Below are 57671 nucleotides of genomic sequence, written 5' to 3'. Positions count from 1 at the left end.
GCGGCTCGCACAGTCACAGCGATGTGATGGATGCCTACTTCTCAACTTTGCCCACTGCGGCAACTCAGGCCTTCTCCTGGCTGCTCTGCAGCAACTTATCCGCTTGGCCATTTCTTGCGCCAACCTGTTGCCCGTCTCTTTGCCCCCTAAAGAGACGGGCGCATATCACACTGCTGCAGCCCTGCTCGCACGGGCCTTTGCGGCTTTCCCCCTCGTGACAATCGGCGTGACAAACACCGAATGCTCACTCGCCACAGCGATGCCGATGATGGTACCGCAGCCCATGAAATGGACTGCACCTGACTGACAGTCAGGCATGCCCCAGTCATCGCATCACTGCCTTCACCCGACTCAGGATCTCGCGACACCGGTCTCGTCAGCCAGTGCAGCCTCCACCCGCCCACCGCTATCGGTGTTCAGGAGGCCAGATCATGAGATGCCCAAGCTCCCGGTCGTAAGGAGCCGTCAGTCCCGCGTGAGTGGACAAACCTCACAGGTCGCAGGGGCCTTGATCCCTGATAACACTCAACAACCGTGGCGGGATGAGTGAGGACGAAGTCGATAATCTCAGGAGAATAGCGATGCAACTGTGCGAAGCGTTCGAGCCTCCACAACCATTGCTGGAATGCCAGCAGGCGCCACTGCCCTACCCGGTCGAAGCACTCGGAGAACTGTTGGGCCCTGCGGTCGAAACACTGGCCGAGGTGATCGGCGTGCCTTGCGCCATGGCGGCGCAATCGGTGCTGGCCACTGCAGCCCTGGTGAGCCAGGGTCATGCCAATGTCCAACTCGACGGCCGAACCTATCCGCTGTCCCTCTACCTACTGACGGTGGCGTCCTCGGGTGATCGCAAAAGCGCGGTGGACCACCTGGCACTGAAGGCCGCGCGCGACTGGGAACGACAGCAGTGGACCCTGTATGCGGAAAAGCTCAAAGCTTATCGCGCCGCTACCAGCATCATGGCCACCCCCAAAACCTCAAAGAAGCACGCGGAGGCGGAAGGCGGTGAACTATCCGAGCCGGTACCGCCGAGACTGATCATTGCCGAGCCCACCATTGAGGCCCTAGTCAAAAGTCTGTGCCATGGCTTGCCCAGCATGGGCTTGTTCAATGATGAAGGTGGACAGTTCTTGGGCAGCAGCACCATGAGCAAAGAGAATCTGCTCAAGGCGATCACCACCTTGTCGACACTGTGGGATGGCAGCCCGATCGACCGGGCGCGCTCCATGGCTGGAGAAAGCCTGCGTGCCTATGACCGTCGCCTCAGCCTGCATCTGATGCTGCAGCCCTACCTGGCCAACCAGCTGTTTAAAGACCCAGTGATCAATGGTCAAGGCATCCTCGGCCGCTGCCTGATCAGTTGGCCCGAGCGCCTGGCCGGCCAGCGACTCTACAAGGCAATCGACCTGACCAGAGATGCCAAAATCCAGCGCTACCAACAACGGATCACCGCCCTGCTGCAAAAGCCCTGGTCGCTTCACAAGGATGGATCACTCAATCCCGTCACGCTGGAACTGACTCCCCGTGCCCGTCGTGCCTGGATTGATATTCACGACACCATCGAGTGCCAGTCTGGCGAGTTCGGCGAACTGGCCGGCGTCCAGCCTGTCGCGGGCAAGGCCGCGGCGAATGTGCTGCGCATCGCGGGCGTGCTGGCCATGGTTGAAGAGGCCAGTCAGTTGGATGAAGCACACATCCAGCGCGCCTCCACGTTGATGGATTACTACCTGGCCGAGATCCAGCGCCTGACCGAACAGGCACCAGTCAATAGCCGACGCGAGGAAGCGGATCGGCTGCTGCGCTGGCTGGTGCAGAAAGGCTGGACCCACTTCACCATCCGCGACGTCAATCGCAACGGTCCTCGTTTTGCTCGCAAGAGCGCTGACCATACCGCCTCTTTATTGGTCGTGCTGATCACTCATCGCTGGCTGAGCAGCCGCGACGGAAAAACTTTCGAGGTCCGCCATGTTTCGCCTGAATGACGCGGTGCGCCGATACCAGGCGCAACATCAATCGCAACCAGAATCGCGGCGTGTCGCCGCTTCTGTCGCCACCCTGTCGCCACGCGCCAGGCCAGAAACGACGCGGGTTGTCGCCACTGTCGCCGCTGTCGCCACACACCCCTTGGAGCTTTCCAATCTCGCCCTGCTGATCGAGCAACTGCGTGAGGAAGGGGCACTACTGCAACACCAGGAGAACGCCCTCCTGATCCGCCCGACACACTGGCGGCAGATGGACCGGCTCAGCCCCCACTGGAAAGCCCTGCTGCTCTTTCTGCAAACAAACGAAAACGGTGAAGACGATGGCCTTGGTCGGTCGACGTGATGGTCGCAACTTTGGCTATGGCCGCCAGCTGAGCTATGCCGGCCGACAAGCGCTAAAAGATCTGTTTGCCGGCGGCCACTTCGCCACCGTCAAAGCGCATAGCGATCGCTGGCAAGCGTTCGTGCGTTGGTGTCGATCAGAGGACGGCCCCGGTTACAACGATGCGCGCCAGATCGATCGACAGACGCTACAAGACTACGCCGCGTATCTGCGCCAGCAGATCCAGCAAGGTGAACTCTGCATCGCCACCGCGCAGAACCGCCTGAGCAGCGTCAACCGCACCCTCGCTGCGCTGCGCGGTGATCAAGAGGTGAGGATCGCCAGCCCGAGTCAGGCGTTGGGACAGAAGCGCTCGACCGTACGCACCCGCGCACCGGATGGCCAAGACCGCCAACAGGTGCAGCGAGTGATTGAAGCGCTTGGCGAACAGCACCACGAGCGGGTGGCCGCGATTGTCCTGTTGGCCCGAGCAACCGGCATGCGCCTGCGCGAAGCGATCTTGGCTGACCTGCCACGCTTGCACCGCGAAGCCGAACACTTCGGCCGCATCAACATTCAGGACGGTACCAAAGGCGGCCGCTCAGGGGCTTCAGCGCCGCGATGGATCGCGGCTAATGAAGAGGTGAAGGCGGCTCTGCAGTTGGCTCGTCATGCGTCGCCGACCGGCAGCCGCAACTTGCTGGCCCGAGACGAAAGCTACGCCGCGTTCCTGCAACAGACCGTGCTCCCCGCCCGAGAAACGCTGCATGAACAAGGGCTGAAGGGTTTCCATGAACTGCGAGCGGCCTACGCCTGCGAGCGTTACGAGCAGCTCACGGGCCACGCCGCCCCGATCAATGGTGGCCACTGCAATCGCATTGACCGCGACCTTGATCAGCAGGCGCGCCAACAGATCAGCCTTGAACTCGGGCATAACCGGATCGATGTAGTTTCGGCCTACATTGGAGGTCGATAGTGACCAAACCATTCGATATAGCGCTGTTCCTGAGCGGCGTACTGACCGGCTCGCAGGTCACGCAGCAACGACACCTACGGCAAGCCCGAATCATGCAAGCGGCCATTCAACAGCGATGGCAGCGAGACAATCCCTGGACCTGGCAGCTCAAGCATGTGCGCTGGTTTCTCACTCAGCACCTGAAAGACCATTCCGGCGCCACCCGGTATTACTATCGACTCACCGCTCTGCTGATCTGGAAGCGATTAGGGAACGGCCGGCAATTGCTGATGGATCGCTCGAATCGTGAGTAGGCAGCCTTCCAGGCACACTTGTCCGCCGTCATCTATCTCAGCGCGGATATCCTCTTGCTGATGAACCTGCTCGAAGCACACGCGGCAACGACAAAAAGCGGCCAATAGCGGCCAATAGCGGACCTCCGAGCCAATAAGGCTTTTGGCCAAAGACCGCACTCACATTAAGCAGCCCCCTCCCTTACGCTTCGATACCGGCAACCTTTACCCTACAGTCCCCCCGACACACTCTTCCCGCATAGACCGTATCAAAATTGATCAGACGAGATATCATCCAGCCATTATCTAGTCGTTGGGCTGTGGGTGATTGACGTTGAATGCTCCCCAGCTCGGAAGATCATCCTTGGCTAAGCGGGTACGTTTGCCCAGGCGGTTCACAAGACCGACAGATGAAAATAACTCATGGAAGCGAAAAAGCTATGCAGATTAGAGATTCATTAGTAGAACTACATGAAACAATGTTGTACCAATATCTAGTATCGCTTGATCAAGAATACTCAGAGCGAATCTCGAAATTTGTTCGCGAAGTTGCACCATTAATGGCAACGATTGAAAATTACTTTCCTTACTATACGCGCCATGATGCACACCACGGTTATCAAGTAGTTGAAAGAATGGCGCAATGCTTATTGCCTTCGTGTTTCGACCTTTCAAAACCAGAATCATTGACTGCGCAGGAAGTTTTTTTATTAATTGCCGCAGCATACGCACACGATCTGGGTATGGCCGTATTTCCGGGTGAAGAGCAATCTCTAAAAAGAAAACTTAGCCTGTGCGACACACCAACCTGGAAAACGAACGATAAACTTCAAGGTTATCTGAGGAAAAACCATTCGAGCAGGGGAGGAGAATACATCGAAAAAAACGCTGAACAGTTCGGTGTCCCCCGCAATTTAGTTGCAGCATTAGACTTGCTTATGAAAGCTCACAACTATTCTATAACTCAACTAGAAAGAGAGCTGCAGCGCCCGTTCGCGACTGGTCAAAAAGAAAGCGATCTAGCTCAATTGGCTGTAATTGTTTGTGTTGCGGATGCTATAGAATTCAGTGATACGCGAGTGCTCGATGGTGTATTTGAGAAAATTGGAATGGATAACACCTCCGCTGCACGGATTTCTTACGCCGAAAACATGAAGCATGTTTGTACTGGCGACAGTTTAGCTGTAACCGATGACGGTCGCATTATTGTCAGCGGCGCATTTCAGGATGCCAATATTCTCGCCCTCGCACATCGTACTTTTGATCAGATGGAGGAGTGGATTCAGGGATACAGCGACATAGATCGCCGTTGCAAGCATAGAAAGCTGAAGGTAAGGGGAGAACCTTTCCAGCGCGACCTATCATTTAATAGAGGGAACTTCCAGCGCTTGGGAGTAAGGCTCAATAAGCGTAGTGTGATCGACTTGATCGCTTCCAATGCAGTTTGGCGGACTCAACAAGGTATCGCATTGCGCGAGTTAGTGCAAAACGCAGTTGAAGCGTGTCGCTATAGAGATCATCACTCTGCCCCTGCAGATAAATATCAGCCGGAAGTTCGCATAGTCTTTGATAGAGAGCGGCATACTGTAACAGTTAGCGATAATGGATGTGGAATGTCTGAGCGAACTGTTCTTAATAACTTGCTGACTGTTGGAAGTAGTAGGTCTCGCGAGCCGGCGTATACAGAAAGTGACTATGCACCGATTGCTCGCTTTGGCATTGGTTTTTGGTCAGTCTTTACTATTGCTGACGTGGCTAAGGTAACCACAGCTGCATTTGAAAGCTATAGAGGCAGACCAAGTGAGGCTGCGAGTGCTCAAGGCTTTGAGTTTGATGTTCAGCTAGCGGAGCTAAAGGATTTCACGGTTTTCTCACCCACTGAAAGATCCTGCGGAACAACTATAACATTAAACCTAAAACCTCAAGTAGTCATTGACGAAGTGTTTACTGACCTAAAAAAATTACTGCTTTGCTCAATGGTCCCCTTGACTATAGTTCTAGACGAAACAGAAGAAAGAATTGACAGTGATATGCCTCGCATTGACGAGGTTGCGCTGTTTGGTGTGAGGCGTCTAAAGGCTAAAGAGCTTGGAGTAAAGATTTTTAATTATTGCGCAAAATCAGCCGATGTGGTTGTTTCCTATGGTTTTGCATACCGAGAAGACGGCGAATCTACAACGTATATGGCGGAGCCTGGCACTCCAATGTATAGTGTGATAGAAAACTTTCATACGAGTCAATCTGCAGTGTGCGGGTTCTCGGTGCCAGTGCGAATTACACCGTTATGCATAGATCTGGAAAGAATCGGCACCTACAAAATAAATACAACTACACCTCGAGGCTTTGAGTTCTCTATAGATCGGAGTCAGCTGAATAAAAATGAAGCCGTGACGAATTTTATTGAGCACGCTAGAAATATTATTCATGATGGCTATCGGGACTTTCTCAAAAAAACAAACTCCTACTATCCAGAGGTGATTAACCGCTTGCAGAGAGAAGCTGCATCCGGAGGCGGGGGCGTATACGACCAATTTACTGAAATGGAACTAGCTTCCGCCAAAGCTAACTATCCGGATCTGATTTGCATGGGACTAACTCCGATTATACAGGGCCAGAGCTTTAATCAAGCAAAAGTCAATACAAAACATGTAAATTTAGATCAATTGTCTGCCATGAAGGGCATTGTTTGGTGTTTGCAAGCGCAACGTAGACAGTTCAACTCTAGAGGGGTTCAGTACTTTCCTATTGAAGCTCCAGAAGCACTTGAAATAGCCTACGCTTGGGTGCAAAAGCAGCAGCAACACTTATCAGAAAATATCCCCGTATACATCACGCAACCAGACCGAAATTTCTCCCTTTTATTTGATAATGACAACGCTTCATTCACTCATGTCACCTCATTGCCACATGAGCTTTGTTTTCTCGCTGTCAACTTAGGAAGGATTAACTATAAGGAGGTGGCCGCCGACATCATCCCCAATATTGGAGGAGGCTGGGCGGGCACTATTTATTGGCGAAAATTTGACACAGCAGACAATAAGCCCTATTTATTTCTTGGTAGACATCGCGTCCTAGTTAAACCCGGAACTGCACTTCAGGCACATATTAAAGCTCTCGCGACCGATGCACGGTTTTCAGCTATAGCAGATATCGTTAAGCTTCTTCAAGAAGACGAGGCTGGTCACATACCAGAAGCGTTAACAGGCTTGCTTTAGAACACGAACTGAGTTCGTTCGGTGAGCCTTTTATTTTAGAGACCCGAACGAGTCTCGCTAATTTAGATGTAAAAAGTTAGTCAGATAGCTACCCTTGGCGACACAATACGGCAAAATCTTATAGTTTCGCCTTTTCATACAGCATGAGTTTCCCCGGGTTTCCTAGGCAAACCTGACGGCCAACCATGCGAAAGGAGATCTCCGTCAACGTCCGCTCCTGGCCGTTTTCTGCCTGTGGTTAAGGGCGAAAATCGACCAGTAAACCGCCCGTTGTTGCCGCTGACCGAAAACTGACCCAGTAAAGGCTGTTCTGCCGACTGAAAACTGACCCAGGTGTTCAACTGCTTCTGCTCACTTTTCGAGCAGGAGAACACAGGGTGATCAGCATGGAAATGTTGGGAAAAATCCGGCGGATGTACTTCCGCGACAAGCTCTCGCTGCATCAGATAGCCAAGCGTACCGGACTGTCGAGAAACACCATTCGAAAATGGGTCAGAGCACCCGAAGCCACCCAGCCGGCGTACCAACGGTGCGCAACCTTCAACAAACTCAGTCCATTTCACGAGACGCTGGAGCAGGCGCTCAAGGCCGATTCGTTTCGGGCAAAGCACAACCGCAGGAGTGCCAAAGCACTCTTCGAACAGATCAAGGCCGTGGGCTACGACGGCGGCTACAGCCAGCTCACCGCCTTCATACGCGCGTGGCGCGGCGAGCAAGGCAAGTCTTTACGGGCCTTTGTGCCGCTGACCTTTGCACTCGGGGAGGCCTTTCAATTCGACTGGAGCGAAGAAGGTCTGCTGATCGGCGGCCTGTTCCGACGCATCCAGGTCTCCCATATGAAGCTGTGCGCCAGTCGCGCATTTTGGTTGGTTGCGTATCCCAGCCAAGGCCACGAGATGTTGTTCGATGCCCATACCCGCTCGTTTGGCGCGTTAGGTGGGGTGCCGCGTCGCGGCATCTACGACAATATGAAAACGGCTGTCGACAAGGTCAACAAAGGTAAAGGCCGCACAGTCAATGCCCGGTTTGCCGTCATGTGTGCCCACTACCTATTCGATCCGGACTTCTGCAACGTGGCCTCCGGCTGGGAAAAAGGCATCGTTGAAAAGAACGTTCAAGACAGCCGACGGCGCATCTGGCTCGATGCTCAAAACTGCATGTTCCATACCTTCGAGGAATTGAATGCCTGGCTCGGCCAACGCTGCCGTGCGCTTTGGGACGGACTGGTGCACCCGCAGTACAACGGGCTGTCAGTGGCGGACGTCCTGGAGCTGGAACGCGCCGAATTGATGCCGATGCCGACTGCCTTTGATGGCTACGTCGAGCGCACCGTACGGGTCTCCAGCACCTGCCTGATCAGCGTGGCGCGAAATCGCTACTCGGTGCCGTGTGAGCGGGTCGGTCAGTGGGTCAGCAGCCGTTTGTATCCCACACGGGTGGTGGTCATCGCCGATGAAACGATGATTGCCAGTCACGAGCGCCTGTTTGATCGAGATCAGGTCAGTTTTGACTGGCAGCATTACATCCCGCTCATCGAACGCAAGCCCGGTGCGCTGCGTAATGGCGCTCCGTTTGCCGATCTGCCGAAGCCGTTGCAACTGCTAAAACGCGGTCTGAGGCGGCACACCAATGGTGATCGAGTCATGACTCAAGTACTGGCGGCTGTTCCCATCGCCGGGCTCGACGCCGTATTGGTGGCTGTGGAGTTGGTACTTGAATCCGGCAGCTTGAGTGCTGAGCACATCCTGAATGTCCTGGCTCGACTGACATCGACAGCAGCCCCTCCGTCCGCCGAAACCAGCCTTCAACTCAAGATAGCGCCTGTCGCCAATACGGCACGCTACGACCGGCTCCGTACCACCGATGAGGAGACTCGCAATGCGTGATCTTATGGCGGAACTCAAAGAACTGCGTCTGCATGGCATGGCCAGCGCCTGGGAAGAACTAGCCTCGCAAGGAGAAGCTTCGACGGCATCCTCGAAATGGCTACTTGAGCATCTTCTCCAACAAGAACATGCGGATCGAGCGGTGCGCTCAGTGAACCACCAGATGAACATGGCCAAACTCCCCATGCATCGTGATTTGGCCGGCTTCGACTTCAGCGCTTCCAGCGCAGATGCCCGCCTGATCAGGGATCTGTCCAACCTGGAGTTCACCGATACCGCGCAGAATGTCGTGTTCATCGGCGGGCCTGGAACAGGCAAAACACACCTCGCCACCGCCTTGGCTGTGTCCGGGATCACGATGCATCACAAACGCGTGCGCTTCTACTCCACGGTGGATCTGGTCAATCTGCTGGAACGCGAAAAGTACGACGGCAAGACGGGCCGCATCGCTCAAGGGCTGCTACGAACAGACCTGGTGATACTCGATGAACTGGGGTATTTGCCCTTCAGCCAGAGCGGTGGTGCCCTGTTATTTCATTTGCTGTCCAAGCTGTACGAGCACACCAGCGTGGTGATCACCACCAACCTCAGCTTCTCGGAATGGTCGAGCGTGTTTGGTGACGCCAAGATGACAACGGCGTTGCTGGATCGGCTGACACACCACTGCCACATCGTCGAAACGGGCAACGAGTCCTACCGCCTGCAACACAGCAGCTTGGTCGCCCAGACCAAGATCAAATCACGTGAACGAAAGCGCAAAGACAATGATGGTGCCGAGGACGATGAGCTGTTTTGATCCGCACCGAAAATACCCTGCCGCATGCCCAAATGCGGTGGGGCTTTAATGCCTCTTCCACCGGGACACGACTGCTAAGCTTATCCACAATTGCTGATGCCAAAATCAGCAATCCGCCCTGGGTCAATTTTCAATCGGCAGGGTGGGTCAGTTTTCAATCAGCGCCGACAGAGCATCTCCTCACTTGCATCTGCCTCTGTCCAAGTACAACGAAGCTGGGCACGCGGTCCAACCAAGGGGAAATAATTCCGCTTTGATCGGTTGCATTGAGTGCACGAAAGGAACAAATTTTCCCATTCGTAGGCGAACCAACTGTAGTGGTCGTTGCTTTTTGCGTCGAACTTTCGGCTATGAAGTCCCATTGCACTGCCGATCGGTCGAAAATGCAAAACATCGGCTTCTCGATGCAAGTTCACCTGCGTCTCACAAAACGCACACTTTGAAATAAAGAGGTCGGACAAACTTTCTCGGACAGATTCCGAATTCCAGATTTTTTGATTCAGTGGCGGACGTATGCGAGATCGCTCGGCAGGGGGGAGTCGATAGTGCATCGATACTTCCTCCATCGCCGCTCGCGCTTCATCGTCGCGCAGAACTCTTGGAACCGACATCCGCCCTCTAACCACTTTTCTCACGACGCTCATCCTTCTTCGTAGTTTTGAGCAGTATGCCTGCGTGCTTTGGAGTACCAACCAAAACATTTACTGCTCACACTGAGCAGAACTCTTAAAGGCAGGCAGTATCCTTCTTCGGTCGTAGCGAAGCGATAACATGTACGCACCCTGCCGCTAAAAAACTGGCAGTTTGAAGAAAACCCCATGCTAGAAAGTCACTGTGCAAGTTTGTGGCAGAGGCAGGTTATGGCCGATAGTTGTCTGTCGCGACGGGCTGCAATCGACCCAAACCTGCCGGTGGCGATAGGCAGTAATCGGCCAGAACCGTCTATCCATCAGTAGCCGCTGTGGCCGCTAAAGTTTGAGGCCTCCGCTCATGCGAAATGGCCTCTCGACATCAAGGATGCACCTCCGTCTGTGAGCGGCTGCGAAACGAATCGTTCGCTGATCCCAATCCTGGCGCAGTTGTACTCGACGACCAGGCACCGGCGTTGGTCATCACTAAGCCAAAGCCGGTCTCCTATCGCGTGAGTCAGACCGGGACCTCCTTCCATGATGCGGTCCACTGCCTCCCGAAACGTAGCGGCATCAATGCGTAGATCGAGCAGGTTGCCGATGTAAACCTCAACGTCCCACTTGTCTGCTAGCTCGTAGGCGAGTCGTACCTTCCTGCATGCTCTCTGCACTTCCTGCAGCCGATCTTGGCCGTGCACCAGGCTGATCCCGAAGACTCCTGGGTGGAGATTATCCTTGATGCGCTCCTCAGTACTACGTAGACCTATCCGCCCAACGATGTCCCATCCCGCCGCAATTCTGTCGATGAGAGTCGCGTAGCTCTCGAATGCTTCGCGCTCACGGAACAGAGTGGGCGGTTGCCGGGTGCTCTCCGGCCAGTAGTAGGTACCAAGCTTCATTTCGCTGGCGATGGTGAAAGCGTCAGGTCGGCCGCTGATCTCCATCAACCACTTTACGCCCCCTACCGTGCTCGCCCGGAGGAAGACATCGCCCTGAGATGATGTCGGGTTGTACTTGCACATGATCGTCGCCTTAAGATCAACAGCCTCCAACGCTAGCTCCCCCGTCTCAGGAACGCGTGCCGATATGCTGACCTGGCCGTAATCGATCAGCCTGACGTCGTAGGTGCCGGCCTCATACAGTCTCTGGTTGAACTGCGTGGCAATCTCGGTGGCCCATCGGTATTCGCTGGCAATCGCCGTGGTGATAATGGCAGTCTGATCAGAACGCCCAACTTGCTGAATCACGATTGGAAGGGGCTTTCGGGAGAATGAGGACGGGGGCTTCGCGATCGGATGAGCGTCCAAACAGAGGTCGCCGATAAAGCGTTTTCCGACCTCACGGATCTTCTCGATAATCGAGGCTACCACCAAATCAGGAAGATGGTCCCGAACGATCTGATCAAACCGCTGAACGCCCATCCATCGAACCAGATAGGCGGCATCAAACTGGGTAACGGTGAGATGCTGGGCAAACTCCCTTACACGCTTCATCTCATGAATACGCGGGGCAGGGTATTCCCAGCGGAACTTGTCGATCAAGTCGCTGCAGTAAATACACATCCAGGTGCCGTTGGATTGGTCTTTGATCTCCTCCTCAGTCATGCCAACTGGAGGTCTAGGACCATTCTCAGAAGCGGCATAAATGTGAGCGGCCACACCTGTGCCGATGAGGCCATCCTTCCTTTTCTTGCTCTGCCCTGGGGCCTTGGTATTCCGCAGGCAGTCATAGTGCGAGCAGATGTACCCCGCTCTGCCGGCCAGCACTTTTTTTGTGGGCATGCTGAACTCGACCCGGTCGTCCTTCGCCTCACTCATCTACCAGTTCCTTTAACCACGATGGATCGAGGATGGCAATGACGTGCGGGTTCTTCAAGCGAATTAGGGGGCGGCGACGCTTCCGATAGGGCCTTTAGGCTCATCTGGTTAGCCCGAGCTAGTCTGGCCGAGCCGACTGCCGCCGGACGTGAAGGACCGCTACCGGCCGATTCTGTTGAAAAAGTCGGTCTTCCCAAATTGTCTGATCATTGACCGGTGAAAACGCCTTTTTTGCACGCTGCTACGTGAAATCCGAGTCCGGAAGCCTCTACCAAAAGTAAAGATTTCAATCTCGGACGAGTATTTTTCTGCTGCGCAAACCATGGCCGACTTTTTCAACAGAATCGGTCGATTTCTGCCTCTCGCAACGGACAGAAATCGGCCAAAAGCGGTCGCTCATTAAGTAGGAAATCCGGGGCGATTCAGCATATGACGTGTTGAGCTAACCAAGCGTTACGACAAGACGATGTAGTCATTGCGCTGAATGATGCCATCGTGTGGCCCCTCGACCAAATGAACGTATCGTCCTTCTATCGCATCAATCGGCAAACAGTCGTCCACATCCAGCACGCCATCAGTATGGGCCTGGGCCCAGTGCTTTAAAATCTCGCGTTTACCGAGGCTCATCGCCTCCCGCTTATCTTTCGCAACTATCAGAGAATAGTGATGCGCTTCGCCAAAGGATCTAACTTCATATCCACCCAAATTGATGAAGTACAAGCGCATGGATCCAGGGTGGGGAGCTAATGCGCTTAGTTCTAATTTCCAGCCTTCAATTCCATCAATTGCCATCCATGCATCAATATGAAGGCCTACAGGAGATCCAAACCAACTCTGTCTAAGCTGAGGATACGCATCCTCTAAGCTATCAGCTACTACGAAGGCTATATCATGGACTTCAATTTTCGCCTTAGGATGTTTTCCGCCTAACATTACAACAAAAAGCATTATCCACCCTACTATAACCAATAAGCTGAAACGGCACAAATCATAACGGACTATATTATCATATTTTTAAAGCCATTAACATCAGATCTGCATTTACACCCAAGTCAATAAAATTAAACCGATAATTTAATAAAACTTTATATAAGCCCCTCCCTATAAACCCATACGTAAATGGTGATGAAGAAGCAAAGGATGAAATTCTACAGGTGTCAGTCAGACCTCTATAGGAATCAGGTGGGAGTTCGGGGTAACATTTGTTGGGGGGCTTCACAGCATCCCGATCAGTCATAATCAGTAGACGAGTGCGCCTTGAACTCTGACAGTCAAACTGCTTCAATGACGTCGGGTACCCTTTAACCCCCTCCCCCCCGAAGGCGTGCGCAAAGACCGGTGGTCGACTCAGAAAGTAGTAAAGCCCGGAGACGAGGACTCACAGAACTAGCACTCCAACCCACTCCCCTAATAAATATTCACACCCTAACTAAAGGATTACTTAATGTTTTATTCACGAAAACTAAATTCAGAGACAGGGCAAGTTGAGGTATGGGAGTGTGAATGGTCTGATCCGGGAACGGGGATGGCTAAAAAAAATTTTACTAGAAAATACTGTAATGAGGGTGAGCAGGAGGATAATCCTGAACAATACTCTACTGCATCAGCTATTTGTTGGGCACCGGGAAGAACAATCGGGAATATCGCTGTAAACTCGGAGGGAGTGTTCGGTAGCTTCACCGCAAAAACCGGCGACAACGCAGTGTTACCTTGCAATATCGTTCCATGTGGGAAATTCAGAAACGGTGCGGATAGATGGTACTGCAAAACTCACCAAATCCACTGGGGTGTAAAAGCGGATATCGCTGCTGTCCCACCTACCGGTGAGGTAACCTGCAGTAATCACCTTATGGGAATGAGCTATGTAGTTGATCCTTTAGTTGTGGATTTCAACGACTTTGAAGAAATTGGGGTTTGGTGCTCCTTACCACCAGCACTCTCAAGTGAAGAGATAGTCCCAAGACCTCCAAAAATACACGTGCACAAGCGTTTCTCTGGTGACAATAAAAAGCAGCTAGATCGGGATTTTGACGCTATCGTTTGCTCATACAATCAAAATTTAGGGTTATTTTCCAGTGGCGAAATTACCCAAATTCAGATAACGCCGCCAGCTGCATTCGAGTTCGTAAAGTCACTGGAAAATGGCCGAGAAATGTCATGCGTGACGTGCAAAAAATGCGGATATCCTCACCTAGATTTGGGTAGCTTCGCTAACACGCCACACGCGAAACATTTCTGTGGGAACTGTGGTAATGACAGCGTATGGAGTGATGGAAAAATAGTATCAACACCACTGAAGCCCTTACACGATCAATTTAACAACAGCAATCAGTATATAGTCCCCGATCGCACGCTAAATATGGACGAGTATCCTGGCTTGAAATTCGAGGTATGGTCTTCCACTCCAGCCGTCTTATGGACAGCGGACAGGCCTCAGGAACTGGGAATCCACGTGCATATATATGAGAAAGGGCGTCGTGTAGTGGATGATACTTTTGGAAAGGTCATATACCAAGGCCAAGAGCTAGACAGGAAACTCCTGTGGCAAGAGATGGCAAAAAACACTATATATTGAATAACCGTTTACCCGCTAATTATAGAGATGCAATCGCTTGCTATAGGCCATTTTCTCTGGATAAAGATACCATTCGATGCCGCGCACTCCCGCTGTACCGTTAAGGTCATATAGCAGGCCCGCATAAGTGAATTGCACCAATAATGCGTTGAACAAATACCGTGCTGATCTGCCCCTGACTTGTTAGACGCCTCCAATTGGCAGTTTTTGGCGGAGATCTGCAGGTCGCTAACGGCGGATCTTGGCGCTAGGGCAACGACCGCTTTTGGCCGATTTCTACCTGTCGCAACCGGCAGTTATGGGTAGTTCACTGCCAATCATGGTTACGAAACGTGCTGGTCAGATCGAATGCAAACGGGTGGTCAACTGGAGTGCAGTATTCCAATTGGTATTCCAACTAAAAATCAAATTAGATATTAATGTTATAAATCAACAATTTACTAAACGGGTTCAAATTACCCCGGCCCACCAATTGAGACACCAACGAAGCCCGCCCCGTGCGGGCTTTCTTGTTTCTGGCTGTATCGCTAGCCCTGCAACCGTCTGAAACAGGACCCACGCCAACGATCAGTACTTGATATCCCGGGCTGTGCGACGGGTATCCTGCTTGGTGCTGCGCTTGTCCTGGCGACATTCCACGTTGCTCTTGTCATTGCCCTTTCTGCATTCATCCTTGGTTTGCCGGGCAGTGGATCGCCCTTCCTGCCTGGTATCGCGAGCTTCACGCCGCTGTTCACCCTGCTCGGTCGCGTAGACGGGTAGCGTCACCCACTGCACGCCAGCGGCGATGAGCAGCGTCGCCAGGGCTTTCAAGTAGTGCTTGCGAATCATGACTTTTCTCCAATTCAACATCGCTCGGTCGCTTCGTTCGCTCCCCCAGGATTTCAGCGAAAACGTGAGTTACATCGTACGCCCACAACTCACAAAAGCACTTTGTGGCAGGTAAAATCTGACGATAGGGTCACATGGACAGTCGCGCAATGCCGCTATGTGCATGGTTGCAATATGGGCACCGACCCGAACCTCCTTGTTTCCAGGTAGTGGCGTCGAGTCGATGCCTGACAGACAAACCGGTCGGAAGCAGACTTTGCCGCGGATCATTTGCCGTAGCTATGCCACAAGCTCTGGTACAAGGCTTTGATCCAGATGAATTTTTCTTCACCCCACGGTTGCGTTACTGCCTGTACATTGCACTCGCTCATTCAAGAAACTACGGTTTGCCCGCCCTCCCGCGGGCTTTTTTTTGTCTGCGAATTCGCAATTCGAGACTCACTGAAGGTTTCCTCGAGCAACATAAAAACCGCCCCCCTTTCGAGATGCGGGTTTTGCGGTTCAACACCAATTCAATTCGCAGCCTGGATCTGAGTCGCCGCCACCGGTTGTTGCGCTTTGGAGTGCACGGGCTGTTCCAGCCTCGCTCGCCCGTAGAACGCCAGCGCCGTCAGTAAACACGCCAGCCATACGAAGATCCCGGCCCAGAAGGTGTGGGACATGTAGTGCCACCCTTGCAATACCCGTGTGGTGCCATAGATGAAACCGAGGGTCAGCGAGCCGTACATGATCGCTTTCGAATAGCGCCAGCGATAACGGCGAGCCACGAAGTACAACGCCAGCATGGTGAAACCGCCCGATGCATGTCCGCCCGGCCAGCAGCGCCCCTCACCGGCGACTTTCAACAGGTCGAAATTTTCATACCACTCAACGTGCTCCATTTTGCCGCCGTACAGGGTCGTCTCGATCGGGCAATACACGCTGGTGTGGCCCTTGAGGTAGTGAATCACCCCGGTGCTGATGGAGAACGCGAACACCACGTAGAGAAGGTCGCGTCGATGGCGATTGGCAAAGCGCAGCACCGGTGCGACTTTGATTTTTTCCAGGAAGGCGATGATTTTCGGGTGCTTTTCAGCCTTTAGACGCGGCCAGAGAAACGACAGCAAGGCACCGATAATCGCTATTTCTCCGGTCCAGTTCGGAATGATCCGCGCCCATTTGTGGGTGATTTTTTCGAACAGATGGACCTGGTCCAACGGGTACGTCTGCGTCACCGGATCAAAAAAGTAATTGTTGAAAGCGATGTCGATGCCGGTCATGTCGAACATCAGGAACACCGCGACCGCGCAGGCCAGCGGGATACCAAAATTCACCCAGTAAAAGCGGGAAGCGGTCAGCATGCTCAGTCCTGATTCGAAGGGATGGTGAAATTCAACGGGTCGTCACCGTCGGCCAATCCGATGCTTCGATAAAGCCAAGCATGCGCGGAGTCTGCGGCGTTTCGGCGGAGATAAACAAAGAAGCCCCGTAACCCAGGGTCGACGTCGGCAAATGGAGGTCTTTTTCCATTTGGTCCATGCATTCGCTGTGGGTCACCAGAATCAGGTTACGTCCGGCTACCTTGTGCGCCAATGCGTCGCGCAGCATGGTGCCCCTGCAACCGATCAGCCAGTCTTCGCCCGTGCCGACCTTGTTGAACATGAAACCGGCGGTCTGCGCCGTACGCAGGATCGGGCTGTTGTAGATATCGGCCTTGTCCAGGCCCAGGTTCTGGAAATGCGCGCCGACACCCATGGCGACACTGCGCGAGCGCTCGGTAATGCCATCGTTGCCAACCAGGCAAGGCGCCGAGGAGTGATCGCAGCGCTCGACGTGGCGCACCAGAACGATCAGGTCGCCCTTGGCCCACCCGGTCATCAACGCCTGTGCACCGGTCACATTGCCGTGAGCCAGGTCCGCAACGGCGGCAGGTCGCAGCAAGAACAGCACCAACGGGATAACCAGCAGCGCCGAGACCAACACCACCGCAGCGTTGCGATAACGGGCGAAGCGGTTCAGATCGATCGAGCGTTTTACCCCAAAAAGACTCAGTCTTAATTCCACATCAAGCCGCCTCGCCGGCACGCACTACCTCATCAGATACGGGCAGGTTAAGGAAACGCGCGTCGGTGGCTGGTGAAACCCATGTGAAAAAAAGCTTAAAGGCGCTGTAAAAGTCTTGTTACAGAACCGTGCGGAAAAAACCTTTCAGCTCCCGGGATTGCTGCCGATACATCCTGCTTACACCGCTTGGCGGCTTCCAAAAAAAACAATCTTCCAGCCAACCGACGATAAAGAAGTACCAAGTTCCTGGAGGAATGAGATGAATAGCTGGTTCGGCAACATCAGCGTGAACCTGAAACTGGGCCTGGGGTTTGGCCTGGTCCTGGCACTGACCTGCGTCCTGGCCCTGACCGGCTGGACCAGCCTGGGCGGGTTGATCGACCGCAGCAACTGGATGAGCGACATCACCCAGCTCAACGCCGGCCTGACCAAGCTGCGCGTGGTTCGCCTGCAATACATGCTGACCAACGGCGACGAAACCGCCGCGCAGAACGTGCAGACCACCCTCGACGCCTTCTCGACCCAGCAGCAAGCCCTGCTGGCGAAGTTCAAGAGCCCGGAAAACCTCAAGCTGCTGCGAGAGCAAGGCGCCGTCATCGACGCCTACAGAACGTCCCTGGGCAAGATGCGCAGCGCCTATCGCGCCGGCAACAGCGCCCGCGATGCCATGAGCGCCAGCGCCGAAACCGCCAACACGCTGATCAATGACATCAATACCCGCGTGCAGCAAATGCCGTTGAGCGACCAGCGATTCGAACAGTTCCAGGCCATCACCGCGGCCAAGGAATCGTTCCTGCTGGCCCGCTACGAAGTGCGCGGCTACACCGCCAGTACCAATGCCGAGACCGAGCAAAAAGCCGTCGGTCAACTGGACGCCGCCATCGCCAGCCTGAAACCGCTGAACGTGCATTTCGCCGATTCCCAACAAGACGCCTTGCGTCAGCTGGAAACCGCGCTGGGCAACTACCGCAGCGCCTTGCAGACCTACAAGGCCGCCAGCAATGACGCGGTGCAGGCGCGCAAGGAAATGACCGAACAGGGCGCCGCCATCGTGTCCCAGAGCGATCAGCTGTACCAGATCCAGCTCGACCGCCGTGATGTCGAAAGTGCCCAGGCCCGTACCCTGCAACTGGTCAGCACGTTGCTGGCACTGCTGGTGGGCGTCATTGCCGCCATGGTCATCACTCGCCAGATCACTCGCCCATTGCGCGAAACCCTGGCGGTGGTCGATCGCATCGCCAGCGGTGACCTGTCCCACAATGTGCTGGTCACCCGTCGCGATGAACTCGGCGTGTTGCAGCAAGGCATCGCGCGCATGGGCGTGACCCTGCGCGACTTGATCAGCGGCATCCGCGACGGCGTGACCCAGATCGCCAGCGCCGCCGAAGAGCTGTCGGCCGTGACCGAGCAGACCAGTGCCGGGGTCAACAGCCAGAAAGTCGAGACCGATCAGGTCGCTACCGCCATGCACGAGATGACCGCCACCGTGCAGGAAGTCGCGCGCAACGCCGAAGAAGCCTCGCAAGCCGCTGCGGCGGCGGACGGCGAAGCCCGTGAAGGCGACAAAGTGGTCAACGAAGCCATCGCCCAGATCGAGCGCCTGGCCAGCGAAGTGGTGCGTTCCACCGAAGCCATGAGCGTGCTGCAACAGGAAAGCGACAAGATTGGCAGCGTCATGGACGTGATCAAGGCCGTCGCCGAACAGACCAACCTGCTGGCACTCAATGCCGCCATCGAAGCGGCCCGTGCCGGTGAAGCCGGTCGTGGTTTTGCGGTGGTGGCCGACGAGGTCCGCGGCCTGGCCCAGCGCACGCAGAAATCCACCGAGGAAATCGAAGGCTTGGTGGCCGGCCTGCAGAACGGCACGCAACAAGTGTCCGCAGTGATGAACAACAGCCGTGTCCTCACCGACAGCAGCGTGGCCCTGACCCGCAAGGCCGGCGAGTCACTGGAGAACATCACTCGCACGGTGTCCAACATCCAGTCGATGAACCAGCAGATCGCCGCCGCTGCCGAACAGCAAAGTGCAGTGGCCGAAGAGATCAGCCGCAGCATCATCAACGTGCGCGATGTGTCTGAACAGACCGCCACCGCCAGCGATGAGACCGCCAAGTCCAGCGTTGAGCTGGCGCGGCTGGGTGGTCAATTGCAGCAGATGGTGAGCCACTTCCGCGTCTGACCGTACACCGTCGGTGATTGAAAGGCCCATTCGCGGGCAAGCCCGCTCCCACAGGTAGAGAGTCGAACACAGACTCTGTGAACGACCCAACACCCTGTGGGAGCGAGCTTGCTCGCGATTGCGTTCTCACAGACCGCATCTGAAAGGGTGTGCTGCGCGGCTTACCGCGTACCGCGCTGGCGCAATGCCGACGGCATGAAGTACGCGTCTTCGGGTACCGGCTGGGCAAAGTCCACTGTGCCCGGCTCTTCGTTATCCAGGTTCTGCACGTAGTAACGACGCGCCTGCAAGTCATGGAATACGTCCAGCGCACTCCAGGTGGTGGGCAGGTCGTAGAAGTTTTTCAGGTAGGCCATCGACACCCGCCACAACTCCCCACGCCCGTCATATTGATCCACCAATGCGGCGCCCCAACTGTCCTCGTCCAGAAACAGCACGCGTTTGGAATAGATATGCCGCGCGCCCGGCTTGAGCGTACCTTCGACCACCCAGACCCGATGCAGCTCATAACGGGTGAATTGCGGGTTGAGGTGGCCCGGTGTGAGCAACTGCTCGTACTTCACCTCAGGGCTGCCGACTTTGTAATTGTTATAGGGGATGTAGACCTCTTGCTTGCCCTTGAGCTTCCAGTCGTAGCGGTCTGGCGAGCCGTTGAACAGGTCCGTATCGTCCGCTGTGCGCAGGCCGTCGGATGAGGCGATCGGGGTGTCATACGCGAGGTTCGGCGCCCGGCGCACACGGCGCTGGCCCGCGTCGTAGACCCAGGCCTGGCGCGGGTCCTTGAGCTGGTCCAGGGTCTCGTGAACCAATGCCGCACCGCCCGCCAGACGGGCCGGGCTCTTCACGAACGCCAGGTAGTAAAACAGCATGTTTTTCAGGTCGGCAAACTGCCCGCCCGAGCGGTAATAGTTGAAGAGCCCCTCCTGCTGCGAGGTCACAAGCGCGAAGCTGCCGTTGCGTTGTACCGGCGCTTCGGAGGCACGACGGACCACATAGATACCGCGATAACGGGTGATGTGGTTCCACAGCACCTCGATGCCATCCTTGGGCACCGGAAACGGCACACCGCCATAGGCATCGGCAAAACCGGTGCCGCCATCGAGCAGCTTGGCCGAGGTCGCGTTTTTCAAGGTGTTGTCATACAGCCACTGCGGTGCCGCGCCCGAGCGGCGAGAGGGATAGACCGGCATCTGGAAGGTGTCGGGGTAGCTGTTGAACAGTGCGATCTGACCCGGGCTGAGGTGGGCCTTGTACTGTTCAAGGTTGGCCTTGGTGATGGTGAACAGGGGCTTGTCCGCCGCATACGGGTCCAGGTGATGCTGGCCCGGCTTGTAGCCCGCCGGTGCCTGGGTGATGCCGCCGTTCCAGGCCGGAATGGTCCCGGCCGCATTGCCGGCACGCTCGGCCCCCAGCGGTGTCAGCGTGGTCTTCAATTGCTCGGCCTGCTGGGGCGAGATCGCGGCCAGCGCGCTGCCGGCGGCCAGGCTCAGGAGCAGCGCCAGCGTGGTCTTGGTCAGTCGTGAAGTGTGAAACATGATCGTTCTCCGAAGTACAAAAACCTGTGGGAGCGGGCTTGCTCGCGAAGAGGGCGGCACATCCAGCACAGATGTCGCCTGATTCACCGCTTTCGCGAGCAAGCCCGCTCCCACAATGGGTCTGCGTGTAGCAATCAAAGGAAGTACTTGAGGTTGAAGCCGACGTTGTCGCGGTCACGCAGGCCGTTGTCCTGCCCACCGCCGTAGAACTCGGTGTATTGCAACTCGGCCTCCAGCTTGTTCTGGTAGTTGGCCTTGATCCCCAGGGTGTAGGCCTTGCGGCCCTCGATGATGTTGCCCGCCTGGTAACTGTTGCCCTTGAAGTCATCCTTGTAGACGACATAAGGCGAGACGTTGACCCCGGCATACACGTCGTTCCAGGTGCCGTTGAGCATCGCGGTGTAGCTGTAGGAGTTGCGGTTGACCTGATCGCTGCGTTCGCCGCCGGACACATAGGAAAAGTTACCGGTGCCAGCGTAGTAACGGGTACTGCCGTCATACGCGGTGTATTGCAGGCTGCTGCCGCGCAGGTGCTCGGACGCCAGCTCGAACACGCCGAACATCGAGTCGAATGACAGGCTCGGGCCAAAGTTGTAGATGGTGCCCACGGATGTGTTGAACGCTTCCACCCGCTCGGCGTTATTGATCTGGCTGTCGAGCGTGACCTGCTGCCCGCCGATGTTGATGGTCTGGCCGCCTGCCGCTGCGGCGGCGCCGTTGGCCAGGTCGCCGATCAGGTCGTTGGTGGCGGCGACCCCGATGGGCAGGTTCGGCCGATAGGCCACTTCACCGAAAACCGACGCCTGGCCCAGGGTGGTGTTGAAACTGAAGCCATACATGCGGATGTCTTCAGCGTAGCGCCGATGCGCCTGAATATTGCCCAGCACATCCATAGTCGCCAGGCCGTTGGCCAGTTGCCCCGCCTGGCTGCCGGCAACACCGGCCAACAGGTTGGTCAGGGCGTTCATGTCGATGCCCTTGTACCCACCCAGATCGGCGGAAATCGTCGGTTCCTTGGCGTGGTAGTTGACCATGTACAACCCGAACTCGGTGCTGTTGAGCTCTTCTACGATGTAGCGAAAAGCGAAACCGAACTGGCCGTCGTTGCGCGCGTTGTAATCCTTGCCGACCGAGGCCACTTTGACGGTGTTGCCAAAGGCCGGGGTGACCCCGTTGGCGTACAGGCCGGTGGTGCTCAGGGCCTGGCTGAACAGCGGGTTGTTGCCCAGCGCGCTGTACAGATCGATCACGTTGCCGAAGCCAGGTACCGGGGTGTCCAGGGCAGTACCGGTAAAGTTGTTGTAGGCGGTGTTGCCGCCGTCGGCGAACAGGTCCGTCTGCGAGTAGAACGTGCCGACCGGGTCGATGCGGGTTTCCTTCCAGTTCGTCTGGTAAAAGCTTTCCATGGTCAGGCTGTCGGTCAGGCCGATGTTGAAGCTCAGCGCTTCCACCGGCACCAGCACTTCCTTGACTTCAGCCCCGGGCAAACGGTATTTGGCCGCGTCCACCGGGTTGGTGGTGTTGACCCCGCCACGGTAGAAAATCCCCTCACCCCAGTTGAACACCTGGCGCCCGACACGGGCCGTGACTGGCATCTGCGCAACGTCCCAGTTGCCATAGAGGTAGGCATCGAGCATCTCCACCCGGCTGCCGGCGATATCGCGGGTCTGGTCAGTAAAGTGGTCGTCCTGCGGGAAACTCTGACTGGGTTGCGACGGGTTGTTGTTACGGTAGTAATCGTTGCGCTTGTCCATCAATTGGGTGTCATAGAACGCGGTGCCGCGCACGAACATCCCGTAGTTCTGATAGTTGGCCTCGAGCTCCGAGGTGATCTTGTACACCTCGGAAACCAGCCCGGTGTCGAAGTTGCGATTGCCGTCGTTGGTGTTGACGTCGTCGTTGTTTTTGTCCCGCCCCTGGACCCGCCACAAGCGGCCATAGGACAAGGTACTGTCGAATGAACCGGTGATCTGGTTGTCCAGCACGCTGAACTCCTTGGCCTGCACGCCGTCGACCGCGCACAGTTGCAGCAGCCCTGCCAGGCCCACGCCGGGAAGCGCCGCGCCAGACAGGCGAAATCGAGTGCTCATGATCCGTTCCTCTTTCCCTGGTTTTATTGTTTTTGTGTTCTGAAAATGTGGCTGCGATGGCTATGGCGCCAATCCCGCACGGGCGTAAATCCGGCTGTGGGCGCCGAAATGCCCCAGCAGTTTGAACAGCTGCCGGTTGAGTGCCGGATGGTCGAAGTCTTCGCGCTGCAGCTGATTACCGCTGCTGAAATCGCTGGTGATCGGTGCCGTGTCCAACCACTGGCCGATGGCTTCATCAAACGCCGCGGATTCGTCGACGGACTCGGCACTCACCACTTCACGCAGGTAGTCCACCGAGTACGGCGGATAACGGCCGTCCTGTGCAGAGTCGGTATAAGCGTCGAGCATCGGGTGTGCATGGCCGGCGCGCAGCAGGCGACGAAGCCAGGTCGACTGATACTTCTCCACTTCCATGTGTCGGGTGGCGACCCGTTCGATGGCGGCATGTTTGTCCGCATCGAAGCCGGCCAGAGCCTTGCCTTCCAGCACCAGCAGGCTCGCCAGTTCGACACCGGGCAACGGCTTGGCGTGATAAGGCTGGGTCAGGTCCTGAACGTGGTGCAGGCCCCAACCGAGAAATCGATAGCCCCAATAAGGATGGCCAGTGGCAAACGCCAGTCGCGCCAAGCCCATGTACTGGTAGGCGCGCCAGTCCGGCCAACTGCGCTGAAGAAACCCGGCAGCGGCGTACACCACCGGGCTTTCATGGAAGAAGCCCATATGGAACGGCGCTTGGGAGCTGTACTGAAACCGGGCGTCGCCGAAAGGCTGCGGGCCGAAGCCGTACAACGCGCCGACTTCGCCGGGGTTGTCACTGAACAGGTTGATGTCGTGGCCGTAATCCGGCTCATCGGCAGCGCTGGCCAACACGGCCAGGGGCGCGACTTGTTCGTGGTCAGCGACAACCATGAAGCGCTGGCGATTCCACGGTGAAAGCGTCTGTTGCACCATGACTTGTTCGGCCTTGAGGTGTTCACGCTCGGGCAGATCCTTGCCCGGCATCGGCTGGATGACCATCGCCAGATGAATCCCGGGGTTGATGCGCAGTGCGCTGAGGAAGTCGTGGCGCAGATTGTCCCCAGGCACGACTGGCAATTGCAGGTTGTCGGGGCGCGGCGGGTATTGGGCGAAGTGCTCGCGGGCGAAGCGCTCCTGCTCATCGAGCAGCGCACTCACGGCCTGGTATTGCTGCGAAAGAAACTGTTCCAGCGGCTCGACTTCGACCTGTGGCGCATCACGCAAGGCCGGCAAATCCTGCAACGCCAGGTAGCTGCCCACCGTATGGTTCGACCAGCCCCAGGCTGTGGGGGCCGTTGCACAAAGCAGCAACAGGAGGAATGTCAGCTTCATTGCTTGGTTCTTATTGGATGTGCTGTGGGGGTTGAGCCTAACAACCGACCCTGCCCCTGACACTGTCCAATCTCACCAGAAAAGGTCTCCGATAGCGCCACATGCAAGGTAGAAGAAACACCACAGTTCATTGTGGGAGCGGGCTTGCTCGCGAAGGCGGAGTGTCAGTCGCCATTGATGTCACAGACACATCGCCTTCGCGAGCAAGCCCGCTCCCACAGGGGGGATCTACGGTGTTCTTTCAGGCCGGGTAACCGGTAATTTTGCGGATGCTCTGGTACAGCGGCTTGAGCTGTCGATACATGCGCAGGTAAACCTCTTTGTACAGTCGCTCATAAATCTGCTGCGCTTCGGGTTGCGGCATGAATACCGCACCGACCCGGGTCATGGCGGCCATCGCCGTGGGGAAATCCGCGTGCAGCCCCAGCCCCACCGCGCAGCAAATGGCCGCGCCCAGGCCGGACGCTTCGTAGACATGCGGACGCTCGGCCGGCAGGCCGAAAATGTTCGCCGTGAGTTGCATCGCGGCATCACTCTGGGAGCCACCACCGGCGACGCGCAAGCGTGTGATGGAGACCCTCGAACGCTTCTCGATTTTCTCCATGCCCTGACGCAAGGCATACGCCAGACCTTCGAGGATCGCCCGATAAATGTGCGCGCGGGTATGCACGTCGCCGAAGCCGATCATCGCGCCCTTGGCTTCGACACCCGGCTCGCGGATACCGGGCGACCAGTAGGGTTGCAGCATCAACCCCATGGAGCCCGGCGGCACGGCGTCGACCAGCGCATCGAAGAGTTGCTCGGGCTCCACCCCCTGAGCTTTGGCCTGCTGCATTTCCCGCAGACCGAACTCGTTCTTGAACCAGCTGACCATCCAGTAGCCGCGATAAATCATCACCTCGCAGTTGTATTGATCCGGTACCGCAGACGGGTAAGGCGGAATCAACGGAACGATTTCCAGGTAGCGCGACCGGGTGCTGGTGATCGTCGCCGTGGTGCCGTAGGAAAGGCACACGGTGCCTGGGTCGACGACGCCGGAACCCACGACTTCGCAGGCCTTGTCGGCACCTGCGGCGATCAGCGGCAGCCCCTCGGGAATGCCGGTGTGACGGCTGGCCTCGGCGCTGATGTAGCCGAGGGTTTCACCGGGCTTTAGCAGGCTCGGCAGTTGTTCGGGACGCACCGCCAGCGCCTGCCATTTCCAGTCGGCGGGGGCGGCCCAGCGCAAGCGCTTGAAGTCGAACGGCAGGTAACCGACGCAACAGCCCACCGAATCGACAAAGCGCCCACACAGGCGATGGGTGAGAAACCCCGAGAGCAGCAAAAACTTGTCGGTCGCCGCCCAGACCTCAGGCTGATTGCGGGCGATCCAGTTCGCCTCGGCCTGGGCGCGAAAGTAGTCCACTGTGGCTTGCGCGCCGACCAGTTTGAACAGCCAGCCCCACGGTCCCTTGATGCCACCCTTGACTTCGGCCTGGCGTTGATCGAGCCACAGGATCGCCGGGCGCAGCGCCTTGCCCTGAGCATCGACGTTGATCACCGTGCCGCGCTGGGTGGTCAGGGATACACCGGCGATCTGTGAGCGATCGATGCCGGTTTGCTGCCACAACTGCTGGCAGGCCTCACCCAGTTTTGCCCAGTAATACTCCGGGTCCTGTTCGGCCCAGCCGGGTTGAGTCGAATAATAGGCCTGCAACTCGACCTTGCCTTTGCCCAGCAGATTGCCCTGCAGGTCGAAGAGCAGCGCGCGCACGCTCTGGGTGCCATTGTCGATGGCCAACAGGTAACGCTTGTTCGGGTGGTTATCCATGGAGCTCTCTTCAATGGGCATCAATGCGCGGCATCCGGCAAACCATGATGGCGTTGCCACAACGCCCGATAACGCTGTAATTCCTGCTGCCAATGCTCATCGTCCCAACCCAGTCGCGGTTGGCAGAGTTGGCCAATGGCAGCGAAATAATCCTCGCCACCGCGCGGCAGCAACAGGCCCAGGCGGGTTCGGCGCAGCAGCAGGTCATCCAGGTGCAGGACCATTTCCCCATCGCAGGCAACGGCCAGCTCCGCCCACAAGGTGTCAGTGCCGCCGACGGTGTCATGGCCGAGTTCCGCGATCAGTTGCGCCAGCCTCGGCAGGTCACGGCCATGCCGCCCGGCCAGGCGCCGCCACCGGTTGGCGCTGAGCCCCGGTATCGCCAGCGGCGGCACGGCGGCGAACACTGGCGCGGCGTCATCAACGAACGGACGATCGAGCATGGTTGCACAGGCCTTGAGCACTTCAATCGCCTGCGGGCGAAAGGTGGTCAGCTTGCCGCCGGCCAGGGTCACGCAACCAGGCTCCTGCCACAGCACATGCTCACGGGTTTCATTCGACGGCTTGTCTTGATGCTCCCCCGCCGCACTGCCCACCACCGGGCGCACGCCCGACCAGGTCGACAGCACATCGGCGGCGACCACCTCGGCCTGGGGGAACTGTTGGCTGCAGGCCGCCAGCAGATAGTCGAGCTCATCAAAGCTGATGCTCGCGCTCTGGTCCAGATCGCCGTGATGATCGAGGTCCGTGGTACCGACCACCGTGGCACCCTCCCAAGGGAAAACGAACACCGGTCGACGGTCGTGCTCGTGCAGAAAGGTGAAGGCTTGCGCCACGGGCAGGCGCCAGCCCGGCAACAGCAAATGACTGCCACGCAACGGCCGCAACTGGCGAGGGGCATCGGGCAGGCGCAAGCGCTCGGCCCACGCGCCGGTGGCCACGGCCAGCACACCACAACGCAATGTCAGTAACCCGCCCCCTTCGCAGTCTTCGACCTGAACCCCGCAAACGCGCCCCTCTTCACGCAACAATTGCTGCACGCGCACGCCGTTGAGCACCACGGCGCCGTCGGCCCGGGCCTCGCCCAATACGCGCATCACCAGACGGGCATCATCGGTCAGCGCATCGACAAAACAGGTGCCGCCCAGCAGGTCATCTTCCTTCACCCCGGGCGCCAGATAACGCAGTTGTTGCGCGTCATGGAAGTGATGGCTGCGCCGCCCGGCCAATGCGTCATAGATGGACAGCAAACCACCCAGCACCCGCGGTCCGGGAAAACCGCCACGGTAATGCGGCATCATGAAACTCATCGGCTCCACCAGCCCCGGCGCCTCGTCGAGCAGGCGCTGGCGTTCGCGGACTGAGTCGCGGGTCAGGCGCCACTGGCCCTTGGCGATGTAGCGCAAGCCGCCATGGACCATTTTCGAGGAACGGCTGGAGGTGCCCCAGGCGAAATCGCGCTGCTCCAACAGCAGGCAACGCCACCCTCGGCGCGCGGCTTCGCGCAGGATACCGGCGCCGCTGATGCCGCCACCGATGACGATCAGGTCCCAGGTTTCATCCGCCAGCGTCGGCAGCACTCGCTGTCGCCACGCCGCGTTCCAGTCCAGGCTCATGGCCGTCACTCCTGCAACAGCGTGCCAGGGTTCAAACGCCCGGCCGGATCAAAGTGCCGACTCAATGCCTGCAGGGTGTCCATCGCCAGCGCGCCCTTCTCCCGCCGCAGGTACGGCGCGTGGTCCTTGCCCACGCCATGCTGGTGACTGATGGTGCCGTGGTTGTCGACGATGGTCTGGCTGGCCGCCTGCTTGAGCGCCTGCCAGCGCGCCAGGGTGGCGGGGTAGTCGGCCGCCGGGCGAAACACATAGGTGGTGTAGATGCTCGATCCTTCGCCATAGACATGGGAAAGGTGGGTGAAGACATGCACCCGCTCGCCTTCGGCAGCCAAGGCGTCGCGCAGGCTGTTTTCGATCAGCGTGAGCAGGTTATCGACGTTGCTCCAGTCAGTGGCGGTTTCCAGGGTGTCCACCACGTAACCGGCGTTCCACAGGTTTTCCCGCAGGTAGGGAAAACGAAAACGGTTCTGCGCCCACTTCTTGCCGAGCAAGGTGCCGGTAAACACCCCGCCGAACGCCTTGAGGTGCTGCCGGGCCTGACGCAGGGACAGCGCATTTTGTCGACGATTGCCGGTAACACCGAACGTCAGCAGGCATTTGCCCGCACCGGCGCCGCGCAGGGCCAGGTACTTTTCCAGCCAGGCGATCTGCTGCGGGTGACCGGCCAGCGCCAGCTGGGTTTCGGTTTCCACCGCGTTGGACAGGCGCAGCATCGACAGCGGCACCCGCGCCTGGGCCAACTGGCGGATGGCTTGCAGCGCCTTGGGCCAATCGGGCAGAAACACGCCATAGAAACGCTCATCGGCGGGCAGAGCACTGACCCGTACCTTCACCTCGGAAATGATCCCGAAGCGGCCCTCACAGCCCAACACCACCTCGCGCAGATCGGGCCCGGCCGCCGAGGCCGGAAAGGAGGGAATTTCCAAAGGTCCGGCAAATGTTTCCAGTGTCCCGCCGGCGAACAATTGCTCGATCCGCCCATAACGCAATGACTGCTGGCCACTGGAGCGGCTGGCGACCCAACCACCCAGGGTCGACAGCTCCCACGATTGCGGGAAATGCCCCAGGGTGTAACCACGGGCGCGCAACTGACTTTCCACCTGTGGTCCGCTGGTGCCAGGGCCGAAGGTGGCCAGCAGGCTCTGTTCGTCGAGGTCCAGCAGGCGATTCATGCGGGCCAGGGAAACTGTCACCACCGGCCGTGCGGAACTCGGCGGGTTGATGTGACCGGCCACCGAGGTGCCGCCGCCATAAGGAATCAGGCACAGGTCCTGTTCATGGGCGAGCAACAGTAACCGGCGAATCTGTTCAGCGTTCACGGGATAGGCCACGGCGTCGGGATAATTCCCCAACGCGCCTTCACGCAACGCCAGCCAGTCCGGCAGGCTCTGCCCTCGCGCATGCAGCAAACGATCATGGGCATCCACGCTGTACAGGAAGTGTTGCTGCAACCGCGACGGGGGCACGCGGGCCAATGCTGTCTCAAGCGTCGCATCGGGCAGCGCTCGACCGTCTCCCACCCGCTGGGCGAGAAAACTCGCGCCCTGGGCCGGCAGTTCGACCACCGTGGTTGCATCTCCCCAGCCGTTCCAGCGTCGCATGCGTGTGTCCTTTTGCGGTTCTGATCAGTGATATTTCAGGCCCCCATACTAGTCAGCCGCCGAAAAGTGTCACGGTCGCATCCGGCCAGTTCGAGTAGCCAATTGAGTCAAACGTCGCGCAGGCGTCAGCCATTTACTTTAGCCGTGGTTTCAAATTACCTTTCAGGCATTCATCCGCGCACGCGGGCCTTGATCAAAGGAATACGATCATGCAATCCCTGGGCTTCACTTCAGTTCCGCCGCTGCTCAAATACCTGCGTCATGCCGAACAATTGGGCATGGCCATCGAGCCTGCGTTGGCGGCTGCCGGGTTGCAGGCACAGCAGTTGAGTGACAACAGCCTGCGGTTGCCGGGTGAAGCCCATGAACGGCTGCTCGATTATTTCTGCGAACACTCGGGCGATGCGTTGTTCGGTCTCAACGCCGCGCGCTTTGTGTTGCCCAACTCCTGGAGCGTGCTGGGCTACATCACCATGAACTGCGCGACACTGGGCGACGCCATGAGCCGCATCATGCCGTTCGAGAAGCTGGTGGGAGACATGGGCGTCAGCCGCGCCGAGGTGCAAGGCAGCGACGTCCACCTGATCTGGACATGCCGCCATCAGCGCCCGCGAATTCGCCGACACCTGGTGGAAAACGTGCTCGGCTCCTGGCTGCAATACGCACGCTGGATCGCCGACACGCAAATGTCACCGGCTGCCGTCTGGCTGGAACATGCCTGTCCGGCCGACACGACGCTGGCACAGTACGAGCAGTTCTTCGACTGTCCGGTACTGTTCAACCAGCCTTATTCGGCGCTGATTGTCCCATTGCCGTATTTGCAGTTGCCATTGCGCCAGGCCGATGCGCAATTGCTGCGCACCCTGGAAGAACATGCCCAGGGGTTGATGGCCACACTGGAGGACGCTTCGCTGGAACAGCGGGTCAAAAGCATCCTGCGAAAATTGCTCAAGGAAGGTCTGCCACGCAAGGAGCAGGTGGCCGAGCATCTCGCGGTGTCAGTGCGCACGCTGCAACGCCAGTTGCATCAGGCCGGTACGTCGTACCAGCAGATCCTCGATGACCTGCGCCAGGAGCTGGCCGAGCATTACCTGCTCAACAGCACCCTGCCGATCCAGGACATCGCCCAGTACCTGGGTTTCACCGAACCCCGCTCGTTTCACCGCACGTTCAAAAGCCGGCGCGGGATGCCGCCCGGCGAGTTTCGCCAAACCCACCGGGTGCCGAACGAAGGCTGAAGGCTTAAACCTGAGGGGCTGAAGGCTCAGAGACTTATCGCGTTGGTGAACACCAACCGATTGCCGAACGGGTCGGCGATGGTCATGTCCTGGCTGCCCCAGGGCATGGCCTGAATCTGCGGATGGGAAAACCTGTATTGCCTGGCCAACAGTTGCTGCTGAAACTTCTCCAGCTCATCCGTCTCGATCCGCAGCGCAGACCCCGGTGTGCTGTCGCCATGGTGTTCGGACAAGTGCAGCACACATTCGCCACGGGAGATTTGCAGGTACAGCGGGTAATTCGCTTCGAATCGATGTTGCCAGTCGATCTTGAACCCCAGGAAATCGACGTAGAACTCCACTGCCTTGGCTTCGTCGAAAATACGCAGGATCGGAGTTGTTTTGCCGAAGCTCATCGGATTGCTCCCTGTAGGAGCGAGCCTGCTCGCGATGGTCGTTAACGATAACGCGTTTTGACTGGCTAAACGCGGCGCCTTTGACTCCATCGCGAGCAGGCTCGCTCCTACATGATTGAACAGCGTTAGGTTGTCGGGTTTGATAACAGTCCTTCGGCGCGGAAATGCCATTCTTTAGTTTCAAAGTGCCATCACCGTGACGCAGTCCTCGAAACTCACTGAAAACCCGTGCGCAAATCCCCTTCCCGGGCCAGAAACCGTCCTTCCCTGCGCCCGTTGGCCTGGCCATCACGGTAACTCAACACACCGTTGATCCATACCCCTTCAATGCCCTCCGCCGCCCGCTGTGGGTCGTTGAAGTCGGCGACATCACGAATGGTCGCCGGGTCGAACAACACCAGATCCGCCCAATGGCCTTCGCGTATTTCACCGCGCTCCTTCAAGCCGAAGCGCGCCGCCGACAGCCCGGTCATTTTGTGCACGGCGGTGTGCAGCGGGAACAGTCCCACGTCGCGGCTGAAATGTCCGAGCACCCGAGGGAATGCACCCCACAAGCGTGGGTGCGGAAACGGATCTTCCGGCAAGCCGTCGGAGCCGACCATCGACAGCGGATGCGCGAGGATCCGACGGACATCCGCCTCATCCATTCCGTAGTACACCGCACCGGCCGGTTGCAGTTGGCGAGCGGCCTCCAGCAACGGCAGATTCCATTCGGCGGCGATGTCCATCAGGTCGCGACCGCCCATCTGCGGATGCGGGGTCGACCAGGTGATGGTGATGCGGTGGGCATCGGTCACCTGCTTGAGGTCCAGGGTCGAAGAGCTCGCGGCGTAGGGATAACAGTCGCACCCCACCGGGTGGGTCTTCGCTGCCTCTTCGAGGGACGCCAGCAGCTGTGGACTACGCCCCCAGTTACCGGCGCCGGCACATTTGAGGTGAGAGATGATCACCGGGCTTTGCGCATGGCGACCGATCCGGTACGCCTCGTCCATGGCCTCCAGCACCGGTTCGAATTCGCTGCGCAAATGGGTGGTATAGACCGCCCCGAACGCGGTCAATTCTTCGGTCAGTTGCATCACCTCATCGGTCGATGCCGAGAAGGCGCTGGCATAGGCAAGGCCGGTGGACAGGCCCAGGGCGCCGGCCTCGAGGCTTTCGCGCAGTTGTTCGCGCATCGCGCTGATTTCGTCTGCCGTGGCGGTGCGAAACAGGTCGTCCAGATGATTGCTGCGCAACGCCGTATGACCGACCAGCGCGGCAACGTTCAGCGTGGTGTTCGCCGCTTCGACGGCCACGCGGTAGTCGCGGAAGGTCGGATAAACGAACGCAGCGGCCGTGCCCAGCAGGTTCATCGGGTCCGGCGGATCGCCGCGCAAGCTCACTGGTGAGGCACTGATCCCGCAGTTGCCGACGATCACCGTGGTCACGCCCTGGCTGAGCTTGGGCAGCATCTGCGGCTGACGAATCACCACGGTGTCGTCATGGGTGTGCACGTCGATGAAACCCGGCGCCAGTACATGGCCCTGTGCGTCGATTTCCTCGCTGGCACGGGCATCGCGCAAGTCGCCGATACGCTCGATGCGCCCGTTGAGAATGGCCACGTCGGCGGGGTATCCAGGGCTGTTGCTGCCGTCGATGATCAGGGCGTTGCGAATCAGCGTGTCGTACTGCATGTCAGTCTCCCAGCGGCAAGTGATCGTCGCCGCCGCGGTATTCGTCGAGGGCGAGTTTGATCCGCCGCAGACGTTCTTGATTGTCTTCAGGATTGGCCAGGGCCAGCTCGGTGGCGAGCACATCGATGGCCAGCAGCATGCCGTAGCGCGCTGCCGTGGGTTTGTAGATGAACGAGGTTTCGGCGCTTTGCAGGGGCAGGACGATGTCGGCCAGTTGCGCCAGGGGCGAATCTGCCCGGGTGATGGCCAGAATGCCTGCGCCATAGCTGCGCGCCAGCTCCAGCGTTTCAATCAGCTCCGGGGTGATCCCGGTCAGCGAGCAGACAATCACCACGTGTTCAGCGCTGAGGCTGGCGGCGGTGACGCGCATCATCACCGCATCGTGGCACACCGCAATCGGAAAGCCGAGGCGCACCAGGCGCACTTGCAGTTCATCGCTGCACAGGGTCGAGCAGCCACCCATGCCGAAAGCGTGGATCATGCGCGCCTTGCCCAGCAGTTTCACCGCATCGGCGAAACGCGACTCATCGAACGCGGCCAGGTGCTGGCGCAAGGTCGACTCGATGTCGCCCACGATCTGCCCGTAGAACGCCGACTGCTCGGGCGTGCCCGCCGGGTCGAGAAACCGGCTGCCGACGCCGCTGGCCTGGGCCAGTTGCAAGCGCAAGTCACGCAGGTCCTTGCAGCCGACCGTACGGGCGAACCGCGACAGCGTGGCGCTGCTGACCTCTGCCCGCAGCGCCAGTTCATCGAGGCTGGCGGAGGCGGCAAATCCTACGTCGTCGAGCATCAGGCGGGCGATGCGTCCTTCACCGGCGCTGAAGGAGTCCTGACGGGCGCGGATCTGGTAGAGGATGTCCATGCAAGTGGCTCCGGCTAAATCAGGTAAGAAAGGCCAACGGTCAGGCCGAAGGCGACGACCGAGATCAATGTCTCGAGCACGGTCCAGGTCTTGAAGGTCTGGGTAACGGTCATGTTGAAGTATTCCTTGATCAACCAGAAACCACCGTCGTTGACGTGGGAAAAGATAACCGACCCGGCGCCAGTCGCCAGCACCAGCAACTCCGGATGGGGATAACCCAGACCAATGGCCACTGGCGCGACCACGCCTGAAGCGGTGGTCATGGCCACAGTGGCAGAACCGGTGGCGATGCGCATCAACGCGGCAAACAGCCAGCCCATCAACAACGGCGACAAATGAAATTCGTGGGCCAGGCCGACGATCTGGTCGGTGACGCCGGCGTCCACCAGAATCCGGTTCAAGCCACCACCGGCGCCTACCAGCAAGGTGATGCTCGCGGTCGGCGCCAGGCATTCGTTGGTGAACTTGAGGATCGATTCACGGTTGAAGCCCTGGGCCAGGCCGAGGGTCCAGAAACTCAACAATGTGGCCAGCAACAGCGCGATCACCGAGTTGCCGATGAACAGCAGGAACTGATTGAAACCACTGCCCGGCGTAGAAATCAGATTGGCCCAGCCACCGATCAGCATCAGCACCACCGGCAACAGGATGGTCGCCATGGTGATGCCGAAACCCGGCAGGCTGTCGCGCGGTTCACGCTCCAGGAACTGGCGTTCCAGCGGGTTTTCCGCCGGTAACTGAATGCGCGGCACGATGAATTTGGCGTACAGCGGACCTGCGATGATCGCCGTCGGAATGCCGATCAGGATCGCGTACATCAAGGTCTGCCCCACCGATGCCTGATACACCTGTACCGCCAGCATCGCCGCCGGGTGCGGCGGTACCAGCGCATGCACCACCGAAAGCCCGGCGACCATCGGCAAGCCGACCATCAGGATCGAGACGCCAACCCGCCGCGCCACGGTAAAGGCAATCGGTACCAGCAAGACGAAACCGACTTCGAAGAACAGCGGCAACCCCACCAGAAACGCGATGGTCACCATCGCCCAATGCGCGTTCTTCTCGCCAAAGCGGTCGATCAAGGTCCGCGCCACCTGCTCGGCGCCACCGGACTCGGCCATCATCTTGCCGAGCATGGTGCCCAGCGCCACTACCAGCGCGATGTGTCCCAGGGTCTTGCCGACCCCGGCCTCGTACGCCCCCACCACACCCGACGGTGGCATGCCCGCCACCAGCGCCAGGCCAATGGAAATCAGGGTGATGACAATGAACGGGTTGAGCCGGTAACGGGCGATCAGAACGATCAGTGCAATGATGGCGATGGCGGCATACACCAGCAGCCAATAGCCGAAGGACAGGGTCATGCGGTACTCCTCGAGAGGGTCACGTCGAAATATTTGTGAAACTCTTAAAACATTTCGGAAGGTGATTTTCAAACGAGGTGAAAGTAATTTTCGTGCAGAGGTAAGGCGTGTCGCGCAAAGGTATGAGTTGTCGCAAATAATGAAAATCAGGCAGGCGGATTTTCATCGCGCCTGCCTGTTTGATTTCAGTCGTGCTGTATCCGGGCACGCTTGAGCAATTTCTTGCAACGCTCGGACAAATGCAGCACCCGCAGATGCTTGCCGGCCTTGGCATAGCGCTCGCGCAAGGTGCCCAGTGCAGCGATGGCCGAGTAGTCGACAAAGCTCAGGTGCTGGCAATCCAGGGTCACTTGCGCCGGGTCATTGGCCGGGTCGAACTGATTGAGGAAGGGTGTCGTCGAGGCGAAGAACAGCGTGCCATGCACCCGGTACAGCTTGCTGCCGTCGGTTTCCAGATGACTGTCGGCGTACAGCTGCCGGGCCTGCTGCCAGGCGAAATTGAGCGCCGCGATGATGATCCCGCAGAGCACTGCCATTGCCAGATCGGTGAAAACAGTAATCACCGTCACCGCGATGATCACCAGCACGTCGTTCAACGGCACCTTGTTCAGCACCCGCAACGAAGCCCAGGCGAAGGTCTGTTGCGACACCACGAACATCACCCCCACCAGCGCGGCCAGCGGAATGCGCTCGATAAGCGGCGACAGAAACAGGATGAACAACAGGATCGACACCCCCGCCACCACCCCGGACAAACGCCCGCGACCGCCGGAGCTGAGGTTGATCACGGTCTGGCCGATCATGGCGCACCCGCCCATGCCGCCGAACGCACCGGACACCAGATTCGCCGCCCCCAGCGCCACGCACTCGCGATCCGGGTAACCACGGCTCTCGGTGAATTCGTCGGTGAGGTTCAGGGTCAACAGGGTTTCCAGCAACCCGACCAGCGCCATCACGATCGCGTAGGGCGCGATGATGCGCAGGGTGTCCAGGTTCCACGCAATGTCCGGCAGCGCCAGCGTCGGCAAGCCACCGGCAATGTGCGCCATGTCGCCCAGGGTTCGGGTCGGCAGGCCAAGCAGATACACCGCCAGGCCCACGCCGAGAATCGCCACCAGCGCCGGCGGCACCGTACGGGTCAGGCGCGGCATCACATAGACAACGGCCATGGTCACCGCGACCAGCCCGAGCATCATGTACAGCGGCGTACCGCTCAACCAGGCCTCACCGTTCTTGAAGTGCTCCAGTTGCGCCAGGGCAATGACGATCGCCAGGCCGTTGACGAAACCGAGCATCACCGGGTACGGCACCATGCGCACCAGCTTGCCGAGCTTGAGCAGCCCGAACGCGATCATGATCAACCCGCCCAGCAACACCGTGGCCAGCAGATACTGCACACCGTGTTGCACCACCAGCGCGACGATCACCACGGCCATCGAGCCGGCCGCGCCAGACACCATGCCCGGTCGCCCACCGAACAGCGCGGTCAGGGTGCAGATGATGAACGCGCCATACAGCCCCATCAGCGGATTGAGATGGGCTACCAGCGCAAAAGCGATGCACTCGGGCAACAGGGCGAAGGAAGTGGTAAGCCCCGCCAGGACATCGGCACGTAGACGTTTTGCTTTCATTGGGAACCGCACACAGGGAGAGACGAAAAAGAGTGTGCGGATGTTACGGAAATGCAGTCAGACCGACCAGTTGTTGTGCCTGCGCAAACGCCATCGCGAGCAAGCTCGCTCCCACAGGTTTTGTGTCATTCACGAAATGGGCGAACAACACAGTACCTGTGGGAGCGCGGCTTGCCCGCGAAGAACGATGACGCGGTCTAAAGCGGGCTCAGCCCCTCTCGTCATTGCCCAGCAATCACGAATCAACCCTTGAACTCTGCATTCGCATAATCGGCCAACTTGCCCTGGATAAAGTCCAGGAAGCATTGAATCCGCAGAGCCAGTTGCGAGTTGCGGTAGTACACCGCGTTGATCGGCTGGCGATAACCGCTATTGAACTCGGCCAGCAACACCTTCAAGCGTCCGGCACGAATGTCTTCGATGGTCATGAAATGCGACAGGCTGGCGATGCCCTGGCCGTCCAGTGCGAGATGGCGGATGGTTTCGCCGCTGGAAGCACTGATCGACGCCTGGATCGGCCAGCGATCGCCATGCACATAACGCAGCGGCCATTGGTTGAGGCCTTCGTTCTGGGTGAACCCCAGCAGCGTATGGTGGGCCAGGTCAGCCACGGCTTGCGGTGTGCCGTATTTTTCCAGGTACGCCGGGCTGGCGACGATGTGCAGCGGGCTGCAACCCAGGGAGCGGGCATGCAGCGTCGAGTCGGTCAGGGTGCCAATGCGAATGGCGATGTCGGTACTCTGCTCCAGCAGGTCGATGATCAAATCGTTGCTGTTGAGTTCGAGCTGGATGTCGGGGTAAAGCCTGCGGAATTCATCGATGTAGGGCACGATGGCGTGCAGCATGAACGGTGATGCCGCGTTGATCCGCAGCCGCCCGGACGGTGTTTGCTGGCGTGAGGACAGGCGCTCTTCGAGCTCATCCATCTGATCGAGAATCCGCTTGGCGTGTTCAAAGAAGTACTTGCCCTCTTCGGTCAGGTCCATGCGCCGCGTGGTGCGATTGATCAACGTGGTGTCGAGCTTGGCCTCCAGCCGCGACAGCGTACGACTGACCGCCGAAGGCGTTTGCCCGACCTGCTCGGCCGCCGCAGAAATCGACCCGCATTCAATCACGCAGACGAAAATCTGCAACTCATCGGATCTGGCTTTCACGTATGTCCCTTATCGATAGTCCTGCGCCGCCCTTTTGGGCACAGAGAAACCATTGTGGCGAGGGGGCTTGCTCCCGTTGGTCCGCGAAGCGGACCCAAAACCGGTGCGCACGCAGGTTCAGATAAACTGCGTATATCGATTTTACGACGGCTTCGCCGCCGAACGGGGCGGTGCGGCGTTCCGACAAGCCCCCTCGCCACAAAAGCCCGCACACAAACTCAAGCTTTCGATACTAGCTGACAGTTACGCCTTCAGGCCAAACACCTCTGCCAAATGCTGCGCATAGCGCGCCACGTCGCCTTCGATGTTTGGGCGCTTCATCACGTCCACACACAGGAACGTCGGCAAACCGGTCATGCCCAGGAACTCGTTGGCCTTGTGGAACGGGAAGTACACCGCGTCCACGCCTTTGGCCTCGAAGAAATCGGTCGGGTCGTCGAAGGCCTGCTGCGGGGCGTTCCAGGTCAGCGACAACATGTATTGCTTGCCGTGAATCAGGCCGCCGCTGCCGTACTTCTGCGACGCGTCTGAACGGGTGCGACCGTCGCTGGCATAGAGGCTGCCATGGCCTTCGGTGAAGACTTCATCAATGTACTTTTTCACTGTCCACGGCGCGCCCATCCACCAGCCGGGCATCTGGTAAATGATCACGTCGGCCCAGAGGAACTTGGCCACTTCTTCGGCGACGTCGTAACCCTCGTCGATGAAAGTGGTTTTGACATCCATACCGCCGCGATCCAGCACGCTCAACGCGGCTTCATGCAGGGTGGCGTTGTAGCGGCCGTCGGAGTGTGCAAATTTTTTGCCGCCATTGAGTAACAGGACTTTTTTCATGGGAGGTCTCGGGAAGGTCGGGAATCGGATGGCGGCAGAGTACCGATCGACCTCACGCGGAGTAAGCGTCGATTTGGCAAAATTCATTTGACCTACAAGCACGAATCAGCAGGCGATTGTTGCCTTAAACTGGCACCAGTTCTGACTTGAGGAGAGATGTAGATGAGTGAAATCCAGGGATTCATCCTGCACGCCAAGACCCGTCCGGAAAAATCCGACGCCTTTGAAGCGTTTTTCAACGGCTACGTGCAAGCGAGCCGAGCCGAACCCGGTTGCATCGAGTACCACATGCTGCGCGACAAACAGGACCCGACCCTGTTCATCTTCTACGAAATCTGGCAATCCCAGGCCCACCTCGATGTGCACTCGAACCTGCCGCACATGAAGCAGTTCCTCGAGCAGCGCGATGAATACCTGGAACGGGATTTCGAGATCCGCGCCATCGACATGATCAGTCCGTCGTCCGCTAGCCGCTGATCAGCAAATGGCCGCCGAGCACCCCCAGGCCAACGAAGAACACGCGTTTGAACCACAGGGCGCTGATCCGCTGGCGCAGCGATTGCCCCAGCCACATGCCGAGCATGGCCGGGATCAGCGCCAACAGCGATGCGCTCAATTCGCCCCCGCCGAGCGCGCCGCGCCATAGCAAACCACCGGCCAGGGCCAGGGTCGAGACGGTGAACGACAGGCCCAGCGCTTGCACCAGCTGGTCCTTGCTCAAGCCCAGCGCTTGCAGATAGGGCACCGCCGGAATCACGAACACACCGGTGGCTGACGTGATGACGCCGGTCAGCACGCCGCACAGAGGACCGAGCCAGCGTTCGCTGCGCCGCCCCACGCGCACAGTCGGCAGGAACAAACCGCTGAGCGCATACAGCAACAATGCAGCGCCCAACCCCCGCACCACCCAATGGTCACCGCTCATGCCGACCCACAGCGTGCCTGCCCCGGTGCCGATGAAAATCGCCAGCAACATCGGCCACAACCGCTTGGCCAGCGCCGACAGATGCCCGCCGAATGCCAGTTGCCAAATGTTGGTCAGGGTCGCCGGAATGATCAGCAGCGCCGCAGCCTGCGTCGGCGCCATAGCCAGACCGAGCAGGCCCATGGCAACGGTCGGCAGGCCGAGGCCGATCACCCCCTTGATCATGCCGGCCAGCACAAAGGTGCCGATAACCAGCAGCGAAAGGGCCAAGCCGAGATGCTGATAAAACGCCGAAAGTGTATTCATGGGGCCATAGTGAGCCCGCGGGGGTTGATTGAAAATCTGCCATATACTGAGGCTGCCTCTTGCTTAGACAGAGGCTTAGTATTTTGCTGAAGCGACTGGCCTCTTCGCGGGCAAGCCCGCTCCCACAGGAGACCGAGTTCTCGCAGAAGAAATGCGATCCACTGTGGGAGCGGGCTTGCTCGCGATGGCGGCCTCCCAGACAACACACATCCAGAGGTTGCCGTAATGCACTTCGACCTGACCGACCTGCGCCTGTACCTGAACATCCTCGACACCGGCAACATCACCGCCGGTGCCGCGCGCAGTCATTTGTCCCTGGCAGCGGCCAGCGCGCGAATTCGCGCCATGGAGGCGTCGCTGGGCGTCGAGTTTCTTCAGCGCAATCGTCGTGGGGTCAGCCCGACGCCGGCCGGCAATGCCCTGGCCCGACACGCCCGGGTTCTGCTGCAACAGGCCGAACGCCTGCAACAGGAACTGTCCGAGTACGCCCAGGGTGTCAAAGGCCAGGTGCGGCTGCTGTGCAACACCACGGCGATCACCGAGTACCTGCCAGAGCTGCTCGCGGATTTCCTGCATAGCCATCCCAACCTCGACATCGACTTGCAGGAACTGCCCAGCACCCGCATCACCCACGCCTTGCGCCAGGGTGCGGCGGACCTGGGCATCGTTTCCGACGCGGTGGACACCGATGACCTGCAGACCCGAGCGTTTCGCGATGATCCGCTGGTGCTGATCATGCCCCGGGAACATCCATTGGCTCAGGCGACCTCCGTGAGCTTCACCGACACGTTGCATCACGACTACGTTGGCCTGAATGCCAACAGCGCGCTGGCGGTGTACCTGGAAGAGCAGGCACTGCACGCCGGCCTGCGCATGCAGATTCGCATCCGCGCCGACGGTTTCGATGGCGTGATGCGCATGGTCGCCCGAGGGGCGGGACTGGCAATCGTGCCGCTGGCCGCGGTCGAACGCGGGTCCGCCGGACTACCCTTCAAAAGCCTCGCCCTGCAAGAACCCTGGGGCCAACGCAAACTGCTGCTCTGTGCCCGGGACTTCGCCGCATTACCCGGTTATGCCAAGGCCCTGCTGCACGCCTTGACTCTCCCCTGAGGGGCAGACTTTATCCTTGAGGTTTGATCTTCAAGGACCGCGATGATGGGTAAACGAATACTGGTGATACTCGGGCATCCGTCCGGCAACAGCTTCTGCGCCGCCCTTGCGGAGCGCTACACACTGTCGGCAGTGCGCGCCGGGCATGAAGTGCGTCAATTGTTTCTGGGCAGCATGGATTTTGACCCGGTGCTGCGCGAAGGCTATCAACAGGTCCAGCCGCTGGAGGCCGACTTGCGTAACGCCCAGGCCGATATCCTGTGGGCCGAACAGCTGACGCTGGTTTATCCGATCTGGTGGGGTGGCGTACCGGCCTTGCTCAAGGGTTTTTTCGACCGGGTGTTCTTGCCGGGTTTTGCCTTCAAGTATCGCCAGGGCAAAGCCTTCCCCGACAAACTCCTGCGCGGCCGAACCGCCCACCTGCTGGTGACCATGGACACACCGCCCTGGTACTACCGATGGATCTACCGCATGCCCGGTTTGCATCAGGTCCGTAAAACCACGCTGGAATTCTGTGGCATCAAGCCAACCCGAACCCTCACCTTCGGGCCAATTCTCGGCGCCAGCGCAGACCGGCATGCAGCCTGGTTGCGGCAAGCCGAAGCTATCGCCAGCGCTTGAGTCGGTCGATAATGCACCGAGCTTTACCCTCGGAGAAAAGGACCTTCCCATGTACATCGGCCAAGCCGCGCAACGTTCCGGAACCACGGTCAAAAGCATCCGTCATTACGAGTCGATTGGCCTGCTGCCTGCCGCTCGCCGCCAGGGCAAGTACCGCATCTATGACCAGCACAGCGTCGACCTGCTGATGTTCATCAAATGTGCCCAGCAGTTGGGTTTCAGGCTCAAGGAACTGCAGTCGGTCTTCGCCGGACATCAGGGTCCGCAGTTGCCATGGGAACGGGCACACCAGATCATCGCCAGCAAAAAACAGGAAATCGCCGAGCGGATAGCGGCGCTGTCGCAACAGCACTCGCAATTGGTCGAGTTCGAGAACAGCCTCGAACAATCCAGGCTCGACTGCCCGCTGACCCGTCCTTGAGAGTTGTGCGTTTCTGGACAGCTCAGTGTCGAGCACAGACAACTGAACGATGGGCAGGCGCTATAGGGTGCGACTTCAGTTCTTGAGCCCACTGCCCGGAGTCATCATGACCGCACCGATTACCGTTCTTCGCGATACCCACCCGCTGCCCGTGCTCGACGCCTGCAAATGGGAAAAACTCGAAGGCGACCCGCACACCGTCAACCTCAACGCCTACACGAGTGAAGACGGCAGCAAGATCATGGGCACCTGGATCTGCACGCCGGGCAAGTGGTACGTCGAATATGTGAAGTGGGAGTACTGCCATTTCCAGGAAGGCTACTGCGTCATCACCCCGGAAGGCATGGCGCCGATCCACCTGCGCGCCGGCGACATTTTCGTCATCGAACCGGGAATGAAAGGCACCTGGGAAGTGGTGGAAACCGTGCGCAAATATTTCGTGTTTGCCTGATACAAAAAAACCGGGGGATCACCCGACGTGATCTCCCGGTAAATATCTTTGGGTGTATGCAGTCCCTGTGGGAGCGAGCTTGCTCGCGATTGCGGTGGGTCAATCACCATCAATGTCGACTGTAACGACCTCATCGCGAGCAAGCTCGCTCCCACAGTTTTTTCACCGCCCTTCTATTGCGGCTTGCGATAACCGTTGATGATCGCCGAGAAGTCCTGACCACCCTCCCCACGCAAACTCATCGCCTGATACAACTGCTGGGCCACCGCGCCGAGTACCACCGGCTGGTGCGCCTGACGCGCCGCTTCAGTGGCCAGCCCCAGATCCTTGAGCATCAGTTCGGCACCGAAACCACCGGTGTAACCGCGCGACGCCGGCGCTGTTTCAACGATGCCCGGCCACGGGTTGTACATCTCCGAACTCCAGCAACGCCCGGTGGAACTGTTGATGATGCCCGCCAGCACCTTGGTGTCGATGCCCAGGGCATCGCCCAACGCCATGGCTTCGCTGACGCCGACCATGGAAATCCCCAGCAGCAGGTTGTTGCAGATTTTAGCGATTTGCCCAGTACCGACCTCACCACAATGGACGATGTTGCGGCCCATTTGCGCCAGTACCGGTTGCAGGGTGGCGAACAGTTCGGGGGTGGCGCCGACCATAAAAGTCAGTGTCCCGGCGGCTGCGCCACCGGTGCCGCCAGAGACCGGTGCATCGGCCATGGCCACGCCCTGTTTGGCAGCGGCGGCGGCCACGTCCCGCGCGGTCTGCGGATCGATGGTGCTGCAATCCACGGCCGGCACACCTTTGCCGATACCGGCGAGCACGCCGTCTTCACCCAGCCACACACTGCGCACATGCACCGCGGCAGGCAGCATGGTGATGACCAGTTCGGCGCCCTCTGCCGCTTCACGGGCCGATGCACTGATACTGCCGCCCAGTTGTTCCAGTTCCGCCAGCACGGCTTTGTTCAGGTCCACCAGGCGCAGTGCATGGCCGGCCTTGATCAGGTTGCGCGCCATCGGCGCGCCCATGTTGCCCAGACCGATAAAAGCGATTTTCATGTCCGGCTCCTTAACGCAGGTTGATGGTGGTGTTCACACCGTCGTTGACGCTGTCGTCATCGAACCAGCGACTGGTGACGGTCTTGGTCTGAGTGTAGAACTGCACCACTTGCTTGCCGTACGGGCCGAGGTCGCCGAGCTTGGAACCGCGCGAACCGGTGAAGCTGAAGAACGGGACCGGCACCGGAATCGGGATGTTGATGCCGACCTGGCCGACGTCGATTTCGTTCTGGAATTTACGCGCCGCCGCACCGCTCTGGGTGAACAGGCCCGTGCCGTTACCGAACGGGTTGGCGTTGACCAGGGCGATGGCCTCGTCGAGCGTATTAACCTCCAGCACCACCAGCACCGGGCCGAAGATTTCCTGGGTGTAGATCTGCATGTCGGTGGTCACGCCGGAGAACAGGGTCGGGCCGACAAAGTTGCCTTTCTCGTAACCTGGAACCGAGATCTCGCGACCGTCCAGCTCCAGTTTCGCGCCTTCCTTGATGCCGCTCTCGATCAGGTCGAGAATCCGCGCCTTGGCCTTTTTCGAAATGACAGGGCCAACATCAGTGCCCGGCTCGCTGCCGGCATTGACCTTGAGCTTCTGCGCCAGCGCCTTGAGATCCGGCAGCCATTGCTTGGCCGCGCCCACCAGCACCACCACCGAGGTGGCCATGCAGCGTTGACCGGCGGCACCGAAACCGGCACCCACCAGCGCATTCAGCGCTTGTTCGCGATTGGCATCCGGCAGCACCACGGCGTGGTTCTTGGCGCCCATCATCGATTGCACGCGCTTGCCGTGTTTACCGGCCAGGTCGTAGACATGCGTACCGACGGCGGTTGAACCGACGAAGGAAACCGCCTTGATATCTTTATGGGTGCAGAGCCCGTCGACCACATCCTTGCCGCCATGCACGACGTTGAGCACACCGGCCGGAATACCCGCCTCGATCGCCAACTCCACCAGGAGCATGGTCGACATCGGGTCCTGTTCGGACGGCTTGAGCACGAAGGTGTTGCCGCAGGCGATGGCCATCGGGAACATCCACAGCGGAATCATCGCCGGGAAGTTGAACGGGGTAATGCCCGCACACACGCCGATCGGCTGGCGCAGGGTGTAGGTGTCGACGCCACCGGCGACGTTTTCAGCGAACTCACCCATTTGCAGGCTGCCGATGGAACAGGCGTGCTCGACCACTTCCAGGCCACGGAAAATATCGCCTTCGGCGTCGGCAATGGTCTTGCCCTGCTCGGCGCTGAGGACGGCGGCGATGCGCTTGGAGTGTTCGCGGATCAGCGCCTGGAGCTTGAGCATGATGCGCATGCGCGCGCCGATGGGTGTCAGTTTCCAGGTCTGGAATGCACGATGAGCGGCGCTGATGGCTGCATCGACTTCTTCAGCGGTGGCAAACGGCACCTTGGCCAGCACTTGCTGGGTCGCCGGGTTGATGATGTCGTGCCATTCGGTGGACTTGGATTCGACCCACTGGCCGTCGATCAACAGTTTGACCTTCTGCACGGTGGTGTCATTGGGCGTGAGCGATACGTTCATGTGGGTCTCCAGATCTTTGTTGTTATCTTGGGAGCCAAGGCGAAACAGTCGCCTTGAGAATAGGCATGCGCCGCGAATTGGTTAACGGGCTGTTTTTGGAGTATAGATGTGCAAACTTCTGATAAGAACGCACATAAAAACCGGTCCAACATGCAAAAAAACATCACCTCCCTCGGATCGTTGAACTGGGACGACCTAAAGTTTTTCCTGGAAGTCTCCCGCACCCGCAAGGCCAGCACCGCGGCCAAGCGCCTGGCGGTGGACTACACCACGGTGTCGCGGCGCATCAGTTCCCTGGAAACGGCGCTGGGCACATTGCTGTTCGAAAAATCCCGGACCAGCGGCTTTGTCCTGACCGCCGAAGGCCAGCGGTTGATGGGGTATGCCGAGTCGATCGAAAGTACCTTGCACATGGCGTGCGAGCAGGTTTCCGGGTCCGGCGTGGCGCTGTCCGGTCATGTGCGCATGGGCTGCACCGAAGGCTTCGGCAGCTTTTTCATCACGCCGCAGCTGAGCCACTTCGTCGACACCTACCCGGCCATCTCGGTGGATATCCTGCCGCTGCCGCATTTCATCAGCCTGTCCAAGCGCGAGGCCGACATCGTCATCGCCCTGGAGCGTCCGGAGCATGGACCGTACGTCTGCTGCAAACTGTGCGACTACCGATTGCAGCTGTACGCAACCCAGGACTATCTGGACAACCACCCACCGATCCGCCGACCGGCAGACTTGGCCAAACATTCGTTTATCAGTTACGTCGACGACCTGGCGTTCAGCTCGGAGCTGCTGTACCTGGCCAACGTATTGCCCGGCGCCAGCGCCAACCTGCGCAGCACCAGCGTGATCGCGCAATTTGTGGCCGCGCAGCAGGGACGCTCACTGGCGATCCTGCCGTGCTTCCTCGCCACTCAGGACCCTCGCCTGCTGCCGGTGTTGCCGCAGGAAATCAATATCACCCGACAGTTCTGGATGTACTGCCGGGAGGATTTGAGGAAGCTCAAGCGGATTACCCTGTTGTGGGATTACATCCGCGAGGTGACCGAGCGCAATCAGGGACTGCTGATGGGTGACAGCCGGGAGATGCTGTTTGCCGACTAGTCGGCGCCGAGCCCCAGCATCAACCCGCTCAAGCGCTTGACCTTGCGCCTCACCGCCTCTTCGAACACCCCTGTGCGGGGCTCGATCAAGGTGAACCAGTTCTTGGCCCGGGTGATCCCGGTGTAGATCAGTTCCTTGGTCAGCACGGGGTTCAAGGCGTCGGGGAGGATCAACGCGGTGTGGGCAAATTCCGAGCCCTGGGATTTATGCACGGTCATGGCGTACACGGTTTCGACATCATTGAGCCGGCTCGGCAGGACAAAGCGCACGCCACCCTGGCCGTCATTGCGCGGAAAGGCGACACGCAGAACCTGCTTGCCGGCCTCGGGGCCCTCACGCTCCGGAAGCTTGAGGGCGATGCCGATATCGCCGTTCATCAAACCCAGGCCGTAGTCATTGCGGGTCATCAGAACCGGACGGCCTTCATACCATTGCTGGTCACTGTCGATCAGGCGTGCCCTTAGCAAGGCGTCCGTCACTCGCTGGTTCAAGCCCTCCACACCCCACGGCCCCTTGCGCACGGCACATAACAACTGGAACGCGTCGAAGGCTTGCAACACCTCCCGGGCCCAGTCGGTCCAGCGTGAATCTTCCAACGGACAATCGAGCGCCGGGCGCTGATTGCGCAGCAGGCTCAGGTAGTGCCGATAACCCTGCGGCCCTTCACCGTGGCCTTCGAGCAGCAGGCGCTCCAGAGCACGGTCCCGCTCCCCCTTGAGGGACAAGGCATACACATCGTCATGGCTTCGCGCAGACAACAACCTGCGTGCTTCTTCGGGTTGCTGCTGGTTGACCCAACGAGCCAGTTGGCCAATACCACTGCCCTCACCGAATCGCCGGGAATGGCGCAACATCACGACCTGTTGGGCCAGTGGATGAGCGCCCTGCGTGTCCTCCTGCAATCCGCTGGTTTGCAAACTTTCGCCGCTGACGGCTTCCAGCCACTGGCGTGTCTGCGGGCTGTACCAGCCAGCCTCAGCGTCGCGACACAGATCCCCCAGTACCGCACCGGCTTCTACCGAAGCCAGCTGATCCTTGTCACCCAACAGCACCAGGCGCGCATGGGCGGGCAAGGCGTCGAGCAGGTTGGCCATCATTTCCAGGTCGATCATCGAGGCCTCGTCCACCACCAACACATCCAGCGGCAGGCGATTGCCCGCGTGGTGCCGGAAATGACGAGTCCCGGGCCGGCTGCCGAGCAGGCGGTGAACGGTGGTGACGTCGGACGGAATCTTTTCCCGAACGTCCTCCGTGACCTTCAAGGTCCGGACTTGCTGGCTGATGGATTCTGTCAGACGCGCCGCGGCCTTGCCGGTCGGTGCGGCGAGACGAATGCGCAGGGGCATGCCGGCCTCGACCGCCGGCGCCTGGAGCAACGCCAGCAAGCGCACGACGGTGGTGGTCTTGCCCGTTCCCGGCCCCCCAGTGACGATGCTGAAGGCGCTGCGCGTCGCCAGGGCGCAGGCCAGCTTCTGCCAGTCGATCACGTCACCAGGTCGGGCAGGACCAAACAACCCGGTGAGACGCTGGAGCAAGTCATTCGGCGTGGATTCGTGTTCCGTCAGACGCTCGCGCAACGAAAGGTCGATCCGCCGCTCGTAGGCCCAATAGCGGCGCAGGTACAAGCGTTTGCCCGATAACACCAAAGGCCGGTCACGCACGTTGTCACGACTGTCAGCGGCCAGTGCGACCAGGTTGCTGGCGGCCAGCACCTTGCACCAATGAGCACCGTCCAGCGATCCCAGCAATTGCGAGGGCAACAACATCGCGCCGCCTTGCACGTCACCTTCGGGTGGCAGCGACAGGGCGAAGTCGGGTTCTTTCAGTGTCTCGAACAGGTCGAGGCAGACATGCCCGTGACCCAACTGGTGGCTGGTCAGCGCGGCTGCCAGCAACACCAACGGATCATCCTCCGGTGCCAGTTCATGTAGAAACGCCACAAAGGCTTTGTCCAGCGCACGCAACCAGCCACGCTCGACCCAACGCGTGAGCAACAACAGCAAGTCGTCGGCACGACTCAGCGGCGCCAGATCGACCAGGCTTTCGGCTGCCAGCGATGTGGGCAACAAATCGGCGAATGTGCGACTCATAACAGTACTCCCTGTTCCCAAGCGGGTTCGGCCTTGGGCTCTGGCTTGCCCTGGAACAACCTGTCCAGACGCTCGATCAGTTCTCTTGGCGGGCGGGCGAAAAACACACCCTGGCTGGCCGCGCGCGTACCGCGCAAAAACAGGTACAACGCACCGCCGACATGCCGGTCGTAGTCGTAATCGGCGAGCCGCGCCTTGAGCTGGCGGTGCAGGGCCAACAGGTACAACACGTATTGCAGGTCATAACGGTTGTCGAGAATCGATTGTTCCATGGCCTGCGCGGTATAGGCCGCATCATCGACGCCGAGCCAGTTGGATTTGTAGTCGGCAACGTAATAACGGCCGTCATGTTCGAACGTCAGGTCGATGAAGCCCTTGAACATACCGTTGAGCAACACCGGTTCCGCGGCCACCCGGGCCACGCCGTTATGGGTGTATTGGCACACCAGCGCGTCGAGCTTGAGCACATCGACCTTATGGCTGGCGAACCAGAACTCCATCTCGACCTGATACTGCGTCAACTGGCCGAATACCACTGGCGCCTGGCCGGCGCCCAGTTGCAACGGCGACTTGAGCAGATGCTGCAGCCAGTCACTCAAGGTACTGATCCAGCCCTCCCAGCCTCGACGGTTGCAGCGACGGGCAATGGCGTCGATCACCTCGTGTGGTGCCGCATCAAAACCCTCGCCCCCCGCCCATTCGAGCAAGCCATGGAGGAAGGTGCCGGGATTCGGGCCGCGCGGGAAGCGATGGATATCGCCACCACCGGCAACCACCTCTCTGGGGGCCTGCGGATCGAGGCGTTCGTCATCGAACAGTTTTTGCGCCTGCGGGCTCTCCGGCGCCTCGTCCGTGCCGACACTCAGGGTGTCGCCAATGCGCAGCGCGCTGTAGGAAGCGATCCACCAGTTTTCACTGGCCTTGCGTTTCGGAACCCGCGGAACCAGCAGCGCCGCATCGTTTTGTGGAGGCTGATAATGCTCTGCTGTTGCTTCAGGCATCTCGGCATACGCCAGCGCCGGGCAGTCCTGTTGCAGATCCTGCAGCCAACGCTGCAACGCCGGGGCCTCGGCCAATGGCGCACCGCCGCCCAACAGATAACCCAATGCCGACAGATGCAGCACCGAGCCATTGTTGTTACCGCGCTTGAGGTCGGCCACCCCCAGCCAGCAGGCGTGTTGCGCCCGGGTCAGGGCGACATAGAGCAAGCGCAGATCCTCGGCCAGACGCTCATCGTCAGCCAGGGCAATCAATTCTGCCGTCGGCTTCAACGTGACTTGGGCATTGCCGGATTCATCGTGGTAGTGCAGCGGCAGGCGACTGCCATCCACCGGCTTAGCCGAGCAAATGAACGGCAGGAACACCAAGGGGTATTCAAGGCCTTTGGACTTGTGGATGGTCACGACCTTGACCAATTGCTCATCACTTTCCAGACGCAGGATCTGCTCTTCGCCAGCCTGCCCGGACAACGCCAGATGCTCGGACAAATGCCGGATCAAGGCTTGCTCGCCATCGAGTTCAGCGGCGGCTTGTTGCAGCAGTTCGAAAAGGTGCAGAAGGTTGGTCAAAACGCGTTCGCCGTCACTGCGGGCGATCAAAGCCTGGGGCAAACGGAAGTCGTGCAGCAAGCGTCGCAGCATCGGCAGTACGCCCTGCTTGCGCCAGACTTCGCGATAGCCACGGAACTGCATGACCCGGGACTCCCAGGCCAACTCGTCCTGATTCAGACGCTCCAGTTCCGTAAAGGACAGGTTCAACGTGATGCTGGCCAACGCAGCCCGCAGCGGTCGCTCGACATCCGGCTCGGCGCAGGCCTTGAGCCAGGTCAGCACGTCATGCGCCTCCTGGGCGGCGAACACCGAGTCCTTGTCCGACAGATAAACACTGCGCACACCACGGGCGGCCAATTGCGCACGTACCGCCTGCGCCTCCTTGCCATCGCGCACCAGGATGGCGATGTCCGCCGGTAGCAGGCCCCTGAAGGCTTTGCCGTCCTGGGTGAATCCCGCTTGCCCCTGCTGCCCGCCATTGAGCAATGCCGTGATTTCACTGGCGCAGGCAGCCGCCAGATGTTGCCGGTACACCGCACCGGACAACGGTTGTTCGGCCGACAAGTGCCAGATGTTCAAGGCAGGGATTGCCTGGTCATTGATGCGCAAGACTTCTTTGCGGCCCTGGGAGGCAACCGGCGTGAACGGAACCGGGTTGTCGCCATTCTTCTCCCGAAACAGGAACGCGCCGCGTCCTGACTCACGGGCTTCGGCGCGCGCGAACACATGGTTCACCGCGTTGACCATGCCATGGCTTGAGCGGAAGTTGGTGCCCAGGGTGTGCAGGCGGCCAGTGGTGGCCTGGCGGGCGCGCAAGTAGGTATGGATGTCGGCGCCGCGAAAAGCGTAGATCGCCTGTTTCGGGTCGCCGATCAGGAACAGACCGCACTCGGGGCTGTTCTCTTCAATGCGGTAGATGCTCTCGAAGATCCGGTATTGCACCGGGTCGGTGTCCTGGAATTCATCGATCAGTGCCACCGGAAACTGCTCGCGAATCAGGGTTACCAGTCGCTCGCCGCCATCGGACTGCAAGGCCGCATCAAGACGCAGCAACATGTCGTCGAAACCCATTTCCGCACGGCGGCGCTTCTCTTCCTCGAATCGCGCCCCGACCCAGCGAGCCGCATGTTGCAGTACGGCGGCATCAGGTGTCGGCAACCCATCGAGACAGGTCTTGAGCCCGGCCATCGCATCCAGCCCCGGATGTCGAGGCGCTTCTCCCTTCCAGGCTTCGGCCATGCCATCCGGGGTCAACCGAGTAAAACCAGTGCCGATATCCAGTTGCTCGAGGGATTCGTCCTCGGCCCAGGCTTTGATCTTTTCAAACCAGGGCTCGAAATAGCGTGCCTGCATCTTGCGACCGTCGACAGCCTTGCCGGCAACGCCCTGGTGACAGATCGCAAGCAACTCGTCCGCCCACTGCAGCCAGGGCTTCTTGAGTTCGATCAGGGCCGCCCTTCGCTCTTGCAAGCATTGCGAAATCACTTCGGCGGGTTCTTTCCCTTCAAGGGTATCCCGCTCGCTGGCGAACAGTGCACGAATCCGCGGCAGCAGCGCCGCCGGTCCGCCCCAATTGCTGCGCACCCAATTCAAGGCGTCACCTTGCATCGGGTAGCAGAACAGCCGCCAGTAATCGCGCAGGACTTCCCCCAGCAAATCGCTGTGGTCGGTTTCCAGGGTCTGGGTAAACAGGCTGCCGCTGTCGAAGGCGTGCTCGCGCAACATGCGCTGGCACCAACTGTGGATGGTCGACACCGCCGCCTCGTCCATCCACTGGGCGGCGATATCCAGGCGGTTTGCGCATCCGGGCCATTGCTCGGGCAAGTACTGATCACGCAACTCGGCAATCAGGCTGTCGGGGGCTGGTGTTTCATCCCGGAAATATCGCGCGGCCTCGGCGAGTCGCGTACGGATGCGTTCGCGCAGCTCTTTGGTCGCGGCGTCGGTGAAGGTCACGACGAGGATCTGCGGCGGCAACAGCTCACGCCCGAAACCACTGTCCTCCCCGCCGTTGCCAAGCACCAGACGCAGGTACAACGCGGAAATGGTGAACGTCTTGCCGGTCCCGGCGCTGGCTTCGATCAGTTGACTGCCGCGCAGCGGGAACGCCAGGGCCAGAGGTGTCTTCGAGCTCATCAGCGCGACTCCTCGCTGGACAGGGAACGCCAGGGCGCTTCAAGAAGCGGACGATAGAGCGCGTCACACCACTGGGGGAACGTCTCGTCGGCGACCAAGGCAGCGTAATCGGCGAATTGGCGCGCCAGTGCCGGGCTTTCGCGACGCTCTCCGTCCGTCGTCTGCCCATCACCTTCATAGGCCTTGCGCGCAGCGGCTTCGGCTTTGACCGGGTCGGTTTGCCCCAGCCACGCGAATGCGGTCTTGACAGCGATCGGCAGAGGCTGGCGCATCCCCGACTGCCAGGCCATCAACAGGTCACCGAGAATTTTCCGCGCCGTGGACTCGTCCAGCGGACCGAGCAACAGGCTGTCGTCACTGGCCACCAATGCGGTGGTCAACGCCATGCCACTGGCACAAGCCATCAGATGATTGACCCAAGGGCGTGTCAGTCGATGCCATTTGCGCGACTTGATCGAGCCGATGCTGTTGGGGATCGTTGTGACAGACAACAAACCACCATCAGCACGCTGATGCAGGCCGCCGAGCCAGCCCTCGATGTGCAGGCCTTGCAGCTCAAGACTGACGGGCAACGCGCTGCTGAGGGGTGTTGGCCACAACGCCAGGAGCTGTTGGTGGCGTTGCAGCAAGTCAGGCAATGGCTCGATCAACTCATGTTGCAGGCACTCACCGAATCCGGCCATCGGCAACAGCCCGCTGTTCTGCAAACGCTTCGCCTGATCCTCCAGTGCCTGCCCGGTATTTCCAGGATCTGCCAGTGCCGCTTCGAGCAAACGGTCGCTGAGGCTGTAACGCTGCAACGCATCCAGGACAAAGGGTTCTTCATCGGCCAACGGCACTTCTGCCGCCTCGAAGAAGACCTTCAGTCGCTGGCTGAAAAAGTGCCGTACCGGATTGCGCAGGAAATCCTGCAGTTGACCGAGACTCAGTGGTTCGTCCTGAACGTGGGGCCCGAGCACTTCGGCGTTTGCCTGCTGCTCTGCCGCCTGATGAAGGACCTGCCATTCGGTGGCGTAGCTGAACGACTCATCCCCGTCATGAAAGTAGCGAGCACTGAAGGGTTGCAACGGGTGTTCCCGGGTCATGGCTTCCAGCAGATCCTCGTCGCGTTGCAGCATTCGCCAACCGCTGGCCAAGTGGTCACGCAACTGGCCGATCAGCACCGAGGCAGGCCGCTCGCTGTTATCGCGGATGCTTCGGCCCACCCAACTGATGTAGAGCTGGTCCCGTGCCGACAACAAGGCTTCCAGTAACAGGTAGCGGTCATCTTCGCGCCGGGAGCGGTCACCCGGACGGTAATCACTGCCCATCAGATCGAAATCCAGCGGCGGTTGCGCCCGCGGATAATCGCCGTCATTCATGCCCAGCAGGCACACCAGTTTGAACGGGATAGCACGCATGGGCATCAAGGTGCAGAAGTTGACCGCACCGGCCAGAAAACGTTGGGACAAACGGCCCTGATCCAGACCTGCAAGCCAGGCTTCACGGACGACGGTCAGCGGCAACTCATCCTGCAACCCGACGGATTCGCAGGTCTCGAGCCAGGTCTCACGCAGCTCTTCAAGCTGGGCCAGCAAGTAGTCATCGTGTTCGTTACCGGCAAGGAAGAACAACTGCACCAACGCCTGCAAGCGCAAGCCCCATTGCCCTGGCGATGCCGGCTGAGAGAGCTCGTGGTGAGCCACTTCCAGCGCGTCCAGCAACGCAACCAGCGGACCGATGAGCGCAGCGTCCAGACCACCGATCTCGTCGTAGGGCTCGATACCCTCATAAGCATCGGCGCTGCCAACGGCATAACCGAGCAACATTCGTCGCAATCCGAAGCGCCAGCTGTTTTGCTCCAGTTCGTTGGGTAGCCCGAGCCCGGCACGTTGCTCGGCATTCATGCCCCAGCGAATGCCGGCACCTTCGATCCAGCGGTGCAGCGTCGGCAGGTCACGCTCCTCGACACCAAAGCGAGCGCGCAGTGCCGGGACGTCCAGCAGATCGAGAATCTCACTGACGGGGAATCGGCTGTCAGGCAGCTTGAGCAGGTGCTCGACAGCAATCAGCAATGGATCGCGACCACGCTGGCCCTGGTCAGCCAGGGTAAACGGAATGAAGCGAGGATCCTGGCGGTCAAGCTGTCCAAACACGGCACGAATATGCGGTGCGTAGCTGTCGATGTCCGGGACCATCACGATGATGTCTCGGGGTCGCAATGTCGGGTCGGCGCTGAAGCGCGCGAGCAGTTGATCGTGAAGGATCTCGACTTCTCGCTGGGCGCTATGGGCGATGTGAAAACGGATCGATTCGTCCTGCTGCAGATCGATAGCCGGCCAACGCTCCCGAGTCTCGTTGAGGGGGCGCAACTCGAGGATGTCATCCTGCAACTGGTTGAGCACATTCAGCGGCTGACCGTCACTGAACAGGTCGATGCGCCCGTCTCGAAATGCCGAACGATAGCTGTTGGGATCGTCATAACTGTCGAGCAGGTTGATATAGTCCCGCCCCTGCTTGCCCCATGCGGCCAGCAACGGGTGAGCATGCTGATGCAGGGTTTGCGGATCGATCACTACCGGCATGCCGCTTTTGCGGGCCTGACGCTTGTATTGATGCCGCAACAGGTCTTTATCGGCGACGATGTCCGCCCAATGGTGACGACACGGGTTATGCACGCACAGCAAAACCTGACTGAATCGTGCCAGTCCCGCCAGTGCTTCCAGGGCTTGTGCAGGCAGCGAAGAAATCCCGAAAACGATCACTCGCGAGGGTAACCCCTTGGGGGCCGCTTCGAGATGGTTGATACGCTCGACAAATCGCTGATGGACACCGGCACGGCTTTGCGCCATGCCTTCTTCTCCCACATCCAGCAAGAGTGCGCGCCATAGCTCTGCCTGCCAGCAATTGGCCGGTGTCAGGGGTTTGGCTTCACCCCTGGCGTTTCTTGTCTGATGGCGACCTTCCGCCCAGTCTTCGAGCCAGTCGGCTCGGTACACCTGGTATTGGTCGAACAGATCCGCCAGACGCTCAGCCAATTGATAGCGCTTGCGCAGATCGGTGTCATGGGTCAGGAAACGCTGCAGCGGCTCGAAGTGCGGCTGATTGATCAACTGCGGCAGCAGGCGCATCAGACGCCAGGTCAGTGGGGCTTTATCGAGCAGGGACTTGACCGGAATTTCGTCGCGGCCAAGGACCATGCGATAGAGCTGCCACATGAAGCTGCCGGGCAACTGCACGTCGATGGCGGCAGCGATGCCGCAGCCTCCCATGTCGTCTTCTTCAGAGTCTTCCGCCAGTGCCAGCTTCAGCCATTGGGCAATGCCATTGCTTTGCACCAACGCGATTTCGTTCTCCAGGGGAGCCAGCGGGTAGCGTCGCATCCAGCTGACCACCAGGCTGCGCAACTCGTCCAGGCGGTTGCCGTGAACCACCATAAAACCAGCACTGAGGGACGTCGCGTCCGGCATAAAGGCTTCCTTGGATAATACAAATTCGAGGGACGACTTTAGCATTGAAGGCGATTGGCTTCATTGTAGGAGCGAGCCTGCTCGCGATGGACGTTAACGATGACGCGGGAAACCTGACACCCCGCAGCGCTCGCGGTTTTTTCGCGAGCTCGCTCGCGCCTACAGGGACGCCAAAAACAAAACCCCTACCTGCATACGCAGATAGGGGTTTCGGAATTTAATCTTGACGATGACCTACTCTCACATGGGGAAACCCCACACTACCATCGGCGATGCATCGTTTCACTGCTGAGTTCGGGATGGGATCAGGTGGTTCCAACGCTCTATGGTCGTCAAGAAATTCGGGTACTGAGTCGTGGCCGGCTGGCCTCGCTTCAGCAAATTGGGTATGTGACAGCTTTCGGTGTTTTGCAAGAGTCGAACTTTCGGTTCTTTCGTCTTCACACACCGCAATCTGATGCTCTTTCGAGTAGTCAAATTGCTTGGGTGTTATATGGTCAAGCCTCACGGGCAATTAGTATTGGTTAGCTCAACGCCTCACAGCGCTTACACACCCAACCTATCAACGTCGTAGTCTTCGACGGCCCTTCAGGGGACTCAAGGTCCCAGTGAGATCTCATCTTGAGGCAAGTTTCCCGCTTAGATGCTTTCAGCGGTTATCTTTTCCGAACATAGCTACCCGGCAATGCCACTGGCGTGACAACCGGAACACCAGAGGTTCGTCCACTCCGGTCCTCTCGTACTAGGAGCAGCCCCTCTCAAATCTCAAACGTCCACGGCAGATAGGGACCGAACTGTCTCACGACGTTCTAAACCCAGCTCGCGTACCACTTTAAATGGCGAACAGCCATACCCTTGGGACCGGCTTCAGCCCCAGGATGTGATGAGCCGACATCGAGGTGCCAAACACCGCCGTCGATATGAACTCTTGGGCGGTATCAGCCTGTTATCCCCGGAGTACCTTTTATCCGTTGAGCGATGGCCCTTCCATACAGAACCACCGGATCACTAAGACCTACTTTCGTACCTGCTCGACGTGTCTGTCTCGCAGTCAAGCGCGCTTTTGCCTTTATACTCTACGACCGATTTCCGACCGGTCTGAGCGCACCTTCGTACTCCTCCGTTACTCTTTAGGAGGAGACCGCCCCAGTCAAACTACCCACCATACACTGTCCTCGATCCGGATAACGGACCTGAGTTAGAACCTCAAAGTTGCCAGGGTGGTATTTCAAGGATGGCTCCACGCGAACTGGCGTCCACGCTTCAAAGCCTCCCACCTATCCTACACAAGCAAATTCAAAGTCCAGTGCAAAGCTATAGTAAAGGTTCACGGGGTCTTTCCGTCTAGCCGCGGATACACTGCATCTTCACAGCGATTTCAATTTCACTGAGTCTCGGGTGGAGACAGCGCCGCCATCGTTACGCCATTCGTGCAGGTCGGAACTTACCCGACAAGGAATTTCGCTACCTTAGGACCGTTATAGTTACGGCCGCCGTTTACCGGGGCTTCGATCAAGAGCTTCGCGTTAGCTAACCCCATCAATTAACCTTCCGGCACCGGGCAGGCGTCACACCCTATACGTCCACTTTCGTGTTTGCAGAGTGCTGTGTTTTTAATAAACAGTCGCAGCGGCCTGGTATCTTCGACCGGCGTGGGCTTACGGAGCAAGTCCTTCACCCTCACCGGCGCACCTTCTCCCGAAGTTACGGTGCCATTTTGCCTAGTTCCTTCACCCGAGTTCTCTCAAGCGCCTTGGTATTCTCTACCCAACCACCTGTGTCGGTTTGGGGTACGGTTCCTGGTTACCTGAAGCTTAGAAGCTTTTCTTGGAAGCATGGCATCAACCACTTCGTGTTCCAAAGGAACACTCGTCATCAGCTCTCGGCCTTAAGATCCCGGATTTACCTAAGATCTCAGCCTACCACCTTAAACTTGGACAACCAACGCCAAGCTGGCCTAGCCTTCTCCGTCCCTCCATCGCAATAACCAGAAGTACAGGAATATTAACCTGTTTTCCATCGACTACGCTTTTCAGCCTCGCCTTAGGGACCGACTAACCCTGCGTCGATTAACGTTGCGCAGGAAACCTTGGTCTTTCGGCGTGGGTGTTTTTCACACCCATTGTCGTTACTCATGTCAGCATTCGCACTTCTGATACCTCCAGCAAGCTTCTCAACTCACCTTCACAGGCTTACAGAACGCTCCTCTACCGCATCATCCGAAGATGATACCCGTAGCT

At 58.9% G+C, this 57671-nt stretch carries 40 protein-coding genes and 2 rRNA genes (1 of these 42 cut by a window edge); 16 read left to right on the top strand and 26 right to left on the bottom strand.

Annotation, left to right across the window (positions count from 1 at the left end):
• The first annotated feature begins 581 nt into the window (after window positions 1–581).
• The 7 genes from PspS34_RS03445 to istB all read left to right on the top strand — a co-directional run bounded on the left by PspS34_RS03445 (window position 582) and on the right by istB (window position 9449).
• On the top strand, window positions 582–1982 hold the full coding sequence (locus PspS34_RS03445; protein WP_159390379.1) for a YfjI family protein: 1401 nt from the start codon (window positions 582–584) through the stop codon (window positions 1980–1982).
• A complete protein-coding gene (locus PspS34_RS03440) occupies window positions 1966–2325 on the top strand; it encodes a hypothetical protein (protein ID WP_159389517.1) in 360 nt (119 codons plus the stop codon). The genes PspS34_RS03445 and PspS34_RS03440 overlap by 17 nt, the downstream gene beginning before the upstream one ends.
• Window positions 2303–3280 (top strand): integrase domain-containing protein, encoded by a 978-nt coding sequence (locus PspS34_RS03435; RefSeq protein WP_159389516.1) that lies wholly within the window; start codon window positions 2303–2305, stop codon window positions 3278–3280. Before PspS34_RS03440 ends, PspS34_RS03435 begins: the two co-directional genes overlap by 23 nt.
• Entirely contained in the window at window positions 3280–3573 is a 294-nt protein-coding gene (locus PspS34_RS03430; RefSeq protein WP_122552632.1) for a hypothetical protein, read from the top strand. The genes PspS34_RS03435 and PspS34_RS03430 overlap by 1 nt, the downstream gene beginning before the upstream one ends.
• Before the next feature lie 389 nt (window positions 3574–3962).
• Complete coding sequence (locus PspS34_RS03425; protein WP_159389515.1) at window positions 3963–6767, top strand: ATP-binding protein; 2805 nt, start codon at window positions 3963–3965, stop codon at window positions 6765–6767.
• Between the two features lie 386 nt (window positions 6768–7153).
• Window positions 7154–8653 carry an IS21 family transposase gene (gene istA / locus PspS34_RS03420; protein ID WP_159390378.1) on the top strand — a complete coding sequence of 500 codons (1500 nt, stop codon included), beginning with the start codon at window positions 7154–7156 and terminating at the stop codon, window positions 8651–8653.
• The gene (gene istB / locus PspS34_RS03415; protein ID WP_159389514.1) at window positions 8646–9449 is read left to right on the top strand and encodes an IS21-like element helper ATPase IstB; all 804 of its coding nucleotides are present in this window, start codon (window positions 8646–8648) and stop codon (window positions 9447–9449) included. Before istA ends, istB begins: the two co-directional genes overlap by 8 nt.
• A gap of 988 nt (window positions 9450–10437) precedes the next feature.
• Here the strand turns inward: istB and PspS34_RS03410 are convergent.
• Window positions 10438–11895: a hypothetical protein gene (locus tag PspS34_RS03410; RefSeq protein WP_159389513.1), complete on the bottom strand. Its 1458-nt coding sequence runs from the start codon at window positions 11893–11895 to the stop codon at window positions 10438–10440.
• Window positions 11896–12348: 453 nt separating this feature from the next.
• The gene (locus PspS34_RS03405) at window positions 12349–12843 is read right to left on the bottom strand and encodes a DUF1543 domain-containing protein (RefSeq protein WP_159389512.1); all 495 of its coding nucleotides are present in this window, start codon (window positions 12841–12843) and stop codon (window positions 12349–12351) included.
• A 496-nt stretch (window positions 12844–13339) separates the two neighbouring features.
• Here PspS34_RS03405 and PspS34_RS03400 point away from each other — a divergent pair, with 496 nt between their 5' ends.
• Window positions 13340–14470: a hypothetical protein gene (locus tag PspS34_RS03400; RefSeq protein WP_159389511.1), complete on the top strand. Its 1131-nt coding sequence runs from the start codon at window positions 13340–13342 to the stop codon at window positions 14468–14470.
• A gap of 567 nt (window positions 14471–15037) precedes the next feature.
• On the opposite strand, the gene PspS34_RS03395 is transcribed toward PspS34_RS03400, so the two are convergent.
• The 3 genes from PspS34_RS03395 to PspS34_RS03385 all read right to left on the bottom strand — a co-directional run bounded on the left by PspS34_RS03395 (window position 15038) and on the right by PspS34_RS03385 (window position 17344).
• Window positions 15038–15301 carry a hypothetical protein gene (locus PspS34_RS03395; protein ID WP_008047515.1) on the bottom strand — a complete coding sequence of 88 codons (264 nt, stop codon included), beginning with the start codon at window positions 15299–15301 and terminating at the stop codon, window positions 15038–15040.
• 512 nt (window positions 15302–15813) lie between these two features.
• The gene (locus tag PspS34_RS03390) at window positions 15814–16641 is read right to left on the bottom strand and encodes a phosphatase PAP2 family protein (protein WP_154861548.1); all 828 of its coding nucleotides are present in this window, start codon (window positions 16639–16641) and stop codon (window positions 15814–15816) included.
• Between the two features lie 31 nt (window positions 16642–16672).
• On the bottom strand, window positions 16673–17344 hold the full coding sequence (locus PspS34_RS03385) for a phosphoglycerate kinase (RefSeq protein WP_057716498.1): 672 nt from the start codon (window positions 17342–17344) through the stop codon (window positions 16673–16675).
• Window positions 17345–17603: 259 nt separating this feature from the next.
• Between PspS34_RS03385 and PspS34_RS03380 the strand changes: the two genes are divergently transcribed.
• A complete protein-coding gene (locus PspS34_RS03380) occupies window positions 17604–19523 on the top strand; it encodes a methyl-accepting chemotaxis protein (protein ID WP_154861547.1) in 1920 nt (639 codons plus the stop codon).
• 161 nt (window positions 19524–19684) lie between these two features.
• On the opposite strand, the gene PspS34_RS03375 is transcribed toward PspS34_RS03380, so the two are convergent.
• From PspS34_RS03375 to PspS34_RS03350, 6 genes are all read right to left on the bottom strand, one after another.
• The gene (locus PspS34_RS03375; RefSeq protein WP_102669015.1) at window positions 19685–21058 is read right to left on the bottom strand and encodes a DUF1329 domain-containing protein; all 1374 of its coding nucleotides are present in this window, start codon (window positions 21056–21058) and stop codon (window positions 19685–19687) included.
• Window positions 21059–21192: 134 nt separating this feature from the next.
• Window positions 21193–23148: a DUF1302 domain-containing protein gene (locus PspS34_RS03370; RefSeq protein ID WP_174245501.1), complete on the bottom strand. Its 1956-nt coding sequence runs from the start codon at window positions 23146–23148 to the stop codon at window positions 21193–21195.
• 60 nt (window positions 23149–23208) lie between these two features.
• A complete protein-coding gene (locus PspS34_RS03365) occupies window positions 23209–24498 on the bottom strand; it encodes a phospholipase (protein WP_154861545.1) in 1290 nt (429 codons plus the stop codon).
• Between the two features lie 241 nt (window positions 24499–24739).
• Entirely contained in the window at window positions 24740–26308 is a 1569-nt protein-coding gene (locus tag PspS34_RS03360) for an FGGY-family carbohydrate kinase (RefSeq protein ID WP_154861544.1), read from the bottom strand.
• Between the two features lie 20 nt (window positions 26309–26328).
• Window positions 26329–27924: a glycerol-3-phosphate dehydrogenase/oxidase gene (locus PspS34_RS03355; protein WP_154861543.1), complete on the bottom strand. Its 1596-nt coding sequence runs from the start codon at window positions 27922–27924 to the stop codon at window positions 26329–26331.
• A gap of 5 nt (window positions 27925–27929) precedes the next feature.
• A complete protein-coding gene (locus PspS34_RS03350; RefSeq protein ID WP_154861542.1) occupies window positions 27930–29525 on the bottom strand; it encodes an FAD-binding oxidoreductase in 1596 nt (531 codons plus the stop codon).
• A gap of 209 nt (window positions 29526–29734) precedes the next feature.
• On the opposite strand from PspS34_RS03350, the gene PspS34_RS03345 reads away from it, so the two are divergent.
• Complete coding sequence (locus tag PspS34_RS03345) at window positions 29735–30763, top strand: AraC family transcriptional regulator (RefSeq protein WP_154861541.1); 1029 nt, start codon at window positions 29735–29737, stop codon at window positions 30761–30763.
• Window positions 30764–30789: 26 nt separating this feature from the next.
• Here PspS34_RS03345 and PspS34_RS03340 read toward each other — a convergent pair whose 3' ends face one another.
• The 7 genes from PspS34_RS03340 to PspS34_RS03310 form a co-directional block, all read right to left on the bottom strand.
• Window positions 30790–31158, bottom strand: a complete 369-nt coding sequence (locus tag PspS34_RS03340; RefSeq protein ID WP_057716507.1) for a glyoxalase superfamily protein — start codon at window positions 31156–31158, stop codon at window positions 30790–30792.
• A 215-nt stretch (window positions 31159–31373) separates the two neighbouring features.
• Window positions 31374–32831 carry a D-aminoacylase gene (locus tag PspS34_RS03335; protein WP_154861540.1) on the bottom strand — a complete coding sequence of 486 codons (1458 nt, stop codon included), beginning with the start codon at window positions 32829–32831 and terminating at the stop codon, window positions 31374–31376.
• A 1-nt stretch (window position 32832) separates the two neighbouring features.
• Window positions 32833–33693 carry a MurR/RpiR family transcriptional regulator gene (locus tag PspS34_RS03330; protein WP_154861539.1) on the bottom strand — a complete coding sequence of 287 codons (861 nt, stop codon included), beginning with the start codon at window positions 33691–33693 and terminating at the stop codon, window positions 32833–32835.
• Between the two features lie 14 nt (window positions 33694–33707).
• On the bottom strand, window positions 33708–35057 hold the full coding sequence (locus PspS34_RS03325) for a gluconate:H+ symporter (RefSeq protein WP_008047545.1): 1350 nt from the start codon (window positions 35055–35057) through the stop codon (window positions 33708–33710).
• 185 nt (window positions 35058–35242) lie between these two features.
• Window positions 35243–36688, bottom strand: coding sequence for a SulP family inorganic anion transporter (locus PspS34_RS03320; RefSeq protein WP_154861538.1), 1446 nt, complete (start codon window positions 36686–36688; stop codon window positions 35243–35245).
• Between the two features lie 242 nt (window positions 36689–36930).
• Window positions 36931–37842, bottom strand: a complete 912-nt coding sequence (locus tag PspS34_RS03315) for a LysR family transcriptional regulator (protein ID WP_154861537.1) — start codon at window positions 37840–37842, stop codon at window positions 36931–36933.
• A 243-nt stretch (window positions 37843–38085) separates the two neighbouring features.
• Window positions 38086–38676 carry an NAD(P)H-dependent oxidoreductase gene (locus tag PspS34_RS03310; RefSeq protein ID WP_154861535.1) on the bottom strand — a complete coding sequence of 197 codons (591 nt, stop codon included), beginning with the start codon at window positions 38674–38676 and terminating at the stop codon, window positions 38086–38088.
• A gap of 162 nt (window positions 38677–38838) precedes the next feature.
• On the opposite strand from PspS34_RS03310, the gene PspS34_RS03305 reads away from it, so the two are divergent.
• Window positions 38839–39153: a putative quinol monooxygenase gene (locus tag PspS34_RS03305; protein WP_154861534.1), complete on the top strand. Its 315-nt coding sequence runs from the start codon at window positions 38839–38841 to the stop codon at window positions 39151–39153.
• On the opposite strand, the gene PspS34_RS03300 is transcribed toward PspS34_RS03305, so the two are convergent.
• Window positions 39143–39907: a sulfite exporter TauE/SafE family protein gene (locus tag PspS34_RS03300; protein WP_154861533.1), complete on the bottom strand. Its 765-nt coding sequence runs from the start codon at window positions 39905–39907 to the stop codon at window positions 39143–39145. The genes PspS34_RS03305 and PspS34_RS03300 overlap by 11 nt on opposite strands.
• Window positions 39908–40132: 225 nt before the next feature.
• On the opposite strand from PspS34_RS03300, the gene PspS34_RS03295 reads away from it, so the two are divergent.
• The 4 genes from PspS34_RS03295 (at window position 40133) to PspS34_RS03280 (ending at window position 42510) form a co-directional block, all read left to right on the top strand.
• Window positions 40133–41017 (top strand): LysR family transcriptional regulator, encoded by an 885-nt coding sequence (locus PspS34_RS03295; RefSeq protein ID WP_154861532.1) that lies wholly within the window; start codon window positions 40133–40135, stop codon window positions 41015–41017.
• A 42-nt stretch (window positions 41018–41059) separates the two neighbouring features.
• A complete protein-coding gene (locus PspS34_RS03290; protein WP_102672788.1) occupies window positions 41060–41638 on the top strand; it encodes an NAD(P)H-dependent oxidoreductase in 579 nt (192 codons plus the stop codon).
• Between the two features lie 49 nt (window positions 41639–41687).
• Window positions 41688–42059, top strand: a complete 372-nt coding sequence (locus PspS34_RS03285) for a MerR family transcriptional regulator (protein ID WP_154861531.1) — start codon at window positions 41688–41690, stop codon at window positions 42057–42059.
• Between the two features lie 106 nt (window positions 42060–42165).
• Window positions 42166–42510: a cupin domain-containing protein gene (locus PspS34_RS03280; protein ID WP_007988984.1), complete on the top strand. Its 345-nt coding sequence runs from the start codon at window positions 42166–42168 to the stop codon at window positions 42508–42510.
• A 173-nt stretch (window positions 42511–42683) separates the two neighbouring features.
• On the opposite strand, the gene mmsB is transcribed toward PspS34_RS03280, so the two are convergent.
• Both mmsB and PspS34_RS03270 read right to left on the bottom strand, forming a co-directional pair.
• Complete coding sequence (gene mmsB, locus PspS34_RS03275; protein WP_057716518.1) at window positions 42684–43571, bottom strand: 3-hydroxyisobutyrate dehydrogenase; 888 nt, start codon at window positions 43569–43571, stop codon at window positions 42684–42686.
• A gap of 10 nt (window positions 43572–43581) precedes the next feature.
• Window positions 43582–45108 (bottom strand): CoA-acylating methylmalonate-semialdehyde dehydrogenase, encoded by a 1527-nt coding sequence (locus tag PspS34_RS03270; protein WP_154861530.1) that lies wholly within the window; start codon window positions 45106–45108, stop codon window positions 43582–43584.
• Between the two features lie 150 nt (window positions 45109–45258).
• Between PspS34_RS03270 and PspS34_RS03265 the strand changes: the two genes are divergently transcribed.
• The gene (locus tag PspS34_RS03265) at window positions 45259–46206 is read left to right on the top strand and encodes a LysR family transcriptional regulator (RefSeq protein WP_150812867.1); all 948 of its coding nucleotides are present in this window, start codon (window positions 45259–45261) and stop codon (window positions 46204–46206) included.
• Here the strand turns inward: PspS34_RS03265 and recD are convergent.
• From recD to PspS34_RS03240, 5 genes are all read right to left on the bottom strand, one after another.
• Window positions 46203–48296 (bottom strand): exodeoxyribonuclease V subunit alpha, encoded by a 2094-nt coding sequence (gene recD, locus PspS34_RS03260; protein WP_159389510.1) that lies wholly within the window; start codon window positions 48294–48296, stop codon window positions 46203–46205. The genes PspS34_RS03265 and recD overlap by 4 nt on opposite strands.
• Window positions 48293–51982 carry an exodeoxyribonuclease V subunit beta gene (gene recB, locus PspS34_RS03255; protein ID WP_154861528.1) on the bottom strand — a complete coding sequence of 1230 codons (3690 nt, stop codon included), beginning with the start codon at window positions 51980–51982 and terminating at the stop codon, window positions 48293–48295. Before recB ends, recD begins: the two co-directional genes overlap by 4 nt.
• On the bottom strand, window positions 51982–55431 hold the full coding sequence (gene recC, locus PspS34_RS03250; protein ID WP_154861527.1) for an exodeoxyribonuclease V subunit gamma: 3450 nt from the start codon (window positions 55429–55431) through the stop codon (window positions 51982–51984). The genes recB and recC overlap by 1 nt, the downstream gene beginning before the upstream one ends.
• Window positions 55432–55652: 221 nt before the next feature.
• A 5S ribosomal RNA gene (rrf, locus tag PspS34_RS03245) occupies window positions 55653–55768 on the bottom strand.
• A 156-nt stretch (window positions 55769–55924) separates the two neighbouring features.
• Window positions 55925–57671, bottom strand: a 23S ribosomal RNA gene (locus PspS34_RS03240) (it continues 1147 nt past the right edge of the window).

The sequence above is a fragment of the Pseudomonas sp. S34 genome (assembly GCF_009866745.1).
GTDB lineage: Bacteria > Pseudomonadota > Gammaproteobacteria > Pseudomonadales > Pseudomonadaceae > Aquipseudomonas > Aquipseudomonas jessenii.
Note: the sequence above shows the minus strand (reverse complement) of the source record. Positions and strands in the feature narration are given on the sequence as shown.

Excerpts from the sequence above, each read along its gene's own strand:
- PspS34_RS03445 (WP_159390379.1), top strand. The coding sequence starts at position 582 with ATGCAACTGTGCGAAGCGTTCGAGCCTCCACAACCATTGCTGGAATGC.
- PspS34_RS03440 (WP_159389517.1), top strand. The coding sequence starts at position 1,966 with ATGTTTCGCCTGAATGACGCGGTGCGCCGATACCAGGCGCAACATCAA.
- PspS34_RS03435 (WP_159389516.1), top strand. The coding sequence starts at position 2,303 with ATGGCCTTGGTCGGTCGACGTGATGGTCGCAACTTTGGCTATGGCCGC.
- PspS34_RS03425 (WP_159389515.1), top strand. The coding sequence starts at position 3,963 with ATGAAAATAACTCATGGAAGCGAAAAAGCTATGCAGATTAGAGATTCA.
- istA (WP_159390378.1), top strand. The coding sequence starts at position 7,154 with ATGGAAATGTTGGGAAAAATCCGGCGGATGTACTTCCGCGACAAGCTC.
- istB (WP_159389514.1), top strand. The coding sequence starts at position 8,646 with ATGCGTGATCTTATGGCGGAACTCAAAGAACTGCGTCTGCATGGCATG.
- PspS34_RS03410 (WP_159389513.1), bottom strand. The coding sequence starts at position 11,895 with ATGAGTGAGGCGAAGGACGACCGGGTCGAGTTCAGCATGCCCACAAAA.
- PspS34_RS03405 (WP_159389512.1), bottom strand. The coding sequence starts at position 12,843 with ATGCTTTTTGTTGTAATGTTAGGCGGAAAACATCCTAAGGCGAAAATT.
- PspS34_RS03400 (WP_159389511.1), top strand. The coding sequence starts at position 13,340 with ATGTTTTATTCACGAAAACTAAATTCAGAGACAGGGCAAGTTGAGGTA.
- PspS34_RS03395 (WP_008047515.1), bottom strand. The coding sequence starts at position 15,301 with ATGATTCGCAAGCACTACTTGAAAGCCCTGGCGACGCTGCTCATCGCC.
- PspS34_RS03390 (WP_154861548.1), bottom strand. The coding sequence starts at position 16,641 with ATGCTGACCGCTTCCCGCTTTTACTGGGTGAATTTTGGTATCCCGCTG.
- PspS34_RS03380 (WP_154861547.1), top strand. The coding sequence starts at position 17,604 with ATGAATAGCTGGTTCGGCAACATCAGCGTGAACCTGAAACTGGGCCTG.
- PspS34_RS03375 (WP_102669015.1), bottom strand. The coding sequence starts at position 21,058 with ATGTTTCACACTTCACGACTGACCAAGACCACGCTGGCGCTGCTCCTG.
- PspS34_RS03370 (WP_174245501.1), bottom strand. The coding sequence starts at position 23,148 with ATGAGCACTCGATTTCGCCTGTCTGGCGCGGCGCTTCCCGGCGTGGGC.
- PspS34_RS03365 (WP_154861545.1), bottom strand. The coding sequence starts at position 24,498 with ATGAAGCTGACATTCCTCCTGTTGCTGCTTTGTGCAACGGCCCCCACA.
- PspS34_RS03360 (WP_154861544.1), bottom strand. The coding sequence starts at position 26,308 with ATGGATAACCACCCGAACAAGCGTTACCTGTTGGCCATCGACAATGGC.
- PspS34_RS03355 (WP_154861543.1), bottom strand. The coding sequence starts at position 27,924 with ATGAGCCTGGACTGGAACGCGGCGTGGCGACAGCGAGTGCTGCCGACG.
- PspS34_RS03350 (WP_154861542.1), bottom strand. The coding sequence starts at position 29,525 with ATGCGACGCTGGAACGGCTGGGGAGATGCAACCACGGTGGTCGAACTG.
- PspS34_RS03345 (WP_154861541.1), top strand. The coding sequence starts at position 29,735 with ATGCAATCCCTGGGCTTCACTTCAGTTCCGCCGCTGCTCAAATACCTG.
- PspS34_RS03340 (WP_057716507.1), bottom strand. The coding sequence starts at position 31,158 with ATGAGCTTCGGCAAAACAACTCCGATCCTGCGTATTTTCGACGAAGCC.
- PspS34_RS03335 (WP_154861540.1), bottom strand. The coding sequence starts at position 32,831 with ATGCAGTACGACACGCTGATTCGCAACGCCCTGATCATCGACGGCAGC.
- PspS34_RS03330 (WP_154861539.1), bottom strand. The coding sequence starts at position 33,693 with ATGGACATCCTCTACCAGATCCGCGCCCGTCAGGACTCCTTCAGCGCC.
- PspS34_RS03325 (WP_008047545.1), bottom strand. The coding sequence starts at position 35,057 with ATGACCCTGTCCTTCGGCTATTGGCTGCTGGTGTATGCCGCCATCGCC.
- PspS34_RS03320 (WP_154861538.1), bottom strand. The coding sequence starts at position 36,688 with ATGAAAGCAAAACGTCTACGTGCCGATGTCCTGGCGGGGCTTACCACT.
- PspS34_RS03310 (WP_154861535.1), bottom strand. The coding sequence starts at position 38,676 with ATGAAAAAAGTCCTGTTACTCAATGGCGGCAAAAAATTTGCACACTCC.
- PspS34_RS03305 (WP_154861534.1), top strand. The coding sequence starts at position 38,839 with ATGAGTGAAATCCAGGGATTCATCCTGCACGCCAAGACCCGTCCGGAA.
- PspS34_RS03300 (WP_154861533.1), bottom strand. The coding sequence starts at position 39,907 with ATGAATACACTTTCGGCGTTTTATCAGCATCTCGGCTTGGCCCTTTCG.
- PspS34_RS03295 (WP_154861532.1), top strand. The coding sequence starts at position 40,133 with ATGCACTTCGACCTGACCGACCTGCGCCTGTACCTGAACATCCTCGAC.
- PspS34_RS03290 (WP_102672788.1), top strand. The coding sequence starts at position 41,060 with ATGATGGGTAAACGAATACTGGTGATACTCGGGCATCCGTCCGGCAAC.
- PspS34_RS03285 (WP_154861531.1), top strand. The coding sequence starts at position 41,688 with ATGTACATCGGCCAAGCCGCGCAACGTTCCGGAACCACGGTCAAAAGC.
- PspS34_RS03280 (WP_007988984.1), top strand. The coding sequence starts at position 42,166 with ATGACCGCACCGATTACCGTTCTTCGCGATACCCACCCGCTGCCCGTG.
- mmsB (WP_057716518.1), bottom strand. The coding sequence starts at position 43,571 with ATGAAAATCGCTTTTATCGGTCTGGGCAACATGGGCGCGCCGATGGCG.
- PspS34_RS03270 (WP_154861530.1), bottom strand. The coding sequence starts at position 45,108 with ATGAACGTATCGCTCACGCCCAATGACACCACCGTGCAGAAGGTCAAA.
- PspS34_RS03265 (WP_150812867.1), top strand. The coding sequence starts at position 45,259 with ATGCAAAAAAACATCACCTCCCTCGGATCGTTGAACTGGGACGACCTA.
- recD (WP_159389510.1), bottom strand. The coding sequence starts at position 48,296 with ATGAGTCGCACATTCGCCGATTTGTTGCCCACATCGCTGGCAGCCGAA.
- recB (WP_154861528.1), bottom strand. The coding sequence starts at position 51,982 with ATGAGCTCGAAGACACCTCTGGCCCTGGCGTTCCCGCTGCGCGGCAGT.
- recC (WP_154861527.1), bottom strand. The coding sequence starts at position 55,431 with ATGCCGGACGCGACGTCCCTCAGTGCTGGTTTTATGGTGGTTCACGGC.